This window comes from Dyadobacter crusticola DSM 16708, from assembly GCF_000701505.1.
Lineage (GTDB): Bacteria > Bacteroidota > Bacteroidia > Cytophagales > Spirosomataceae > Dyadobacter > Dyadobacter crusticola.
In genome coordinates this window covers 1-57,671 of sequence record NZ_JNJB01000017.1, presented here as the reverse complement: position 1 = coordinate 57,671, position 57,671 = coordinate 1, and the positions used below count along the sequence as shown (strand labels likewise).

The following is a 57,671-nucleotide window of genomic DNA, read 5'->3' as shown; positions in this document are numbered from 1 at the left end:
AGAAACTGCGTCCGAAGAGGAGATTAATGCAGTGGAAGCCTGGCTCGCCAATTCGCCTGAACATCAGCAGGAACTGGCTGCTTACCGTTTTATCTGGATGCACGCTGCCGCAGTGCCGCGCAAGCAAGTAGATACGGACCTCGGCTGGAAAAAGGTCAGGAAAAGAATGGAGCAGGTAGCTGAGGTCAGCGCGCCGCTGGAAGTACCCCGCGAAGCCCGCCAGATCAGCTTTGATCAACGGCCTGCTGCCAAGCGTACATTCTCCACGACCATTTTGGCCGCTGCCGCAGTCGCATTGCTTGCACTTGCATTTGGATGGTTTTTGATCAAAAACAGGAATGCTGAGCCGCTTACAGTAGCTACCGTTGATAATACCAAAGAGCAGCTCCTGCCCGATGGTACCAAAGTATTCTTGAACTATAATTCTTCAATTACTTACCCCGAGCAGTTCAATGGAGATTTGAGAACAGTCTCATTACAAGGAGAAGCATTTTTTGAAGTAAAACCGGATAAAGCGCATCCCTTTATTATCAATGCAAATGGTACTGAGATCCGTGTTCTTGGGACTTCATTCAATGTAAAAGCCTACGAAAAATCCCCGGTACGCGTCGATGTGGCTACCGGCAAAGTGCAGGTAAGCAAAGCGTCGAAAAAGATCGAACTGGTGAAAGGCGAAGGTGCCGAAGTATCTGCCGACTCTATCAGGAGCTTACAGGCGAACATGAACATCATCGGCTATCGGACTCAGGTTTTCGATTTCAATGCGGCCAACCTTAATGAAGTAATCAGCACAATCCGTGACGGTTACCACGTAGATGTGCGCTTAACTAATCAGCAGATCGCCCAATGCCGCCTCACGATCCGTTTCGAAAAAGAACCGCTCGACGCGACACTTTCAGTGATCGCCGAAACCCTCGACCTCGAACTGAGAAAAGAAGGGAAAGTGTACTGGCTGGATGGGAACGGTTGTCAATAGTTACCTAAACAGCGCCACTTTGGGAATCAGAAATTTACAAACTCTCCTTTTCCTGCTTACGCTCCACGCAGTATATGCGAGTACTGTATCGGGACAAGATTTACTGGAAAGACGCATTACGATCCGGGTCAACAACCAGCCGCTCGATCAGACTTTACAGCAAATCGGCAACCTGGGCGGTTTCAGCTTTTCCTATAATCCCGACATTCTCGACTTCAAATCGAAGGTAACTTTCAATGCAGCCAACCAGAGTGTCAGAGAGATTCTGACCGTGCTGCTCAGGAATAAAGCTACATTCAAAGAACGGCGCAGATACATCATCCTGCAAAAGAAAGAAGAACCCGAGAAAGACGAAGAGCCCGAGAATTTCGACCTGAATGGATACATTATCGATAACAGTACGGGCCGCAGGCTTGCGAATGCAAGTATTTATGAATCGGCTACGCTGGCCTCGACTGTCAGTAATCAATATGGTTATTACAAAATCAGGCTACCAGCCCGGGCCGCGTCGATCCGCCTGGAAGTAAGGAAAGAAGATTATGTGGGGAAAACGATTTCGATTTCACCAAAGCAGGATACTTACCTCCAAATCAAGCTCAATCCTGACACCCTGCGACCGATCTCACCTAAAAACCTGGCGCTTTCAAAATCAAGATCCGACTCGCTGCACCACAAAATTGCGGTACCCCGCACGCAGTACCCGGTGCAAATGGAGGCAATTGACACAGTTGCATTAGCAGGTGATACCACAAGCCAGGTTGTCGGCAAGGATTATGAGCGGCTGGTCAAAACCTACCGGAAAGTCCAGAGCGAGTTCGTCAGTGCATTTGCCTCTGCACGCCAGGCGATTCACACCAGGAATATCGAAGACACTTTGTACCGGCCCTTTCAGGCGTCGATTTTGCCATTCATGGGCACTAATCACGCACTCAGCGGGAATATTGTCAACGATTTTTCCATTAACCTGATCGCCGGCTATTCTTTGGGAGTGAATAAAGTGGAAGTCGGCGGCTTGCTCAACGTGGTCCGCGGCAATGTGAAAGGTTTCCAGCTCGCCGGGGTCAGCAACATTGTCGGAAAGAATGTGAATGGATTTCAGTATGCCAATTTCCTGAACCTGACGCTGGGAGATTTTTATGGTTTCCAGGGTTCCAATCTCATCAACTACACCGGTGGCGATTTTTCAGGTTTCCAGCTAGCCGGGGTCGGGAATGTAGTGGTCGGTGTTTTGAATGGATACCAACTTTCTTTCGGATATAATTTCGCAAATACCGTCCGCTCTGGCCACCAGATCGGCACGATCAACTATGCCGATTCAAGCGCAAAGGTACCTTTCGGATTATTCAGCTGGGTTCGGACCAACGGTTACCGCCGCTACGAGTTATCAACTGACGAGTTCAATTATTTTAATGCAACCTTCAAAACCGGTGTAAGCAGATTTTACAACATTTTCACCCTTAGCTTTAATGGACTGGAACCCGACAAGCCGCTCGCAAGTATTGGTTACGGCTTCGGAACAGCGCAGCGGCTGGGCAGAGGCTGGGCGCTCAATGCAGACCTGACCGGCAGTATCTTGCTCTTCAATGGTCAGGAGCCCGACGAAATTGACACGGGTTTCTTCCGGTTTTCTGTTTCGATAGAGAAGAAGCTCGGGAAGAAATTTGCCTTGTTCGCAGGTCCGGCACTCAGCTTACTGGCTTCTGATCGAAACGGCGTGCTGCAAACAAGTGAACAAAAAGGGTTAAAACCGGCCTGGATCGGCCCTGCACCTACTTCACAGCAAAGTGTCTATCACTGGGCCGGCGTGCAGGCGGGGATCCGTTTTTGTCATAATTAAAAACCAATTCTCTTACGTCCATTCTGCGTTGCATTGCCTCCTGCAAATGCCCGCAGTTCTTCCAGTTCTTTTTCAAATCCGCCGGATAAGATCGGGAAGCGGCACCACGATCTCGGATCCAGGTTCAGATCATCCAGGTGAAATGAAGGTGCGTAACGTTCGCGTTTCCATTGGTTGCGGCTCCAAAGCTTGAAAAACCGCTCCGTCCAGCCGAGCAGCTGTTCGTCGGTATACAACCCTTTATAGCGAACATGCAGGTTTCTGTAAGATTCAAGCGGCGATTTCTTATCTCGGATCGCCAGCTTTTCGAGCTCATTCAAAAATTCATAAGGCATCAAATCCTCCTCGTCCGTCTGGGTTTGCGCAAGCGGACGCAGCTCTGCGGTAGGTTGCAGGCTGTTAACCTTTTTCAATCCCTCGATTTTAATGTGCTTCCCTTTTACCTCACAGCCGGTAGTTTCCAGCCACCGCAGCCACTGCCGCAGGTAATGCTTATCAATGCCTGCAAGCGGACTGATACTTCCCGCAGTATCCCCATCCATCGTCGCATAACCTACTGCTGCTTCGGAGCGGTTGGAAGTAGCAAGCAGAAGGTGATTAGCAAGGTTCGTCAATAGCCACACGCCCGGGGCGCGTACCCTTGCCTGAATGTTCTGCAATGCGATATCATCCTGCTCCCAGGAAAGCTGACGCCCGATCTGCTCTTCGATCAAGCCTTTGTAGGTTTCTACCAGCCCATTGATGTTGACATTATAAAAAGTAGAGCCAATGGATTCAGCGAGCGATTGCGCAGACTCCAAGGTATCTGTGGAGCTGTTTTCCGTTCCCTGATATATATTGTGGATCAAAGCCCGGGCGAGATCTTCCTCAGTATGCGCGTCCTGGATTTCTTTGATATAAGATAATTTTTCTTTCAGCTTGTCCATTCCAATGCTTTCATCTGCCAGCCGGATCATCAGTCCGCACAAAGCTGTGCAGGCGCAAGAATCAGCGCCTCCGGAAAGTGAAATGGTGAAACCATTTGACCTGCTTTTCCGGAGGTAGTCGAATAATGCGAGGCAAACTGCCCGCGCAAATTCCTCCTCTTTCAAAGCGCCCCCTTTTTCAAACGGTTCAATATCCGGCACTTGTGGTGGTACAGGTTCTATTTCCGGAAAGTCAAACCGTGCAGGTACGCGCCACGTGCGGTCTTTTTGGGGAACAGCAATTTTGCTTTGTACCTGCCCCAGCCGCGTATTTTCAGTGTCAATCACGGCGGTGGTAATCTCGTAATCCGCGTAGCTAAACCGCTGGCTCGACGCCAGTAATTCGCCATTTGTCGCGATCATGGCATCACCATCGTAAACAGCTCTACCCGCTTCGTTACCTAACAAATTGGTATATATATAGCTGCAAGAAAATGCCCTGGAAGCATCCACAACCAGCTTTTCCCGTGTCAAAAACTTATTAAATGCAAAGTGACTTGCGCTCGGGTTCAGGATAATATCTACCCCGCGCTCAAAATGCCGGCGCGCAGGACGGTTTGCAACCCAGCCATCTTCGCAAATCTCAAATGCAATCTTTACACCGTGCGACCCGCCCTGAATGGGCCCACTGGCAACATCAAAAATCACGTCACCGATTGGATAGAACATCTGGTTTACCTCAATGCTTTCAACAATACCCGGTGCCCACGGCCTGAACCAGCGCGCTTCGTAATGTATACCATTATTGGCCAGGTTCTGCTTGCAGTAAAAACCTGCAATCTGCTTGTTCGAAATCAGGCAAGCTGCATTGTAGATACTGTTGTTATGACGCACCGGAAGTCCGACTGCCACGATCATCCCGGCGGTTTCCTGAACGATTTCCAGTAAGCAGCGTTCCGCCTGAACGACCAGGTCGGGAGCAAAAAAGTAATCGTCGCAATTGTAGCCGGTGATGCACAGCTCTGGCAAAACAAGCAGGCTCACCTGCTGCCGCCGCGCTTCTTCAATCGCGTTGATGATATTTCTGGTATTGGATTCCCACGCCATTGGCGTTTGGTTGACAGTTCCGGAAGCTACTTTGATTAATGGCATGAAAACTTGTTCAGTTAGTGTCGCTTTTCGTTTCTTCTAAAAACTACATGCCGGCAACTTAATAAAATTTGCCTTTTCGTACCGGTTAAGTTTTTCCCTATTTTTGTCAACATCAAAATCAACCAATCGATTCCTCTTGCAATTCCCCTCCTTTATAGCCAAAAGAATCCGTCACAACGAGGCTGGTTCGTTTTCTGCAACAGTTTCCAGGATTGGGGTAGCCAGTATCGCGATCGGAATCGCAGTGGGTATCATTGCATTTGCAGTGTTACTTGGGTTTAAGCAAACCATTCAGCAAAAGATCTTCCTTTTCGGCGCCCACATCAACATCAATGCATTCTCGCAGGGCAATACGTATGAAGAAGGACCGATGGGTATACCTAACCCTGTATCGCTGGCCCTGCCCCAGATTCCGCAGGTAGCACGCTGGCAGGCGGTTGCTCACAAATCGGGGATTTTGAAAACACCGGAAGAGATTAAGGGAGTTATATTAAAAGGTGTAGGCAAAGATTATGACTGGCAAACCTTCAAAAGCAGCCTCAGGGAAGGTCGCCTGATCGGGTATCAGGACTCGTCGTCTATCAAATACGGGTATTCTTCCGAAGTATTGATCAGCCGGAAAATTGCATCCGAAATGCGCCTGAAAATCGGCGATGATGTGATTATGTACTCTTTGCAAAATCCGCCGCGCCCCAGAAAACTGACAATCTGCGGAATTTACGATACGCAAATGGAAGAGTTCGATAACAATCTGATCGTAGGTGACATCGGACTTGTTCAGAGGCTGAATGGATGGGGCAAAGATTCAGTCGGCACCTATGAGATATACCTGAAAAACTTCCAGGACCTGGACATGGTAGCAAATCGCCTGCGCACCGAGCTACCTCCCGGACTTTATCTCCAGAAAGTAACAAGTACCTTCCCGCAAATTTTCGACTGGCTGGTTTTGCTTGATCGTAACACCGCCGTTTTCCTCACTTTGATCCTGTTCGTAGCCTGTTTTAATATGATCTCCATCCTGCTTGTGATGATCATGGAAAGAACGCCGTTAATCGGATTGTTGAAAACACTCGGCAGTCCGAATGGACAGATCCGGACTGTATTTTTTCGGGTAGGATTGTATATGGTACGCCGCGGGTTGATCATCGGCAATGCAACCGGATTGCTCATCTGCTGGCTTCAGTACCAGTTCAAGCTGATCCCGCTCGATCCGGTCAATTATTACATGGACACTGTCCCCATTGTTTTTGATTGGCCGATTTTCCTGATGGTCAACATGGCAACCATTGTTATTTCAGGATTAATCCTGCTAATCCCCACGCTGATCATCAGCAAAATACAGCCGATTAAAGCATTGCTTTTCAAAAAGTAAATCAGGAGAGCAGCTTGCTCAGCAGCCGGAAATCAGTTTCAAAATCTGAAATTGAGGCAATTTTAATCTTATTAAATTCTTTGGAAAGCGGATTAAGGATATAATTCCGTTCTCCGGGAACAATGGCCGAAGGAACTGAAAATGCGACTACGGCGGGGTCACTCAGCACCTGCTCCCCGATCCATTGCGTGTAGGCAATATCTTCCGCCCACGCAGTTTTGAGCAGATTGGTATCCGTGTGAAAAATTAAATTGTCATCATCGGGGATATTCAACCGCAGCAAAGCAATGCGTTGCATATTTTCCTTATGATTGGCGTGAACAAACTTTTCAAGTAGCGCTAATGAGCAATGCGCGCTCGTGTAAATGCACGCATTCCCGACAGGGTTCCACCTCCCTCCAAACAACTTCGCGCCTGTTCCGCTCAGATCTTCAATGTACTCCTTCGCTGCAAGCCTGTATACAATCATATATACACGCCATGCTCTATCCGGCCCAGCTCATTGGCGATCTGTTTGACACCCCAGAAAGACCGTAGGGTTGCAAAATCCTGCTGCTCGCCTAGTACCATGCGTGGTGTACGCAGCCATTGTTCGAGTGTTCGGGCATTGCCAAAAACATGTAACCCAAGCTCCGCCATGTTTTCAAGCTGGTACAAATGCTCAGCATAAAGCCCTTCAAATGGCTTTTTGTCTTTGAGGTACCGCTGCAAAGTACGGTCACTGATATGCAGGATATCTGCCCATTCCTGCTGTGTAAATAACAGCTTGGTGCAAAGATCCTGGAATTGTGACACAGAAAACTCGCCGATTTTTGGACGTGCCAAATACATGACCTCCGGCTCGGCAGCAATGCGTATCGGTGTCATTTCGTCGGGTAACTGATATTGTATCTGTTTCATATCCGAATTTTGTCACACCAATGTACGACTTTTTTCGTGATTACCAAACCACCTTTCCCAGCTTCTCCGCCGCTCTCAGAATTGTGTCATCGTTCTTAGCAAAACAGAAACGCAGCGTTTTGTACCCTTCGGGATTTGCGTAAAAGGCCGAGACTGGAATAGAGGCTACTTTAGCTTCTTTGGTCAATCTTTCAGCAAGTAGCACGTCATTTTCACCGGATAAACTTTCGTAGGAAACATTTTGGAAAAAGGTACCCTGAGAAGGTTTTACCTCAAACCCAATTCCATCAATCACATTCAAAAATAAATCTCTTTTCTGCTGATAGAATGCCGAAAGCGTAAGGTAATGCGCCGGTTCGTTCAGGTATTCTGCAACGGCAAATTGGAATGGAGTAACTACGCTGAAAACCAGGAACTGGTGTATTTTCCGGAACTCGGCAGTCAATGCAGCTGGCGCCAGACAGTACCCCAGCTTCCAGCCCGTAGTATGAAAGGTTTTCCCGAAAGAGCCGCACAAAAAGGTGCGCTCAGCCAAAGCAGGTATAGCAGCTGCCGAGATGTGCTTGCGACCGTCGAAAACAATGTGTTCATAAACCTCGTCGCTGATCACATACAGATCATGCTGCTCCGCCAATGCAGCCAGCTGTCGCATATCTGTTTCCGTCCAGACATTTCCAGTCGGGTTGTGCGGCGTGTTGATCATAATAGCGACTGTTTTGTCTGTAATTGCAGCAGCCGCTGCCGCCCAATCTACGGACTCATATTGCGGATCGAGGGTTACAAATACCGGCACGCCTCCATTCAGCTCGATCGCCGGCACATAGCTATCGTACGCGGGCTCAAAAACGATTACCTCGTCACCGGGATTTACAATCGTGGAAACAGCCACATACAAAGCCTCAGTTGCGCCGCTCGTAATTGTAATTTCTGTCTCAGGATGGTATTCCTTCGCAGCAGCTTCCCAGGTTTTCTTCGAGATAGCTTCCCGCAGTGACATCACTCCGGCCATCGGCGCATACTGGTTCTTACCTGATTGAATGTATTTATCAACTAGCTTTTGCAGTTCGGGCGAACAGTCGAATTCAGGAAAACCCTGTGCAAGATTGATCGCCTGCTGTTCCTCAGCGAGCCTGGACATTTTTGTAAAAATCGTAGTGCCGACATGCGGCAGCTTGGATTTCAACCGGGAAGTCGAAAACATGAAAATGGAAATTTGATTAGACTACTGATCAAGATCAATGAAATCGGACGAAAAATGCTTCATCCGAAGCGGGCTCACAGCCAGTTCTTCTGCCAGGAATGCAGGATAAATGCGCTCGTGTTGCAGCTCACTTATATCGATCCATTTAAACAAAAGATCCTCGGCGCCTTCGCTGCCCAGGAAGTCGGACTGGCTTTGCAAACCGGGTATCTGCATCTGGAAATAAAAACCTATTTCATGGTAACGGGTCCCGGTATACTGGAAGAAGTTTTCTGATACCCACAACATTTCACCCACTTCCACCGGCATTCCGGTTTCTTCCAGCATTTCCCTGGCCAATGTATCTTTGGAAAATTCAAAGATCTCTGCCCTGCCGCCAGGCAGACTCCAGAAGTAGTCGGAAGGTGTTTTATGCAGCAGCACTTTTCCATTCAAAATGGCCACGCCGGCCACACGATAGTTGAAGAGGGCGTCGCCAACTGGAAGACTGATCATTTATTTGAAGATTAATGCAAACCGAAATTACAAAATCCCGGTGGAAGACTGTCGCGTGATCAGCGAAGTTTTAAGCGAACGTATTTCGAATTCAGTAGTCCGCTCGGGATGTTCGATCAGCCTGATCAGCAGCTCAACTGCCTGCTGGCCCATATCGGTGGCTGGCTGCACTACGGCAGTAAGTGGCGGGTTCAGAAGCTCGGCCACGCTGATATTGGTAAAACCCACAATCGCAATTTCCTCAGGGATCCTGATCTTCCGCTTTTGAAGTACGGACATACAGCCCGTGGTAAGCTTGTCGCTTGCCGTAAAAATCGCATCCGGAGGCTCGGGCAGGTTTAGCATTTCATCGACAGCAGCCTCGTTTTCACTCACTAACTTGCCTCCATACTGACAGTATTTCACATAAGAGTCATCAAAAGGAAAGCCGTAATCTTCCAGCGCTTGCTTGTAGCCGGCCAGCCGCTCGGTTGTATTGGACAAATAAATCGGGCTTGTCAGGTGCGCAATGCGTTTTCTTCCGGTGAGGATCAAATGCGCTGTGGCTTCATAAGCGCCTGCAAAATTGTCGGCGACCACTTTATGCGTTTCTATTTCCTTAGGTACCCTGTCCAGAAAAACAATGGGCAGGCCTTTTTCCATTAACTCCTGGAAATGGACCAGATTGGTGGTCAGGCTCGCAAGTGACACCAGCAGCCCATCAACTTTCCTTGAAACGAGGTAATTGGTATTAGCAACTTCCCGCTCGTAAGAATCGTGACTCTGGAAAATTACAACGTGGTAGCCCAGGTTGTAGGCAATGGATTCTATTCCATTGATTAGCTGCGAAAAGAAGTGATTGGCAATCTCAGGGATAATCACACCGATAGACTTGCTCTTGCTGTCTTTCAGGCTTAACGCAATCGGATTTGGCCGGTAGTTCATTCGCTCGGCGTATTCCATTACCAGCCGCTTTGTCTCGGGATTGATTTCGTAGCTGTTCCTTAACGCACGGGAGACGGTCGACGTTGACAAATTGAGTGCCTTTGCAATATCCTTGATTGTAATTGCTTCCAAAAGAAAGTTTGTTTAGTCCAAGTTTTATTCAATACCCAGCCATTAACATCTAAAAGATTGAATGCTAAATAGAAAACGGCAAGTTAAATAGAGGATAAGTTCCGGGCTTTGTACTGCTTGCTGGCAACGTTCCCGATAACGATTGCACAAAAAAAGACAATTTGATATTTGATATTGCTAATAATTCAATCTAAACTCGGTCAGATGTAGTCGTAGTAGAACAGACGCTAAATTTAGGTCTTACCCCGAAAAAGCCAAACCAAAAAGCAAATCAGCGACCGACTTCCGCCATCGCCAAACTAATAACTCCACTGCCATGAATTATCTTTTCAGGGAAAAGCTCCGCCAGCTGAGGAACCACCCGGACGTGATTGTCCCCCAGGATACCGTTTTTCAGCTACCAGAGAAAGTACTCCAGTTCGGTACCGGCGCATTCCTGCGCGGGCTTGCGGATTTCTTCATTGATAAAGCGAACAGACAGGGCGTTTTCAATGGGCGGATCGTGGTTGTAAAATCCACCAGCAAAGGTGATTTGAAAGCATTTGAGCGGCAAAACAACCTTTACACACTTTGCACGAGAGGTACCCTTAATGGTAAACCCGAGGCGGAAAACATTATTTCATCGGCGATCAGCCGGGTGATTTATGCCAAAACACAATGGTCGCTCGTACTCGATCTGGCCCGCAATCCTGCGATCGGCATCGTCATTTCCAATACAACCGAAACTGGCATTCAGCTTGTGCAGGACGATATTTACCAGTGGCCGCCCGTTTCATTTCCAGGAAAATTGCTTGCCTTCCTTTACGCGCGCTATGTTGCATTTTCAGGTAGTCCGGAGCACGGCGTGGTAATTATTCCTACTGAGCTGATCACTGATAATGGACGCAAACTGGAAGCTATCGTTCTGGAACTCGCGCATCGGAATGGTCTTGAAGGCGCATTCATCGACTGGATTGAACAACATAACCATTTCTGCAACTCGCTGGTCGACCGCATTGTACCCGGCAAACCCGAGGAAACGACCCATAAAGCTTTGGAAGAAGAACTGGGCTACCAAGACGAACTGCTGATCACAGCCGAACATTACCATTTATGGGCGATAGAAGGCGACGAGACGATCAGGCAGAAAATCGGGTTTTACGGAATTGACGAGGGGCTTGTAATTGAGCCGGATATCGAGCTTTACCGCGAGCTGAAATTACGTTTACTCAATGGCGCACATACAATGGGCAGCGGGCTCGCGCATTTGTGCGGCTTCAAAACGGTAGCAGAAGCAATGTCAAACCCGGACTTCGCTGCATTCATCACTGACTTGATGCTCACCGAAATAGCACCGGCTATCCCCTACCCACTTCCAGACGGGCTGGCTGCCAATTTCAGCATGCAGGTAATAGAACGTTTTAAAAACCCGCACATTCAACATCAATGGCTAAACATCGCGCAGAATTATTCGGCAAAAATACTTGCCCGCGTAACACCTGTGTTCTTCAACTATGAAAAAAACCGGGGTACATTTCCAGAGCATGTCGCGTTTGGCTACGCAGCTTATATCTGGTACATGAAACCTGGCAGAAGAGACAGCGATCAGTATTACGGTCAGGCAAATGGCGAATACTACCTGATCAATGACGAAAAAGCCGCCTTCTTTCACCAAAAATGGCAAATGGGTTCACTTAATGAAATGGTAAAAAGTATTTTGAAAGACTCTTCAATCTGGGGTAAAGATCTGAGTAAAGCAGAATCCCTAATCACCGCAATCGCTGGACATTTACAATCCCTTAAACAAAACGGAGCAGCATCAAGCCTGAAAATGTTTGTTGCAAAAGCTGAGTTTGTTTGAGGCAAGAGCTACTGTCTGCTCAAACTGTTTCAGTTAATGAGCCTTGAACTAATATTTTATTTGAGCGATAATAAACTACACATTTAAAAAATCGAGAAGTTGTATTGCAAAGATTTGTATATCTAAAAAGATGATACGAGTTAACTTAGAAACGTTTATATTTCATACTTCGAAATCAATACAGTACACCAGTGCCTGACATTTTCCTCGCGATCAACTCTAAAAAACAACTTGTAGACCGCCCGGAAAGTCGCCTTGCCACCCACAAGGAAAATGACCTTGTCGATACCAATACGCCTGGCTAGCATAGAATCCAGGTGGGTGGAGATCTGAGAACTCAGCTTCCATAGCTAAATGCAAGATATCCCACTTGACTGTTTCAACAAAAGTCATGGGAAGGGCATTTGCCATAATAACATTTTTCAGTTTCCTCGAAACTAGAGGCTCTGTCATTTTCTTAGCTTCCCGCACTAACTCATTCCAATGCCTAAATCTCTCTTTCGAGATTTGTAAAATTTTTTCACGGAGTCTATTTGCTGCCTCTAATTGCAAATTATTCCATTCGTCAGAGGAGCAGAACACGATCGCCTCGTCCCACGATGACAACACTACTGCATGCTGTACATCATTTACTCCTATCCTTGTAAACCATTCCACTTGCTCAAGTTCTTTGAGAGTTTGAACTGTTTTGAAATCTAATACCATAGGTGTGCAATTAAAATAGTATTGAGTTTATTCAGTAATAGTAGACCGGAAACCTAGTTAGTCGGCCGAACAGGCACTGGTGCAGAAGCGTGGTAATCTCTTTGAATGATCGTTGCATATTTATCAAGCAGCTCCATGACACGATCGTGGGATTTGGAGCGGACAACCAGCCCGACATGGTAAGGTTCATTCATGCGCCAAACGATTTCAGGATCGTTGAAAACCGTCAGATCCGGCCACTCCTGCCTTGCAAGTGAAATGATGATGCCGGAGTATTCCTTGCGGAACGGGGGAAGCTTGTAATTTTCGCCTTTTGCTTCGGCAGTTTCCATTTTGGCCCATTCTTTCCAGAGGTTTATACCGGAAGAAGCGTCGACCATTTCCGAAAGATTGGCACCTCCCACGCGGGAAGATGTTTCCAAGAAATAATATTTACCGTCCTCATAACAGCGGATCACCTCCGTATGCGACGCACTGTGTTTCAAACCGAATGCTTTTAACAAATCAATGGCGAGCGTTTCCAGCGCGTGATCCTCCGCGGAATCAAATGGAACCGTCACTGACCTGAAAATCCCGCCGCCGTGCGCCACATCAAATGGAGGCGCCAGGTACTTGCTGTTCCACGAAAAAATAACCCGGCCATTGTACGAGATCGAATCGACATGGTAAACATCGCCTGGTTTGAATTGTTCCACCAGGTAAGCGTGCCGCTTGTCGCCGAGCTGGTGAATGGTCTCCCAGAGTTCTTCTGCGGTTTCCAGCTTTTTGATCCCGGTCGCAGAGGCTTCGGAACGTGGCTTGATCATCCAGGGACCAGCATATTTTTCGATGAACAAATTGATTTGCTCATCATTGAAAAGGGCTGAGAATGCAGGCACTAAGATTCCCGACTCTGCCGCTTTGGTACGCATAGCCAGCTTGTCCCTGAAATACCGCCCGGTGGTCTGCCCCATCCCCGGAATTCTGAAATACTCGCGGATATGGGCTGCTTTTTCAACATCAAAATCATCCAGTGCTACTACCCTGTCAATGGGCCGGCTCCGCATTACGTAAGCCAAACCATTGATAATCTCTGACATATTGTATGTTCCGTCCTCGCCTTCCTGCACGTAAAAAAACTCATCGACAGCCTCACGCGCCCAGGGTTTGTTTTCAAGTTTTTTTGCAGTGATCAAAAAAACTTTATTCCCTGCCTCTTTGCAGGCCGTGAGAAAATCGTTGCCTTTGAAGTAAGTGGAAATGCAGAGAAATGTCAGCGGTCGGACCATAAACAACTGGTTATGATGGAAAGTAGCATCGGTAAATCTAGCAAAAAGAAGCAGTCTGGCAAGTAAAGCCACAGTTAAATTTGAGTGACATTACAGCAAAAAACAGGCCAGCAAAGCGGTTAATGCTAGCTTAATGCAGTGAGATATTGCTTCAAAAGCCGGATCCCGTAAGCGGTACCTGCTCTGCCAGGCGCAAACTCCGTGTCGCCAAATGCCATTCCCGCAACGTCAAGATGTGCCCACGCGGCATGTGAATCTGTGAATACTTCCAGAAACTTGGCTGCGACGATCGCACCAGCCAGCGGCTTTCCGTGGTAATTTTTTACATCAGCAATATCCGAGCTGATTTCCTCTTTGTATTCGTCCCAGACCGGCAACCGCCACAAGCGCTCACCAGTTGCTTCTCCTGCCCTGGCCAGGTCAGTCGCAAGGTTATCGTTCGGGGTAAAAAGACCAGCCGCCTCATAACCGAGCGTCTGGATTACACTTCCTGTTAATGTGGCAAGATCTATTAAAATATCCGGCTGAAAATTGCGGACTGCATAACTAAGTCCGTCGGCGAGGATCAGGCGACCTTCCGCATCGGTATCGATAACTTCAATGGTTTTGCCGGAATAAGAACTGATCACATCACCGGGTTTCATCGCTGCACCGTCCACCGAGTTCTCGGTAGAAGGTATAATGCCGATAATGCGGACAGGGAGTTGGAGTTGTGCCGCAAGTTCCACCACACCAAGTACCGCCGCGGCACCGCCCATATCGCTTTTCATCAAATGCATATTGGCGGAAGGCTTGATGGAAATGCCACCTGTATCGAAGGTGACACCCTTTCCTACCAATGCCACTGTTTTGGTATAATTGGCCGGCACATATTCCGACACGATCATAACGGGCGGCTTTGCACTTCCTTTGCTCACAGCCAGCAATGCATGCATACCCAACTCCTGCAACTTCTCTTTGTCAAAAACAGAAACGCTGTATCCATTTGCCGCCCCTGATTTTTTCGCCCATTCGCCTAAACTTTCGGGTGTTTTATAGTTACCAGGCGCATTCATCAAGTCCATGATGCGCAGCTGCACCAATGCCGTTTTCTGTGCTGAGGAGATCGTCTCCTCTATTGAAGTCCCATCTTCCGTCAGGATCTGTAACAGGCCGCTTTCGAAAAATACACTGAAAGGTTTCGGCTCGGTTTTATAAAGTTGCAGGTTATAACCACCCAGAATAATCCCGATGATTGCATTTTCGATCCATTCCGGGCTCCTTCCTTTTGCATCCAGCACGATATGCTCCGGCCAGCGGTCTTTCCGCTTGAAGAAAAGTAAGCGAAAAATCCTGATCAAAGCAGACAACTTAGGCTCTTTCCCCAGACCAAGCCAAAGCTCATTGGACGAAAACCACCACAACTCCCCTTTCTCAGCCCTAAACATCAACTGATTCCCAGGCTCGGCACCCTGCTCAAAACTCCGCACAACCAGCAACCCCTCACCCCCATCAAAAACGTGCTCTATCCGCATATTCTTTTAAATAAAACTTTACAATAATAAGCTTGTCACGCTGAGCGCAGTCGAAGCGTTGTCCGGCTGAACGCACCGGACCGCCGGAGCCTTAGCTTGTCACGCTGAGCGCAGTCGAAGCGCCCCTACTCCATTCCACCCCGTCGCGTTGCCTTTCTTTGCTCCGGCCAGGTACCAGGCTGTCCATTTGAGTTTAATGGCAGCACAACTCTGTCCCTCGATGCTTTTGCAGGATCTTCGCTGGCCTGGTAAGCCATAATCGCAGCCAGTATCGCATTGCTTCTTACATCGTCAAATATGATCTTATCATAAGTATCGCGATTGGTGTGCCAGGTGTATGTTCCATAAGACCAGTTTAATGAGCTCAGCGAGAATGCAGGCGCGCCCACTGCCACGAACGAAGCAAAGTCGGAACCGCCGCCGCCAGGTGCGCCCGGGAAGCGCGTGTCGATCGGTGCCTTGATCGATTCAGGTACTTTGGACAGCCAGCGGCCGAGATAATCGTAAGAATTCAGGAAACCCTGTCCCTGCAAGCTCACCACGCGGCCTGTTCCATTATCCTGGTTAAAAAGCGCCTGAATGTTCTGAACGATCTCGGGATGATCTTCCACAAATGCGCGCGAACCATTGAGGCCCTGCTCTTCGCTACCCCAGTGACCTACCAGTATCGTGCGTTTTGGATTTGGATATACTTTTTTGAGGATTCGCATTGCTTCCATCATCACAATGGTTCCGGTACCATTATCAGTAGCGCCGGTACCTCCGTCCCAGGAGTCAAAATGCGCTGAAAGCATCACGTATTCATTAGGTTTTTCTGTACCCTTGATTTCACCAATAGTATTAAATGTCTGGGCTACGCCGGTTTCTTTGGCATCTGCCCTCACGCTGATCTTCGGAGTATGTCCCGACTCAGCCAGCCTGTACAACAAGCCGTAATCTTCCAGAGAGATATCCACAGTCGGGATTTTTTTGGTATACGCGCCGAAGATTTTATTGGCACCAAAACCTTTTGACCAATAACTCATTACAATACCTGCGGCTCCTGCTTTTTCAAGTGCAACCGGCAATGTACGCGCATTATAACCGCTCTTTTTGATCCGGTTTGCCCACGCTTCCGTTTTTGCGTCGCGGTCTTTCTTCATCTTTTCAAAAGACTCCTTCGTCGCAAACTCCTCCCAGTTATAGTCCGGCCGACCTGTGGGTTGGTGCATGCTGATCATCACAAACTTTCCTTTAGCAGATGGAAGCCATTTTTGAAATGCAACCGAATCGGCTACATCGGGCAGGATGATTACGTCCGCCACAACTGCTTTCCCCCCAGTGCCCGGACTCCAAGCAAGCTGCATTCCTTCAAGAGACTTTACACGTGGCGCCACCATATCAATGTGCGAAATGCCGCGCTCCCAGCCGCGCCATTCTCCCCATTTTTCATTCCTGGCAGCGATGTTCCAGCCTTTGTATTTTTCAACTGCCCATTCGTGTGCCTGCTGCATCTGCGGCGAGCCTACCAGGCGTGGACCTATTACGTCCATCAATTCGTGCGCCAGCTTTTCCAGTTGTGAATTATCTGTTGCTTCTTTAACGATATTTTCAACAATAGGGTCTTTTTGACCGTAGCTGACAAGTACGTGAAAGGTTAAGATCAGTATCAGGGAAATTTTCTTCATAAATGTTGATTTAACAATGATTGGTAAAACTAATGTATAAAATACCCGTGAGGTTTGGATGTGGTCTTGGAAAATTCTAAGTCGTTGTTACAATTCTATAATCAGGCAGAAAACTGCTATTTGTGATGTTCAGGCGATTGACAGCTTTTATCTTTTTTGCCAACTACTTTGTCGGGGCACTTGCTGTCGCATTGTCGCTGGAAACGATGTTTCAGCTGGGTTTGCCATTCAACTCAACCCCCTACTATATTCTGATTTTCTGCGCGACTGTCTTCTATTATACGATCGCCTACTCCACCGCTCCAAGCTCTTCATTTTCAGATAATCCAAGAACGGAATGGTACCGGAGCCACTATCGTTTCATTCGCAGCAGCCAACTTGTACTGTTTACAGTTTGCGCGGGATTGTCGGTGTGGTTTTTGGTAAAAGATTTTTCAAAGCTGTGGCACTTGCCGCTCGTCAACTGGCTGGTGTTAACGGCGGTGCCCCTGGCTGCATTGTTGTATTACGGTCTGCTTCCCAAATCGGTAATCTCTTTCAATCTGAGAAATACAGGCTGGCTCAAAGCATTCGTAATCGGATTTGTGTGGGCAGGTTTTGTAAACATTTTCCCGATTACAATGCTGAAAATCGAACAGGGCGTATCCGTGCAGGAACCGATATTTATGTTCTGGTTATTTGTCAAAAACTGGATGTTCTGTACAGTGAACGCAATTATGTTTGACATGAAAGATTATGCCGACGATGCCAACATTCAGCTGAAAACCTTTGCAGTGCGGTTTGGACTCAGGAAAACGATCTTTTATGTACTGGTGCCACTACTGCTGGTCGGACTAGTGTCCTATCTCACCTTCGCATTGTTCCGCCGCCTGAGTACGCCGACTATCCTCTTTAACCTCCTTCCGTTCGTCAGTCTGCTGGCTGTTGCTTTTACGCTGCAAAAACCCAAAAGTGTTTTGTTTTACCTGATTGTTATCGACGGATTACTGTTGGTAAAAGCCATTTGTGGCATTGCCGGAAGCTTTTTCACAAACTAAAACCTTCTGAAACGTGAAAAACAACTACGACCGAGTCGCCTGGATTTACGATCCATTGAGCAGGATTGTATTCCGGAATGCGCAAGTTCAGGCGCAGCAGGCACTTATTCCTTACATTCCAGAGAATGCAAAAATCCTGATCGCGGGAGGCGGTACCGGTGGTATCCTGGAAGCGATTGCGAAAAGGTACCCGGCCGGACTGCACATTACTTATGTGGAGATTTCAGAGAAAATGATCCGCAAAGCCGAAAAGCGGCACGCAGGCAAAAACGCAGTCGCATTTGTGCATGCAGCAATTGAGGATTATCATTCAACAATGCATTTCGATGTAATTATTACAGCTTTTCTCTTTGACAACTTCAAGCAGGAGAAAGCAGACCGGGTTTTTCAAAAGCTCGACGAATTGCTTCATCCTGGTGGAAAGTGGCTTTTTACAGATTTTTATATTGATAAAAAAAGCAGCCTGTCATGGAAGACGTGGCTGCTCAAATCAATGTACCTGTTTTTCAAATTATTTTCCGAAGTAGAAGCAAGTCAGCTTCCTGACACGGTCTCTCTTTTCAAAGGTGCAGGTTACCGCACGCTTTTCACCGCATTTTGGTATCAAAAGTTTATTCAATCGCAGGTTTACCAAAAACCTTAAACCAGCGCAGTCCGCCGCCGCCCGAAGATGAACCTTTCATTGAAAACAACAATGGAAACCAGGATCAGTGAGTAGCCGATGATCTGAATGGAATTGATGTTTTCGTGATAATATAACAATGCGATTGCGAAGTTCATCAGCGGGTTAATGTAAAGCAAAATGCCCATTGTAGAGGAAGTTACGCCTTGCAATGCGTACAGATTCAGGTAAAGCGGCACGATCGTAAACAGGACCGCAATTACAAAAATCAATGCATAAAACGATACTTCGGTAGGGATACCTTCGCTGTATGCCGGATAAAATGGCAGCAGGAGTAACGCTGAAAACAGGATCTGAACGGTTAACACCAGGAATTTATCCAGTCCGATATTCTTCCGCTGACTGACCAGGTAAAGTGCGTAAGATCCTGCTACGATCAAACTGTAAGCTATATCTGCTATATTATTGAAAGACAGCAACAAACAACTAAAAATACTTAATCCGACAGCGACCCATTGCCACTTGCTCAACTTCTCGCTCAGCACAAAGTAGGCGATTACGGTCGTCATAATCGGACAAACCAGGTAAGCGAACGAAGCGGCTTTGATGCTGATGTGGTTCATCACGTAAATGAAAAAAAACCAGTTGGCTGTCAGCAATATACCTCCCAGCAATGTAAGCCACACAGCCCGGAACCGCTGTTTCGCAGGTAATGCGCGGAGCAGCCTGACATTTTCCTTCAAAACCTTCACTCTGACAAAGAAACTGATCACTGCCATGATCACCGCACAAAGAAAAACGCGGTAGAAAAGGATATCAAGCGAAGCGTAGGCGGCAAGCGGTTTGAGCGCTAAACTGAAAAACCCCCAGATCACAAAGGAAATGAAGGCCGCTAGGTAGTATTTTGAAAATTTCATGCAACAAAAAAGTCAGCCGGAGAACACCGGTAGTTTTTCAACAGTAAAAAAAGAATGCAGGTTTCGCTCTCGTGGAAAATTGTCCTTCATGCCTCGCGATATTAGTTTCCGGTTATTCCAACCATTCCCGCGCTGAGTAACTCATGTTTTTGTAACCACTTAAAACTAACCCGATGAAACTGATCTACCTGCTCCTCTTTCCTTTTCTCCTGCAACCTGCATTAGCGCAAAAAACTTCATTGTCTGTTTATCTCAATGGCGGCCTGGGCTCGTTTCGCGGAGTATCGGCTGTTAAAACTACTTCGATTCGCACGGGAGGACCGTTTTGCAGGTGCGAAGGGAGTTCTGCAAACTCGTTTGGCGCAAAGAATGCGGTTTCCTACGGGGCCGGGCTTGTGCTTCAAAAACAATTTAAAAGCAATGTACTGCTCGGGCTCGATCTGGGTTATGAGCTTTTAAGGACGAAAGCGACCATAGAAGAATTACAGCTGGACGATATGATCATGCAAATCGCCGGCGGCAAGAGCGTGAGCTACAACCATTTTGCGAATATATTCCCGCATGCAGGTTACCAGTTTAATGTAAAGGACGACTTACACATCGGGCTCTCAGCCGGTGCAGATTTCGGGATCGGGCTCGATAGTTACCATAAACATACGGCACCAGATGTTTTTAAGAGATATTATGATAACACCGATATCATTCCGGGACTTGATTTCAGGCCGAGATTACAATTGGAAGTGGGCTCAGACAAACTGAGCTTAACTGCAGGATATTCTTACGGGCTGAAAAATTGGATGGGAAATTACGACGGCGGCAATCCGAGAGCTTACATGGACGTGATCAGACTTGGCGTTCAGTACCGCCTTTTCTAAAAAACAAAGTCGGACTGGAACCTAAGCCGGTACAATTACCTTCATTGATCAGGTAAACACATTGAAACCGGTATGAATTTTTCTGATATTAAGTTGATTGCGACCGATATGGACGGTACGCTTTTGAACTCTAAACATGAACTGCACGAGTCTTTTTACCCCATTTTCAGAAAGATCAAAGAACGCGGGATCATTTTTGTAGCAGCAAGCGGGCGGCAGTATTTCAATCTTACAAAAACGCTGGCGCAAGTTTGTGACGAGGTCATTTTCGCAGCGGAGAATGGAAGTTATGTTGTTTACAAAGATGAAGAAATCCACGTTCAGGCTACTGATCCGGAGCTGGTAAGAGAGCTGGTCACCGTTTCACGCGGCATTCCGAATACCTACCCGATTATTTGCGGAAAGAAAAAAGCGTATGTTGAAAATGACGATCAGGAGTTTATAGATCATCTGAAACTTTACTTTGAAAGATACGAGATCGTTGAAGATCTGCTCGAAGTAAAAGATGACCAGTTTCTCAAATTCACCGTATGCGACCTGGCAGGGTCAGAGGCTAATAGTTACCCGCATTACAAGAAGTACGAAGATGTATTGAAGGTCAAAGTCTCGGGCCCGATCTGGCTGGACATTTCCGACAAGAAAGCCAATAAAGGACGCGCAATGGAGGTTTTGCAGGAGAAATTCAACATCACGCCGGAACAAACAATGGCGTTCGGCGACTACTTGAATGATCTTGAAATGCTTACAAAAGCGGAATATTCCTACGCGATGGCGAATGCACATCCGGACATCAAAAAAATAGCCCGTTTCATCGCCAAAAGCAACGATGAAAACGGGGTAGTTGAGGTACTTACGGAGTTAATGGATTAACTTCTAAGCAGTGTATTTCTTGAAAATGGACGTTGCTGTGTGGCCGCCGAAACCAAAGGTATTGTTCAGCGCATAGTTGACAGTCTGTTTCACTGATTCTCCAAGAATGATATTCAACCCTTCGGGCACGTGTTCATCCAGGTTTTGAGTGTTGATTGTTCCCGGAATAATATCATTTTGAACAGAGAGCGCACAGACAATACTTTCTACCGCACCTGCGGCTCCAAGTAAGTGTCCGGTCATAGATTTGGTGGCACTGATCGCAACCGGGTGATCGCCGAAAACTTCCTTGATCCCGTTCAGCTCGCTCATATCCCCCAGTCCGGTGGACGTGGCGTGGGCATTCACATAGTCGATCTTGTCGGGCGTGATACCTGCCTCTTTCAATGCTTTCCGCATTCCGAGCGCAGCACCCATTCCGTCGGGCGGAGTTCCGGTAAGATGGTAAGCATCGGCCGCCATTCCACCACCCACAATTTCAGCATAAATCTTTGCACCTCTGGCAACCGCAAATTCAAGATCTTCCAGGATCAATGCGGCTGCACCTTCGCCCATTACAAATCCATCACGGTCTTTGTCGAATGGCCGCGAGGCGGTTGCAGGATCGTCGTTTCGCTTGGAAAGTGCCTGTGCGGCGCCAAAACCGCCGAGTGCCGAATAAATAATGGCAGCTTCCGAACCGCCAGCCACCATCACTTTCGCCTTGTCCATTCTGATGGTATCAAAGGCGGCGATTAATGCGGTGTTGGAAGATGCGCAGGCAGATACGGTACAATAATTGGGACCGTGCAGCTTGTGGCGGATCGAAATCACACCTGCGGCGATATCCACAATCATCTTTGGAATAAAGAACGGACTGAAACGAGGTACTCCGTTCGATGCATGGAATTCGAGCAGCTGGTCTTCAAACGTACCCATTCCGCCATTTCCCGTTGCCCAGATCACACCTACATCGTAGCGGTCTGTAATATCCATTGCTTCAAAATCCAGTGCAGCATCTTTGATCGCCATATCGGAAGCAGCAATCGCGTACTGGGTATGCAGATCGTATTTTTTAAGCTCCTTTTTCTCGATGAATTCTTCCGGATTAAAGTCCCGGACCTCACAGCCGAATCTCGTTTTAAACTTGGAAACATCTAATTTCGTAATGGTAGCCGCACCGCTTTTGCCATTCACAATATTTTCCCAGAATTCGCCCACCGAATTCCCCAGGGGAGAAATCACTCCCATTCCTGTAACAACTACTCTTTTCATAAAAATTTGAAACGTTTTCGACAACTGCGGAGCTGATCAGTCAAACTCCTCAGTCACTGCATCTTTGAACATAACCGACACGAGCTTCTGCACCCGCGGGCCTAAAATCAGTATCACAGGGACAACAATCACGTAGGCCATGCTCCAAGATTTCAGCCAAATCACCAAAAAATTGGCAACAAATCCAATATTTACGGAAATCAAAGTAAACGAAATCACACCCGTCGTAATGATGCCCAGTACCAATGCGAAAGCTATTTTCTGTCTCATAATTCAGCCACTTTATCCTGTTTATTAAAGAATGCCTGCACCGGCCCGATCAGAATTTCACATCCGGATTCATCGCCCGCAGCGCCTCGCCTGGCGAGCTCAGGTATAATTGATACAGCGACTCTGTGTTCCCCACGCGCACTTCAAATGTCTCTGTTTCAAATGCATTGAAAAGTTCGTCCGCAACTTCCTTAGGCGGGATACCATTTGCGCCACCGATTTCCTGCGAAAATTCCGTGTTGACAAGAGGCGGCATCAGCTCGAATACTTTGACAGAACTACCGGCCAGCGTAATGCGCAGTGACTGGGAATAAGAATGCAGCGCAGCTTTGCTTGCAGCGTAAGTGGCAAGCTGGTGGTTTGCCGCAATCGCGGCAATGCTCGATACATTTACAATCGCTGCGTCAGGCGCGTTTTTCAGGGTTGGCAACAGCGCCTGGTTCAACCGGATTACGGATAAATAGTTGGTCAGCATTTCCTCTTCCGCAATGGAAGCTGCATCCTGGTCACCATCCAGCTTGTAATAAAATGCGCGGCCTGCATTGTTGATCACCACATTCAATTCCGGAAAATCGGCTGCGACACGATTTACGAGAGCAGCAATAGCATTTTTATCGGAGATATCGGATACAATTGGCGTCGCATTTTTGAGCTGTGACGCAGCCTTGGCAAGTCGCGCCTCGTCCCTGCCGGTGATGATAACCTTGTTCCCGTTTTCTGAAAAAACTTTTGCTATCTCAAAGCCAATACCGGCACTTCCTCCTGTGATCAGAATAGTGTTTCCTGTAGTCTTCATTGTTTTACATGCTAATTGTTAAATATTATATACCGATCGGTATATTTTTAGGCAAAATTTTTTATTCCAAATCCTCGATCATTTTCTTGACAGACTTCATAATCGCATTCCGGTAATTTAGTTTTCCAGTCACCTTACCAATCATAATACCGCCTTCGATCAATGCAACGATACTGATCGCTGCCTCGTCGGGATCCACCTTTGCATTGAACTCGTTTGTGGCGATGCCCTTTTTGATCAGGTTTGATATCGCGTTTGTCCAGTTGTTAATAGCTGCTGCGGCTCTTTGTTTTAACTCCGGGTGAGTATCGTCGGCTTCCGTAGATGTATTCAGGATCGGGCAGCCGCCGGCAGGGAAAGGGTGTTGGAAAAAATTCTCGTAAACATCTGCATACACCATCAGCTTTTCCTTGAAAGTGTCTTTTTTGTCCATTTCAGTGGAAATCGCCGCGAACATGCATTTGATGTTATGGTCAAATGCGGCCAGTGCCACATCATCTTTGTTTTCGAAATTACCGTAAATGCTGCCTTTGGTCAGTCCGGTCGCATTGATCATATCATTCAAAGAAGTCCCGGCAAAACCTTTCACATTGAAAATTGGTGCCGTTTTTTCGATGATATACTGCCGTGTCCGTTCTGCCTTGCTCATTATCATTTTGTGTTGATGAAACAAAATTATACCGATCGGTATAATTATCCAAACTTTTCAAGACTTATCTTTAGAAAACAAAAAAGCGGCCAGGTTCAGAACCCGGCCGCTGCACTAGTTACGTGATGCCTATTATTTGCTGGCTACGCGCCAGATCGTATTACCCGAATCATCGTTAACCAGCATTGAACCATCTTCCAGTACAGTGACCCCCACCGGGCGACCATATACTTTCTTTTCGCTTTCAACAAACCCGGTTAAAAAATCCTCAGGCTCTCCGGCAGGTTTGCCGCCTTTGAATGGAATAAAAACCACTTTGTATCCCGAAATCTTTGAACGGTTCCAGGATCCGTGCTGCCCTACAAATGCGCCATTCTGGTACTTGGCCGGAAATTTTGCTTTGTCATAGAAAGCTAAACCAAGCGAAGCAGTGTGTGAGCCAACTGGAACGTCCGGCACAATGGTCTTTTTAACAAGATCAGGCCGCTCTCCTTTTCTTCTCGGGTCTTCATTCTGGCCAAAATAAGCATACGGCCAGCCGTAGAATCCACCTTCCTTCACGCTGGTTACATAGTCAGGCACGAGGTCGTCCCCTAATTTATCTCTTTCATTTACCGCAGTCCACAACACATTGCTGCCAGGCGCCCAATCCATCCCGACCGGGTTTCTCAATCCGCTTGCATAAACTCTCTCCCCGCTTCCGTCCGGATTTACTTCCAGGATATTAGCCCTTCTTTTTTCTTCGTCAATCCCGTGTTCAGCTACATTACTGGCCGAACCTACTGAAATGTAAATTTTTGATCCGTCTGCATTCGCAAGCAGGTTTCTTGTCCAGTGGTTATTGTAACCGCCCGCTGGCAACTCAACGATCTTTTCACCTTTGCTGGTGATTTTTGTATCCCCCGGCTTGTAAGCATACCTGAAAACACCGTCGGTATTAGCTACATAGAAGTAGTTGTTCAACACAAGCATTCCGAGCGGCTTATTCAACTTTTCCATGAATATCTCCCTGATTTCCGGCTTTCCGTCCTTGTTAACATCACGAAGAATGGTAATCCTGTCGGCGCTTTTCTTGGTACTTGACTCCGCCACGAATACATCGCCATTCGGCGCCTGGTAAGTCCATCGCGGACTATCGAACTTATCTGCATACTTGGTAACCACAAATCCCGCGGGAGCCACTGGCATTTTACCTTCTGGCCAGCCTGCTTCTTCAGGGCGGTTTTCAACAGATTCTGTTGTAAATGGGGCTGGCAAAGTCAGACTGCCTGTTTCAGTTTCAGCTGAGTCGGGCCCAGCCTGCGCAGCTTCCTCCTTTTCCTTATCACTAACTTTACTGTTGCATCCGGCCACAGTAAATGCAGCCATGAGATATATCGCGGCGAGTTTTTTAATGTTCATACTGGTTTGGTTTTTAGCAAAAAAAGCAGGTTGCGGTTTTTCAACCTTCAACCTGCCTTTGCAATAATAATGCCAGCAAAAATCTATATCAGTCCACTCTGTCTTAAAACGCGTTGCTCGTCTCCGGTGATAAATGCGAATATTTTCAGCGTGCCATTTAGATGTTGCAGGAAGTAAATCGTACTGAATTCAATGGAACCCTCCGCTTCATCTTTGACATAAAATGATTGCCAGCGCACATCCACGAGATAATGCAGATCATCGAGCTCGGTGATATCTACCTGCCTGATCTCCATTTTGCTGATCCCTATCGACCGATAGTATTCATATCTTTTTGGAACAGCCTCCAAAAACTGCGCGTCATTTTTCCCGCCTGATACCCCTGCCGGGCTTGCCTCAACGAAAAACTCGGAGAAAGCTTCTGCGGTATCTTCTGCAACTGCATTTCCTGCCAAACCTTCTTCAAATCGTTTTTCATATTCCTCAAAAAACGCCTGAATACTATCATTTATATCGTCCATCTTCCTCTTGGCTTGATTGTAAATACAAACAAGGCAAAGAACTATGCCAATATGCAGCGAAGGCTAAAACGTAACCGGCACTTCAACTACAGTCTTGTCCCAACCCATGAACATCTTTGCCGAAGTATCAGACACTTTCTCAAAAACAATGGAGAAATTCTCAATCGGCTCGGCGGCAGCTTTGGGGGTCGCAGTTACCCGCAATACATCGCTCCCCTCTTTATATTTGTAAGCGCCCCAGTAATCGAGATCGGTGCTGAGGATCACAGTCCATTCTTTCTCGCCCGGTATCGTAAAAAGTGAGTAAGTACCCGCTTTCACTTTCTTCCCGCCAAATGTTGCATCCTGATAAAACTTGATCTCCGTCGCTTCGTCCGCACCGGTTCTCCACACTTTCCCGTAAGCTTCCAGTTTGCCAAATGCCTCTCTGCCTTTTAAGGCCGGCCGGCTGTAACTTACCTTAACAAGCGCCTTTTCACCATCTTTCCGGTCGTGGGCAAAATGGTCGGGGAAGTAGGCGATATCACGCGGACTCTTATCCAGCGGTCTGAACTTTTGAGCCTGCGAAGTGAATGCAGCCAGAACAAGCAAAAACGTAACGATAATGTTCTTTTTCATAAATGGTTTTTGGTTAAAAACAGGATTAAGCCAGCATTTTGCCCGTCAGTACCGGGCGCTGGTCTTTGGTATTGCCAAGTATTGCTAAACTTCTTTTAAACTCGATCTGCACATTTTCACCCTCAAACTTGCACCGGACAGTATCGTAATGCGCAGTTTCTATAAACCGCCACGTCATTTCGAAGGTACTATCGTCAACCCACGCCCCATTGCAGGCGACTTTGGTCTCCGTTTCGCCGGGTACCGGGGTTAGTACCAATTTCAGCGGCATGGTAGACAAGTCTGTCAACCCTATTTTCCAGCTTCCCAATCCATTCACAACCAGGTGCTCGCCCCGATCATCTTTCAGCCTGAAAAGACACCAGCCTTTGTCGAAATCAAAAGATACCTTACTGATCTTCAAACTATTTTCGGCAATGCTGAAACTCTTCTCTTCAGCTTTGCTGCCTGCCAGCTCAGAAGTAGGTTTACCGGCTGTTTGCGGGAGCGCAAGGCTGGTTAATTTCTTTTGCAGCTGCGCTTGTTCCTCTTTCCCGGAAGGCACGCCGCCATCTTTTACAGCATTAAGAATGTGGTTCCAGACATGATCCAGAATTGCCTGCATATTGCCGGTTTCACTGGTGATTGCTACCACCATATCTTGTTTGGGCATTACAATGCAATATTGCCCGTAAGCGCCGTCGCCCCGGTAGGCTCCATTCCGGCATCGCCAGAACTGGTACCCGTATCCTTGCAGCCAGTCGTTTTCAGCCTGCGGGCGCGATCCACCTTTGGATTGAATGTGCGAGCGCGTCGCTTCTTCAACCCAGGCTGCCGGAATAAGCTGTTTTCCATTCCATTCTCCTTTTTGCAGGTACAGCTGGCCGAACTTCGCGATATCTTCTGTCTTGACCCGCAACCCCCAGCCGCCTGTGTTAATCCCATTCGGATCTACCTCCCAATCCGCCCCTTCAATCACCAGAGGATCAAACAGCCGTGGTTTCAAATATTGTAATAAAGTTTGTCCGGTCAGCTTCTGGATGATTGCGGAAAGCATGTAAGTAGCACCGCTATTGTATACGAAGTGGGTACCTGGCGCGTGCTCCACCGGTAATGCAAGAAACGATTTCACCCAGCTTTTCTCTTTCGATTCCCTCACCGAAGCAGTGGTATCCTTATCGTGACCGGTCGACATACTTAGCAAGTCTTTCACCCGCATTGCCGCCAGATTCCCGCTGATCGTAGCAGGTTTTTCGTCCGGAAAAAAGGAAACTACCTTGTCATCGGCTTTCAGCTTTCCCTCTGCAACAGCCAGCCCAATCGCCGTGGAAGTAAAGCTTTTGCTCAAAGAATAAAGGGTATGTCTCAGTTCAGGATTATACGGAGCCCACCAGCCTTCGGCTACAACTTTTCCCTGCCGCAGGATCATCAGACTGTGTAAGTTCAACTTCTCAGCTTCGACTGCATTCACAAAGTCGAGGATACCTTTGCCCGAAACGCCCTGGGATTCAGGTGAACTGCGGGGTAACTGGCCGTAGGAAAGCGCGCCGGCCCAGGAATTTGCGGGGATTGAACTTAAAACACCTAACTGCAGCGCTCCTAAACCTAACTGCTGTAAAAACTCCCGGCGATTGTAAGACATGTGATCAGGAATATATGTTTGTGATACTGGATATCATTTCGCGGCAGACGTTTTGACCAATATGTTTGCAGGTAATGGTATCTTTACCCTCTTTTTAAAAAATCGATTAACTGGCTGAATACTTATGTCTTTCGAAACACTTGGCTTGTCTGAACCATTACTAAAAACAATTGCTGAACAGAATTATACTCAACCTTACCCGATTCAGGAAGCTGCTATTCCGGCTATTTTGAAAGGAAATGATGTTCTCGGCATTGCGAAAACGGGTTCCGGAAAGACAGCCAGTTTCGTATTACCCATTCTTGAGTTATTTCAAAATAAACCAGCTGCCGCAAACCGGCACATTTCTGCATTGATACTGGTGCCAACGCGGGAGCTGGCGGTGCAGGTTGGTGTTGTTTTTCAAACTTTCGGAGAAAGGCTGCCCAGGAAAGTAAAGACAATGGCGGTTTACGGCGGGGTTTCGATTAATCCGCAAATGATCGGCTTGCAGGGAGTAGAAATCCTTGTCGCCACGCCTGGCAGGCTGCTCGATCTGCTTTCCTACAAGGCGCTCAATATTTCGCAGACTCAAATCCTCGTTTTGGATGAAGCCGACAAAATGCTGAACCTGGGTTTCGCGGACGAGATGAAGGATATCTTCTTTTTGCTTCCTAAAAACCGACAAAGCATTCTGTTCTCAGCGACGCTTGGCGATGAAATTGACCAGATTAACAAAACACAGCTCAAAGATCCCGTCCGCATTGAAATTGCAGAAGAAGAGCAGAACATTGACCAGATCAAGCAAACAGCCTATTTCGTAGATCCTGACCGCCGAGGTCCATTACTGAGATATCTCATCAAAACCCAGGCAATGCAGCAGGTCCTGGTATTCGTCTCCGCGACGAGAACTGCGGACAATCTAGTCGACAAGCTGAATAAAAACGGCATTCAGGCGATGGCAATGCACAGTAAAAAAAGCCAGGGCGCGCGCACCGAGGCTTTGAACAAGTTTAAATCAGGAAAATTAACTGTGCTGGTAGCGACAGATTTGGTAGCCCGGGGAATTGACATTCAATTCCTTCCTTACGTGATCAATTTCGAACTCCCCCGCTCTCCCAAAGATTATGTACACCGGATCGGCAGGACGGGAAGGGCGGAAGCTTCGGGACAGGCCATTTCGCTGATCTGCCCCGAAGATGTACACCATTTTAAGATCATCCAAAAGAAAATGGGTAAGAAAGTCGAGATGTTCGAATCTTACGACCTGGATTTGATGGGATACTAGTTTTTCTTCTTCTTGGCCAGCTCTATAATATCCTTTTTGCTTCCCGACCAGAAAGCAATCTTCTGGCGGTTATAAGTATAGGTAACTGCCACAGAATCGCCGAAGCTGATGATCGCCGGATAGGAATATTCATCTTCCTTTTTACCAGTGGCGATATCCGTTTTGTCCGTCCAATTTTTGCCATTATCATAAGAGAGAATAAGCGACAGCGGCGACCGCGAACCCCAGTTTTCATCGTCGGGATTGTAGGCCAGCACCAAAGTACCGTCGGTCAGCTTAGCCAGGTCGATTCCACTATTCGGATTTGGAAGGCTAGTTTTTTTGATTTCAGACCAGGTTTTACCCAGATCTTTGGAGTCACTTCTCCCTATTACACCTCCGGTAGTGCGCACCAGCATGTGAATACTACCAGGTTGGGATTCCCACAAAGTGGGCTGGATTGCGCCCTTGCCTTTAATTTCTGTTGTATCAATTTTGAAATACGGGCTTGCTTTCCAGGTTTTTCCTTTGTCGGTACTTCTGTCGACAAATACCTCCCAGCGGTTCACTTCATTGGAAGAGCCGGCCAGCCAGTCGCCATTTGATAATTCGATCAGCTTGTTTTTCACAGGACCTCTCCCACCCCTGTCGCCTTTCACCAGCTCATACGCTTCTGACCAGGTGTTTCCATTATCGTCGGAAGTTTTAACCCAGGTTTCCCAGTGTGCAATCTCTTTTCCTACTTTGAAATACAGGTAAACCTTACCATCCGCCGTTTTTTGCAAAACAGGATTCCAATGCGCGTCTTCGCGGATCTTGGCTACTTCCACCGGAGTGCTCCATTTACCTGGCCGACCTTTTGACAGCCAGATACCTACATCGGGATTCTTCTCCTCCGTTCCCCCAAACCAGGCAATCAGAAACTCGCCATTATTGAGCCGCACCAGCGTAGAAGCGTGACATTGGGCAAAAGGACGATTGTCGCCGAAGACAAATTCCTTTTCTGACGCAAGTGTATCAGCCGCCGCTCCATCGGCGCTGTTGGTTTTGTTGGAATTACAGGAAGTCAGCAATATTGTTCCAAATAAAAGAGCAGTTTTGATGCCCGTAGCAACATTTTGTTTGATCCGCATGATGAATTATGGTGTAAGAATGGTAGAAAAGATACCGGCACGAAGCCGGATCAGGCTACTTACTTGAGTAATTTCTTAAGATCATCCATCACCAGCCCCGGTGCTTGCTCTTCATACAAGATCCTGTAAACTGCGTGCGTAATGGGCAGATTAACCTGAAAAAGCTTATTGATCTCAAAAATGCTTTTCGTGGCGTAGTATCCTTCTGCGATCATTTTCATTTCCAGCTGGGCAGCTTTTACGCTATATCCGCGCCCGATCATATTTCCAAAAAGCCTGTTGCGGCTGAACTGCGAATAAGCGGTAACAAGCAGGTCGCCGAGGTAGGCGGAAGAGCTCAGGTTACGCTCGCGCTTGTCCAGTGCAGTAACCAGATTGCCGATTTCCTGCATTGCATTAGAAACCAGTACAGCCTGGAAGTTATCACCGTAACCAAGTCCGTGGGTGATTCCACAGGCAAGCGCAACGATGTTTTTCATAATGGCGGCATATTCCACCCCGTACAGATCGTCTAACGGATTGGCCGCTACGTACCGGCAGGTCATCAATTTGGCAAAATCCTCAGCCGCCGGACATTCGGTAGAAGCGATAGACAGATAGGATTGTTTTTCCAGCGCCACTTCCTCGGCGTGACACGGACCGGCGATCACGCAAGTATCATTCAAGTTGATCCCGAACCGTTCCGAAGCCCAGTCGGTGATCAGTATATTTTGTCCGGGGATCATACCCTTGATCGCAGAAACGATGCGTTTGCCTTGCAGATGTTTTAATGTCAAATCGTGCAGTGCGTCTTCTATAAAAGCCGCAGGTACAGCCAGGATCACGTAATCAGCTCCTTTAACTGCATCTGTTGTTTTCTCAAAAACCTTGATTTTCCGGGGTTGCAGCACCACGTCGCTGAGGTAGCTCGGATTATGGTGGTACTTGCGGATGTGATCGATATCCTTCTGATTGCGGAGCCACCACCTGATCTGCACGTTATTTTGTTCGCACAAAATCTTGATCAGCGCAGTGGCCCAGCTGCCTCCGCCTATGACGGCTATTTTAACTCCATTTGAGATACTCATGAAAGAAACGCTTCAAAACAGGTGCCATGTAATAAAGCAAATATCGGCAGCCAGCGCTTAAAAATGGGAAGTTTCCGGGTCAAAATAAAAAATCCTTGCAGCAAAGCCGCAAGGATTTTCCTTTTTAACCTAAACTAAATCGAACTTATTACTTTTTTAGAACGTATCAGTTCCCGTTTTCATTTGATTTTTTTTCGTCTTTTTTCACCTCCTCTTTCTTTTTCTCGACGAGATCACCATTGTTCAGATTTTTCGATACCGCTATGTACGGCCCCGATATGATCCTGTCGCCTGCTTTCAGTCCGGACAAAATTTCGATATTTTCAAAGTCGCTGATACCGGTTTTCACTTCCCGCATTTCAGCTTTTCCATTTACGTCCAGAAACACAACTTCCTTAATAACAACTTCCTTTTTCGGCTTGTTACTGTTTTCTTCTGCGCCTTCGTTTTCCTGCGGTGGCCCTGCGGGCGAGCCAGCCGGCGGCGTGTTGGAACGCGTTGTCACAGCAGCAATCGGTACAGAAATTACCCCGTTTTTGCGATCGGTGATGATATCCACTGAGGCCGTCATTCCGGGCTTGAAAGGATAAGATTTTTTGGAGCGGGACCCCATCAGGTCACTAAATGAATCATTCAGGATCTTTACTTTCACTTCAAATTCAGTTACTGCGTCGGCCGAAGTACTTGCTGCCGATGTGCTCGATGCAGATGCAAGTCCGGCTGCTGTGTTGGCAATTTCCTTCACTACTCCCTTGAATTTCCGACCTGATGCACTGTATGCATCCACGTCGATTTCGGCAGTATCGCCCAGCGAAACGCGCACAATGTCGTTTTCGTTAACATTTACCCGCACTTCCATATTTGCTAAATTGGCAATGCGCATCATTTCGGTACCCGCCATTTGAGAAGTTCCCACAACGCGCTCGCCGGCTTCTACATTCAGAAGGGAAATAATCCCGCTCACCGGCGCAAAAATGCTTGTTTTGCGAAGGTTTTCAGCTGCATCTCGTAAGCCTGCCTCAGCGCTTTTGATGTTAAACAACGCGGCTGATACATTTGCCTTGGCGGATTCTACATCCTGCTGGGCTACCCCGAAAGTCGAAGAGAACTGCTCGAAGTCTGCGGCCGATATTACCTTGTCGCTGTAAAGCTTTTTGTTTCTTTCAAAATTGGCTTTGGCCTGGATCAATCTCGCTTCGGCCTGGGCTACCATTGCTTTGGTTTGCTCATAATTGGCTTTGCTGGAATTCACCGCTGCCTGCGCGCGGGCCATCAGTGACTCATAGTTGTCAGGGCGGATTTTCAAAAGGAGCTGACCTTTCACTACCGAATCGCCCTCTGCAACATTCAGACTGATGATCTCACCAGAAACGTCAGGACTTAATTTTACTTCCACTTCGGGCTGCACTTTCCCCGACGCAGTCACGCGCTCCACAATATCCGATTTCCCCACAGTTGCATATTCAACCTCTGTGGTTTTTGGCTTGCCGATGTATCCCGCCTTTTTAGCCCCGAAGAGACCGACAGCGAGAAGTAGGACAAGACCAGCTGTAATCCACCAGATTCGTTTTGAAGATTTACGTGCCATGCTATTTTAGATTACAATTAATGGTTGATTGTGGAATGGGAGAGTAACGCGATCAGAAATCTGAAAGCGGGCGGTTCATATAGAAGTCCAGGATTTTGGTCCTGAAAACATAATCGTATTTGGTCTGGACAAGGTTGCCATTTGCCCGGTCGAGATTGGCTTTGGCAATGTTGAACTCAACTGAGTTGATTGCGCCTACATCAAAACGCACCTGCGAAACGCGGAATGTTTCCTGTAATGCTCTTACCTGGTTTGCCGTGGCGGAATACCGCTTGGCCGCATTGGTCATATCAATATATGCCTGCTCCACGTTCTTGCGGATTGTCAGCTGGACTTGCTGCGCCTGGTATTCGTAGGTTTTCTGCTGGATCTTGGCATTCGCAACGTTGTATTTGACCCGGAAGTTTGTAAAAATTGGAATGTTCAGGTTCAGGTTTATCGCCGAGTTTCTGTTAAAGTTCAACTGGTCCAGGTAAGTAAAGGTCCGCAATGCGCCGTTCGATGTTTTCACCTGCTGCACAATGGGTAACTGCTCCCCGTTATATATGATATAATCAGTTTGAGATACTACCTCGGTGATAGACTCTCCCGAACCATCGGAAACAAACCTTTCCTTAGGAGCGGCACTGGAAAATGTGGTATAAACACCTCCGCTCAATGTCAGCGAGGGCATTCCTGCTCCGCGTGCAAGATCCACATTTGTTTTTGCTGCTTCGATGCGCAGGTTTGCGGCTTTCATTTGGGGAAGGTTGTTCAATGCAGTTTCATAAATCTCCTGGATCGTGGCATCATAAGCCTGCAAAGTCGGGTCTTTTACTTCAATTTTAACCACATTGATCTGCTCGCTGCCGGGCATATTCATGAATTGTTTCAAATTCAGCTTGGCAGTTTCGAGGTTATTCTGTGCATTTACCAGTGTAAGCTCATCATTGGCAAGCTGGGCTTTCAGATCGAGCAGGTTGCTTTCAGCGAGGGTACCTGCTTCTACCAGCTTCGCAGTCCGGTCTACCTGCAATTGCGACGCATTTACCTGTAACTGCGCTACGTCGATCAGTTCCTGATTGGTAATTACCTGCAGATAAGCCAGCGACACATTCAGCATGATATCGTTCCGCGTAGCGTCCAGGTCCTTGGCGCTGGCCTGGTAATTCGCATTGTTGAATTTGATATTGTTTTTGATCTGAAAACCATTAAAAAGGGTAATCTGACCGCCGAGCTGGTAGTTGTTGGAGCTGATATTCTGCTGGACAAACTGGTTGGTAAACGGGTCAATGTTACGACCAAAGCTAAAACCTTGTCCGGCACTGAAACTGATACTCGGCCAGCGCTGCCATTTGGATTGCTGGTAAATGTTATCGTTGGATTGGACCGTCAGCTCTGATTGTTTGATCTGCGGATTGGTTTCAAGCGCGATGCGAATGCAATCTTCAAGAGAATAAGTGTTAGCAGGCTGATTTACATCTTTTTGCGCGAAGGTAGCTTCAACTGGAACAATTGCACAAACGAGGAAGAACGATAGTGCGGAATTTCGTAACGATTTTAACATGGGCCGTCCAGAGTTAGTTGATCAATATTAGCGTTTAGCATAAAAAACAACCATCCATTTTGGACGGACGGTTGCATATAAGTGTAAAAGGGTAATAACCAAAAAGTCTTATTATCAGTGAAAAAATAAGTATCCAAGCCAGATCCCGGCAAGTACTCCGACGAAATCAGCAATCAAACCGGCCACAATCGCATACCTGGTGTTCTTGATACCAACCGAGCCAAAGTATAATGCAACGATATATAATGTTGTATCAGCTGATCCCTGGAAAATACATACCAGTCTGCCGACGAAAGAGTCCGGCCCGAATTCCTTCATTGCATCGATCATCAATGCACGCGCGCCGCTGCCGCTCAGTGGTTTCATCAATGCAACGGGCAAAGCATCCGTAAAATCCGTGTTCATTCCGGTCAGTGAAAAAAGGTACTTCAAACCGTCAATTAAATAGTCCATTGCCCCACAAGCCCGGAATGCACTGATCGCCACCAGCAATCCTACCAGATAGGGAATAATGGTGACAGTAGTCGTAAAACCCGCTTTCGCGCCATCGATAAAAGACTCAAATACATTGATTTTTTTGTACAAAGCCACACCCAAAAATCCTGCGATCACAGCGAGCAGCACAGAGTTACCTACGAAAATGGAGATTTTTTCAATTTGTTCTTTGGGCAAACCCGAAAGGTACCAGAGCATAAATGCAAGAAATGCAGTGATCGACCCGAGCCAGAGCAGGATAGTGCGATTGAAGAGATTGATCTTCTGCCAGGCGGCCGTAATGATCATTGCTACCACCGTAGTAATATAAGTACCTACCACACAGGGAATAAAAACATCCGACGGACTTTCAGCGCCCAGAATTGCCCGCTGCGCAATAATGGAGAGCGGGATGATCTGCAAACCGGAAGTATGCAGTACAAGAAACATGATCTGTGCATTGGAAGCAGTGTCTTTGACCGGGTTTAGCTCCTGCAGGCTTTGCATTGCCCTGAGTCCAAAGGGAGTAGCTGCATTATCCAGGCCCAGGAAGTTAGCCGAGAAATTCATGATCATCTGTCCGTGCGCGGGATGGTCTTCCGGTACTTCTGGAAAAAGCTTGTTAAAGAACGGACCGATAATCCGCGCCAGCTGGTTAATAATCCCCGCCTTTTCACCCACATTCAAAATCCCTAAAAAGAATGTCATCACCCCGGTAAGCGGCAGCGCAATATCCATTACCGCTACTTCGGCCATTTTCAGCATTCCTTCCGTCACCTCCTTGAAAGTCTGTACATCGCCGGTGAGAATAAATTTCAGGAAGGCGATTACAAAGGCTACGACGAAGAAGCCGACAAAAATATAGTTCAATGCCATGGTTAAAATCCGGGGAAAGAGGCAGGTTTGGTAATGTTTTGTTTACAATGCAGTAAGTAAAATATTGCATTTAATGCAAATAACAAAAGTATATTGCAAAGCAGGAACTCATCTCAAACCAAACCTCAATTTTCCATGAAGTATTGTTACCTACTTGTCCTGGTAATACTGTACGCGTGCAACGGACAAACTGATTCAGGCAGCACGGGCAATGGCGGCGAAAAAGTAGTAAATGACACAATTGCCCTTGAACGCACGGAAGTTGAGAAGCTGCCGGTTGCCACTTACAGCGAAAAAGTAGAAGATCCGCTGAATGACTTTAAGTTCGCAGTTGAGGTTTACGAAACAAAAGCGACGTTCGACTTCCTGATCAAGATGACGTACAAAGCGCTTGATGTGGAGGATACATTGAAGGTGCCCAATTTCGGGATTATGCCAACAGTCGAGATTCAGAAAGGAAAAGAGAAGCAATCCTGCATTATTGGTTTCCTGGACAAAAAAGGCGAGTTCAAAGAATACAAACTGGTGAAGATTGACCAGGGCCAATTGAAGATCTCAACAATCAGGCACTACGCGAGAACGCGGTATAAGGTGAAGAAGTGAGGAACATCGAGTTGAGGAAAACTGACTTGATATTGAATGCGCTATTCTAACAAGACGCGCGTGCTTTTCGGCAGGCTGTTTTTGTAGACAAATACAAAGTAATATACACCTCTTGGCAGATCAGATACCGGCACCCTGAGTACGTTGTCATTTAGATCTTGCTCTGCCACAATAAGAGACCGTATCGCTTTTTCTTCCCTTTCGCTCGTAATATTGATAAACTCAGGCAGCTCTACTGAATCTGCTTCGCCAAATGCGATATTAATAAAGTCGCTCGCCGGATTGGGATAAATCGCGTAAATGGGATTGGGCTTCGCGCAATTATCGACGCAAATGGTGATTCCTTTCTGAACCGTCCCAAAACAGTTACTTACCACGATATCAATTCCGTAACAATTATTAACGTAGGAGTTGAAGTAAGCGGAACCACCATTTCCATTCAGTATCGTATTTGCAGGATCACTCGCTTTCCATTGTCCGAAAACGGTGCCCGGCTCAGAAGTGTACGCATTTAGCATCACGCCAGCTCCATTACACATAAAATCCGGCGAGCCGCCGCCATTAGCAGTGACCAGTAACGAAGCGGGTTTCGGCGCACTGCGCTTGACATTAATTGGCGAACTAAATGCAGAAGTCATCGCACAAACCGATGAAACTGCGGCTACCTTTACGGTTCCGTCAGACACGCCGGTAATCTGCGCAGAGCTGGTATTAACTTGCGGAGTAGCCGTTACGCCGCCGGTTGTTGACCAGGTGTAGCTGGTTGCATTGTTTGCGCTGGCGGTTATTATCTTCGGCGCACAGAGAAGGATGTCTGGGGAGTTGATAACGGGCTTGGTTGGCGTGGGTCTTGTGATGTTGATTGTAATCTTAGTCCTGAAATTATCGGTATCGTTTCGTTTTGCTTCTACTGTAATTTTCCCTGCTGCATTCACATGCGTGTTCACTGTCACTGACGGCACAGTCGAGCTCGCCGGGCCTGACCAGCCAGCGGGATAATAGAAGTAATACGTGACAGGCGCATTAGGATCGGTAACTACCGCAGGGACGGAAATCGTTTTCTGTCCTGCGCCGCATGCATACTGCAATGAGCTGTTGTTGCCGACTGTTGAACCATTGAAGGACAAAGATGTTGGTTCACTAATGTATTTAACTTCAATAGGTTGGGCAAGTGCTGCATCATTCGCGAGTCGACTAAGAATATCCTGTGTTTGCTCTGACCCTCCCTGTGGTGTCCACTTGAAGGTTACTTTCAGACGTAAAGATTTGCTCGGAATACCATTATTGTAGTTTTTCGTATTATCCCAAGTGATTGTCAACTGACTAGAATTCTTTCCATTTATCACAGTGCCTCCTACCGGAATCCATTCATAGCTCACTGCAGCGGTCTTAGGTATGGTACTCTCATCTGCAAATTCTATAAGAGCGTCGTACTTATATTGATTAGAATAACTGGCATTACTCGGATTTAAGTTGAAGAAATTAATTCCATCGTGGATCGAGCTTGCCTGATATCCCTTGATTCTAACAATCGGATTGGTAGCTGCATAAATGTTAAGTGATCCAAGTAGTAAGAATATGGTGCCCAGGATTTTAGAAATTGCTTTCATAAAGCCGTTTGCTTAAAGGTTATAACTGAGGTTGATTAGATAACATGGCAGAGGTTCTATACCTTTCCAGATCAGCAGGTTTCTGGAAATAAACTGATCTTCAAATGAGGTCCTCAAACCGGTTATATAGTATTGAAATTGGATGTGACTTTCGATGGATACCGAAACTCGGTGGTTTAGATAGAGCTTAACACCCAAGAAGCTGGACAGCCAAACCAAACTTGTATGAGATTTAGTGATTAGTCTGCCACGAACATTACTATCCCATTTCGATATCACATTGTAAGCAGTGCCTTTGCTCAAACGAATTAACCCACCAAAGTCAACCCCTCCGAACAGTGTAGTTCTCCCATGAGATCTTTGCCACTCATGTCCAATTACAAACATAGGTTTGATATCGTAGTTGTTGCGATCCCACTGGCCGAGGGTTGACGTATCACCAGGATATAGTTGTTTGTGTCCACCAATCTGTGGGCTCAATGCAAATCGCCAGGCTCTCCCTTTACCGTTAGTGCTCGCATGTGAATTGCGCTTGATCGAATAGTAATACTGGTAGGTTCCTGACCTGCCAAGTTTGAACAAATTACCCGCATTCACATTGAATTCCCATCGATGCCGCTGTACTTCCTGATCAATGTATTCTTTGGCTTTTGCGACGCCCTGTGTAGGCTGCCCGCGGGCGGAGATGATTGTGCAGAAAAGGACATAGATTGTCCACCCAAGTAATTGACTTGCTCTCTTCATATTTGTTGATGTTTTTATACAAATAAATAGAGAGTTTGGGACATCAATTCTGGGAAAACCCAGCTTTTCGACCTACAAAAACCCAGAAAATTCAGTATTTCGCTTTGAGCTTGCTGACGTAGTTCTCGGAAATGCCGAGGTAAGAAGCGATGTATTTTTGAGGAACGCGGGCGACTAGTTCTTTGGAGCGTATCCGAAAAGCTTCAAACTTTTGAGGTGCGGATAAAACGCGCATTTCGCGGAGCAGCTCACTTTGTACAAGCGCAGTTCGTTCCGCAATAATGCGGCCCAGGCAGCAGATTTCCGGGAAATCGTGGTAAAGCTGGTACAGATCATGCCGTGAAATGTAAATCAGCTTGGAGGGTTCGAGCACTTCAATGTATTCACGGGCGGGGATCTGATTTACGAAGCTGGCGGCGGAATGGAAAAAGTCGTTTTCCTTAGCAAACCATTCCGTGATATCCCCCAAAGTACCGTCCTGCTTATCAACGAGCTGGTATCCTCTCACCAATCCGCACCTGACAAACCAAAGCTTGTCACATACATCCCCCTCAGAAAGCAGTAAACTGCCTCTTAGCACATTGACAAACTTCATCTTGTGGATAAACTGCGTACAAACCTGTTCGCTGATAGGAAGAATACCTGATAGGGAGGTAATAAATTCTGAATACATGATAGTGTGAGATAGAGCTGAAGTACCGCAAGATTAACACTTTACCAGTACTTTCCAACACCAGAGCGAGAGGTTTTTAATTTCAATCAGAAAGCAAAAAGCCCGGCATAAGCCAGGCTTTAAACATGATTTGTAACACCTGTAAATCAGGCTTTAAATACCTCGTCCATTTTCTCACGGATCGTAAGCAGGCGTTTTCTGTCGCCGCCTGCGACTTCGGCAGAAGCCCAGCCTGAGTAACCGATCTTGGTCAATGCTTTGTTCACTTCGGCCCAGTTGCAGTCACCTTCCATGAATTCTACATCAAACCCTTTCCAAAGACCCAGTTCGTTTTGCTTTTTAAAGCTGAATTCTTTCAGGTCGAGCTTCAATATACGTTTGTCCAGCGCTTCGATCCACGAAACCGGCCAGCTGTAACGCAGCACATTGCCTACATCAAAATACCAGCCTACCATCGGGTGCTTGAACTCGTCTACAAAACGGGCAGCTTCCAACGGACTCAGCAGAAACTGGTTCCAAACATTTTCAAATGCGATTTTCACGCCCGTTTTTTCAGCAACAGGAAGCAGTTTCCTGATTTCCTTTTGCGAACGTTCGTAAGCTTCGGCATAAGTAGTTGTCGCATTCACAACACCGGGCACCACCAAAACAGTGGTACCGCCCATTGCTTTGGTATCAATCAATGCCTTCTCAATGGACTTCACGCATTCCTCGCGCTTTTTAGGATCCGGATCGGAAAGCGGGAGTTTCCAGTGCATGGAATTAACTGTCCCCGGAAGCTCCAGTCCCGTTTTATCGCGGGCTGCCAGGATCTCCTTCATTGTCAGTTTTTCGTCGGGAGAATCGAGCTCTACGCCGTCGTAACCAAGGTCTTTAAGCAATTTAAATTTGTCCATTACTGACAAATCTTCTTTCACCATCCCCCATTTCAGACTTTTCTTGATCATGGGTTTGGCCAAAGGTGCAGTCTGCAATGCCGCACCGGACACCACAGATGAAGTAACGGCCATAGCTGAGGTAGCTACGGCCGCACTTTTGAGAAATTCTCTACGCTGCATGAAATATCAGGAGAATGCAGTGATACCTGGTTTAGCAACTTCCACAACGGGAGGTTTCATATCGAAGCTGTAAGTATCAGGACCCAGCTTTTCAGATGAGTTCATCGCATCATTCCAGGTTACGCGTTTGCCTGTGTAAGATGCCATTCTACCCATGATCGCGATCAGGGTGCTGTGCGCCATAAATTCTCCGTCGTTGATCAGCTTGCCGCTACGGATAGAAGCAAATAGCTCGTTGTGCTCAGTCTGGTACATATCGTTCTGAACACCTTCATATTTCCAAGGATTAGCTCCCGTGATTTCGTGTACGTTCCGCGCGCAGTTTACCATCGCGCTTCCTTTTGTACCCAGTGTTTGTACGAGATAGCTGTTTTCGCAGTTAGCCTGCTGTCTCGAATGGTGGAAGCCTTTTACGCCATTGTCGTAATCGTAAACAACCGAGAAGTGGTCGAAGATATTTCCGAACAGCGAGTCAGTACGTACCTGGCGACCGCCTGTACCTACCGCCGAAACCGGCAGCTTACCACCCATTGCCCACGACATCATATCGATACTGTGTACAGCCTGCTCCACGATGTGGTCACCGGCAAGCCAGGTATAGTACGTCCAGTTACGCAATACATATTCTGCATCGGACCAGCCCGCTACACGGGGGAACGACCAGAGTGTACCGGTATCATAAGTGTTATAAATCGCTGTGATATCCCCTACTGCACCGTCGAGGATTCTTGCAAAGCTTGCACGCTTCGGCTCGTGGTAGCGCCAGCAGAAACCCGACATCAGAGAAAGGTTTTTCTGTTTTGCCAATTTCGCCGCATCAAGCACTTTACGTACGCCCGGCGCATCTACTGCTACCGGCTTTTCGCAGAATACGTGCTTGCCTGCATTGATAGCTGCGGTCAAATGCTCCGGACGGAAGTGAGGAGGAGTTGCTAGAAGCACTACATCCACACCTGATTCCAGGACTTTTTTATATGCATCAAACCCGATAAACTTATTACCTTCCTCTACTTTAACCTTTGGACCGTGAATTTTGGTCAGGTTAGCAAGAGAGGAGTCCATTTTATCTTTGAAAATATCTCCAACTGCGTGAAGAACAACATTAGGATCAGCTTTCAAAGCCTGATTAGCAGCACCTGATCCGCGACCGCCGCAACCAATCAAACCGATCTTCAAAGTTTCGCTGTTGACACCGCCAAAAGCACGGTTGGGGTTCAGGATCGTAACGGCTGGAAGCGCGCTACCAGCGAACGCCATTCCCGCCATTTTCAGGACATCTCTTCGAGAAGTACTCATTGTTAATAGGGATTAGGTGATAGATTTACCGAAAATTTGATTTTTTAAGTATACTGCCACAGATTCGACATAAACTGAGGCAATAAAGATAAACAAAACTGTAATTTTTCTGCTAATGTAAAACCAAAAATTCAAATTGCGTGTTCGACCACACGCAAAAGTTTCATAATGATAAACGAATGAAATGCATACTTTTATATCCCCGAACCTCTATTTCTTAATATGATTCACGACAATCTACTCCTCATCATATCCCTGCTTTTTGTGGTCGCAATGCTTACGATGGTAAGCGAAAAAATTGGTGTCTCATATCCTATATTCCTGGTAATTGCCGGTTTGATAATCAGCTTTATCCCCGGCATGCCAATACTTGAACTGGCGCCCGACTGGGTATTTCTGATATTCCTTCCTCCCCTGCTTTACAGTGCGGCCTGGAACACTTCATGGAAAGATTTCTGGGCTGCGAAAAGACCGATTTCCCTGCTCGCATTCGGACTTGTTTTCTTTACCGCCACCGCCGTAGCTTATGTTTCAAATGCATTGATCCCTGGATTTACATTGGCAATGGGCTTCGTACTCGGCGGGATTATCTCTCCACCTGACGCGGTAGCAGCTACTTCTGTTTTGCAAGGTTTGAAAGTGCCAAAAAGAGTGGTGACTATCCTGGAAGGCGAGAGTCTGGTAAACGACGCATCCTCCCTGATCGTTTTCCGTGTGGCACTCGCAACAGTTGCTTCGGGCCAGTTTGTATTCTGGAAAGCGGGTGTCGATTTCCTGATGGTCGCAGTAATGGGCGTGTTAATCGGCCTGGCGATCGCGCACGTTTTGTACGTCGTACACCGGTTTTTCCCAACTACCCCCAGCATTGACACTGCGCTTACATTCATATCTCCTTACCTGATGTACATTGCGGCTGAGCACTATCACTACTCCGGCGTTTTGTCGGTGGTAAGTGGCGGGCTCTTTCTCAGCTTCCGCTCTCACGAGCTCTTTACCTACCAGTCCCGAATGCAGACCAACTATGTTTGGGAAACGGTCATATTCCTGCTCAACGGCATTGTATTTATCCTGATCGGTCTGCAATTGCCCGAGGTAATGCTCGGCCTCGACTGCTATACGGTCACAGAAGTAATTTCCTACGCTGTGATTATCAGCGTGCTCACGATCATGATCCGTATTATCTGGGTATTTCCGGCCACCTATCTGCCTCGTATGCTGTTCAGGTCTATCCGGGAAGGCGAACCCAGGCCGAAATGGCAGCCCGTTTTCATTGTAGCATGGAGCGGGATGCGGGGTGTTGTATCTCTGGCGTCTGCACTTGCAATTCCATTGACGATCAGCGGCGCAGCTTTCCCGCATCGTAACCTATTCCTGTTTATTACGTTTGTGGTAATACTCTTTACACTTGTATTGCAGGGACTTAGCCTTCCGTTGATCATCCGATGGCTGAAAATCGAAGACGATGGCGAGAATATGGAAGAGCAGAATGCAATGATGAACTCGCGGCTTGCTACGGTCAGTCTGGACTATATGAAATCCAACTACGACGGGGAAATTGCTGAGTTCGAGCCTTTCCGGCTTTTAAAAGAACGCTATGAGAAGATTATAGAAATGGCAGACAGCAAATTCCTGCATTCCAATGATGATTCCAATAGAAGCGCAATCCGTAAATACCGGAAGATGCTGCTAGAAATCATAGAAGTGAAGCGTGGCGAGATAATAAAACTGCGCAGGGAAAGAGCCTGCGCAGATGAATTGATCAGAATAAAAGAAAGAGAGCTCGACCTTGAAGAAGCGCGTCTCCGCAAATCACATTAGTCCCATTCTACTTCGATCACATTGTCTTTCAGGTCAATAGTTGTAAAGTGTTCCCCATTCTGACGTTTGAGGGACACTTTTCCATTTTGGACCTTGGCAACCTGCTGAGACAAAACGTCTTTATTCGTTTTCTTCCGGTAAACGGCCACCAGCGAATCAGAGCTGGACACTTCCACATCGCAGCTGCGACCTTTTGCCTTGATCAATTTTGCATTGTCGGGCAGGTAAGGTGCTTTTGCTAAGGCGAGCGCACGCGACGCTTGGGGTACGCCGTATCCAACAAAATTGTTTCCGTAGGGATATAAATGTGAGGATTTCTCGATCAACGAGATCAGCTCCTTGTTGGTAAGCTTCGGATTCGCCTGTAAAAGGCAGGCAGCAAAACCGGTAATCACAGGCGCCGAAAGTGAAGTACCGTACAATGAAAAGCAGGATACATTCGGTTTTACATAAGGTAAAAACTCCGGCCCTACACTGCTGTACCCGATCCTGTTCCAGAGCTTTCCATTGGTCGCCCCAACCGAAAGAACTCCCTTTGCATCCGCTGGCGCTGATACAATCCCCCAGCTTTTATCATCTCCTTCATTGCCGGCCGAAACGATCAGCATAATACCTTTTTTATCGGACGCAATTTGGGCGGCGCGGGTAATTGCGCTCGTCTTACCATCCATTTGTGAGGGTATATAGTTTTCTTTCGGATCTGAGAAACCTTTGGCATAACCCAGAGAAGTATTGATCAGCCGTACACCCAGGCTGTCCATCCATTCCATTGCAGCGATCCAGTTGTCTTCTTCGCCGCGGTATTCACGCATGGAATAATCCGTGCGGGCCAGATAGAATTTTGCATTGGTAGCCATTCCGTACTGGATTTCATCCTGGAAGTCCACACCGGCAATCGCCGCCATTACTTCGGTACCGTGCATATCCGAAAAACTTTCGGCAGTGCTGAAAAGCAATTCCCCCGGGCGGCCCGGCTTTACATAATCCCGAATTGCGAGTATTCTTTTGTTGGAAAAAACCTGTGTAAGTGAAAGTGACGAGTCGGCTCCGTAAAAGCCTGCATCAATAACGCCGATGGTCACATCTTTCGCAGTAATGCCTTCTTTCAGGAATGCGCTGGCTTGTACCTGTGACATTACCGGCGCCATTTGTGCTTTTTCAATGGGCTGGGTTTTGGCAACGTAAAAACCAGGATCAATGGGAACCACTTCCTTCACAAAGTCCAATTCCCGCACTTTCATTGCCTGCTCGCTGGTGAGCACTGCTGATACTGCATTCAACCATTTCGAACGGTTGATGATATTTACCGAATGCGCCTTCAAAGCTTGCTCGTAATCTGTCCGTACAGGTAAGTCGGTTTCGTCAGATCTTACCAAACCCAGCATCTGCCGACATTCCATTGTTTGCCGGGATACTGCGGGCGATGCTCCCAGATCTTTGTTTTTCAGATAAATCCAATATTTGGGAGATGCAGTTAAAGCAACAGGTATCAGGACAAATGCAATCAGAAGCAATCTTTTCATGAACGAAAATCAGTTAGGTATTCTTTATTTGGTATCCTCAAGGAAAGAACAAGTTAAACGTAATTTTACAAATTAAATTAGAGTTACAAAAAATAACCGACCATGCGCTACGACCGTATTGACAAAACCCTGTTTATAGAAAACCGCCGCCGTCTGACCCAGTTGATGAAGCCAAAATCACTCGCCATTTTGAATTCAAATGACATTATGCCAACCAATGCAGATGGTACAATGGGCTTCAAACAAAACACTGACCTGTTCTACCTCACCGGCGCGGACCAGGAAGAAACGATGCTGCTCATTTTCCCGGACCATCCCGATCCAAAATTCCGGGAAGTGTTGTTTTTACGTGAAACAAATGAGCTGATCGCGGTTTGGGAAGGTGAAAAGCTAACGAAGGAACAGGCAAAAGAAGTAACCGGTATTCAGTCGATCTTCTGGACGCACCAGTTTGAAACTGTATTCGGGAACATCATTTTCGAAGCTGAGAATGTTTACCTGAATACCAACGAACATACCCGTCACGACTCGCAGGTACAAAGCCGCGATGCGCGTTTCGTGCGAGACTTTAGGGAAAAGTATCCGCTGCATACGCTCCTGCGAATCGCGCCGCTGATGCACCAGCTGCGCGCGACGAAACATCCGATAGAAGTGGAACTACTTCAAAAGGCTTGTGAGATTACAAAAGCGGGTTTTGAGCGCGTACTGAAATTTGTAAAGCCCGGGGTGCAGGAATTCGAGATCGAGGCTGAGCTTGTTCACGAATTTATCCGAAAACGTTCCAAAGGTTTTTCTTACCAGCCCATTATTGCATCGGGGGCTAATGCTTGTGTTTTGCATTACATTCAGAATAACCAGCCTTGTAAAGACGGCGACATTCTACTACTCGATGTTGCCGCCGAATATGCCAATTACGGCGCCGACCTCACCCGGAGTATTCCTGTTAATGGCCGCTTTACCAAAAGGCAGCGCGAAGTATATGATGCTGTACTGCGCGTATTTAAAGCGGCAAAGGGAATGCTGGTGAGTGGTAATATCTGGGACGAATACCACCGCGAAGTAGGTAAAGTTATGGAAAGCGAGCTGATCGGACTTGGTTTACTAACGAAGGAAGCAATTGAAAAACAAGATCCTGACTGGCCGGCTTACAAAAAGTACTTCCCGCACGGTACCTCGCATTTCCTCGGTCTCGACATTCACGATGTAGGAAACAAATACCGCCGCTTTGAGCCAGGCATGGTCTTCACCTGTGAGCCAGGCATTTACATCCGTGAAGAAGGCTTAGGTATCCGTTTAGAAAACGATATTCTGATCACCGAAACCGGCAATATTGATTTAATGGAGGATATTCCTCTGGAAGCGGATGAGATCGAGGAGATTATGAATAGCTGAGCGTTGCCATTTTGCTATATTTGAAAAAAAACTGAACATACACTTATAAAAGAAAACACCTCCCATTCTATTGAAGAAGCAAGACGCTATCTGGCGAATGCAAAGCAGATTTTGAGTGAAAAGGCGCGTAAAGAAGATGGGTACTTCCAGGATCCTAAGTACGTGAAAATGGCCGGACACACTGCCTATACGGGTATTTTGCTGGTTCTTGATGAAATTTTCGGAAAGAAAACGCGCGGCAGAAAGGATGTGGACTGGTATAAACAGCATCTTTCGCAGGCTGACAAGAAAATGCTCAATTCCTTTATGACCGCTTACCAGGTACTTCACCTGGATATGGCATACGATGGCGCAAGAAGTGCCGCATTGGCAAAGCTTGGAATCGAAGAAGCGGAAAAGTTGATCCACTGGGTTGAAAGAAAAACTGGCAGCGCGTGATAGATTAGTTATGTAAGTTTGCGAGCCGGGGAGATTAGCATCTTTCCGGCTTTTTGTTGTTAACACGTAAATTACGCTTGCATGGAATTCCTTGCGGAAGACATTTATAAACTGCTTTTATCCTTCTTCCTTGGCGCAATTATCGGTGCTGAGCGCGAATACCGCAGCAAGTCTGCCGGGCTGCGCACCATGATTTTGATCGCAGTGGGCTCCACCCTTTTTACGATCCTGTCTATCAGGGTCAGCTCTGATGCCGGCAGGATTGCTGCCAACATTGTTACAGGTATCGGCTTCATCGGCGCTGGCATTATCTTCCGCGAAAATAACCGTGTAGTTGGAATTACCACCGCCGCCATTGTGTGGGTTACCGCCGCAGTCGGAATGGGGATCGGGGCTGGTTACTATGAGGCAACTTTCGCTTGTTTTGTGATTTCAGGAATGTCGCTGGTGATCCTTGCGCCTGTTCAGAAGTTCATTCGCAAGAAAAGTCAGATCCGCAACTACCGGCTGGTGTGCATTTACCAGCAACAATCCCTCAAAGTATATGAAGATTTATTCAAGAAACTCGATATGAGTATATTACTTGGCGAACAAAGCCGGGTTGGAGATAAAATAACCGGAAGCTGGACATTACAGGGTTCCGAGAAGAACCACAACGAGCTCACCCGGCGACTTCTGAATGATCCGGAGATCAAAGAGTTTGATTTTTGAAACTGATTTTTATCAGCATTGCTGCATTAGTTTTTGATTAAAATTGAAGCTCAAAACGCCCAAAGCGAGTTTTCCAGCCACATCAAACCGTTATAATAGTTGTTAGGGAAACTTTATAAAGCGAAATAAACATTTATACTAAAACAACCCGAAACCTTACTGATTTTGCCTGCTGGCATGCAAGTCAGTTTTCCTTTAAAAAAATGTCTGACATAGTTAAGCATAAGCTTTGGGAGATAATAGGCAGGAACACTTCTGCTGCGGAATCTGAATGGTTACAGCAAAAAGGATCTGCTGCGCCTCTGGAATTAATGACGGCTTTCGTAGCAGCTCCCCGCTTTCTTGCAAAGAAAATAGTAGCGGTATCCGGAGACGAAAAATGGTCGCTTAATATGGAGATACCTGGCTTTTCAGTGAATAAATGGTCGCTTGTTCGCCTGAGCCGCGTGTGGCTGCTTACCCAGCTCGATCCCTCAGATAAGAGTGAGTACGTCAAGAACATTGAAACTCTGTTCGATACTGCCGAAATGAACGAGCTGGTTGCATTGTACTCCGCATTGCCGCTGCTCTCCTATCCCGATCAGTGGCTTTTCAAGGCCACCGACGCGGTGCGCTCCAATATGGGTTTTGTGTTTGATGCAATTGCACTGCACAATCCTTATCCCGAAAAGTATTTCAATGAACTGGCCTGGAACCAACTGGTATTGAAGACGATTTTTAATGATAAACCTATTCATTTGATCGAGGGACTGGAAAACCGCGCCAATGAAAAGTTGGCACTGACGTTATCCGATTTTGCGCACGAACGCTGGGCAGCCGGCCGCAGGGTAGCTCCGCAGGTTTGGCGACTGGTTGGTAAATTCATGAACCCGACTTTGCTTGCCGATATGCAGCACCTTTTTGAATCAGAGAACAAGGAAGACCAGAAAGCCGCTGCATTAGCATGCTTCGAATCTTCTTTGCAGAATGCGAAATACCTTCTGGCCAAATATACAGATCTCGAAAAATCTGTCAGATCAGGTGAACTGACCTGGACCGAACTTGAACATTCCTAATTATGTGCCTAAACCACAATGAAAACGCGCCCAATCCTTCGCACTTCGAAGAAAGCGAAGAGACAGCAACTGCGCACCGGGATATTGCCTGGAACGATTACCGTGATTTGATCAAAGGAATGCGTTTTTTTGATCCGCATATCCACATGGTTTCCCGCACCACCGACGATTACCAGGCAATGCACCAGGCCGGGATTGTTGCATTGATCGAGCCCGCATTCTGGGTTGGTCAGCCGCGTACTGGGCTTTCGAGCTTTAAAGATTATTACAGCAGCTTGGTTGGTTGGGAGAGATTCCGCTCTTCGCAGTTCGGGATCAAGCATTATTGTACAATGGGCTTGAACTCCCGCGAAGCCAATAATGAGCCGCTGGCCGAGCAGGTAATGGAGATTTTGCCGTTATATATATACAAAGAAGGCGTCGTGGGAGTTGGTGAAATCGGTTTTGATGATCAAACTCCTGCTGAGGAAAAGTATTACAGACTGCAACTTGAACTGGCAAAAGAAGCAAAGCTGCCGGTACAAATTCACACACCGCACCGGGATAAGAAGAAAGGTACCGAGCGTTCCATGGCGATTGCAATTGAACACGGCCTTGACCCGTCGTGGGTGATCGTGGACCATAACAATGAAGAAACAGTGAAGAGTGTGCTCGACCAGGGCTTCTGGGCTGCATTCACGATTTATCCGTTTACCAAAATGGGAAATGAGAGAATGGTGAAAGTAGTGGAACAATACGGACCTGAACGCATTATGGTCAACTCCGCTGCCGACTGGGGTATCTCTGATCCGCTCGCCATTCCGAAAACAGCCGCATTGATGAAAATGAAAGGGATTTCAGACGAAGCGATCCGGCAAGTAACTTACCAGAATGCGATCGATGCATTTGGTAAAAGCGGACAGATAGACGTGAGTGATTTTGAAAATGGCTACGAGATCGACCAGACTGCGAAGTTTCACGGAAACAGCATTCTGAGAGGCGGGCAGCAGCCGGCTCCTGTTAAAGACTCCATAGTGATCAGGTAACGTGAGCAGCATCAAACCCTATCTACAACTAACGCGCCCGGCCAACCTGGTCACCGCCATTGCCGACATTCTTGCCGGCCTGGCGATAGCTCAATTCACCTTTTCGGATTTCTCCCCAGCATTACTGGTAGCTTCTACCCTGGGACTGTACGGCGGCGGCGTGGTGATGAATGATGTTTTCGACGCCAAACTGGATAGTATCGAGCGGCCGGAAAGACCAATCCCAAGCGGGAAAGTACCTCTGGTTTCGGCTACCTTTCTGGGCATTTCTTTGCTGGTATTCGGTATGCTCTTTGCGGCGCTATTCAGCGGATTAAGCGGCTTGATTGCCGTTGTTATTGCAATGCTGACTGTACTTTACAATCGCTTTGCGAAACATCATGCATTCATGGGCCCGCTCACAATGGGTATGTGCCGGGGAGCCAATCTGATTCTCGGAATGAGCGTCATACCCGCATCTTTTCAGCAATACGGCTGGATTGCGCTGCTGCCCATTGCTTACATTTTTGCAATTACGATGATCAGTCAGGACGAAGTGCATGGCGGCAAAAAGCGCACGTTGTATATCGCTGCGCTGCTTTATGCGATCGTGATGGCGGCCCAGCTGACGATTGCTAGCCGGGAAGGAAATATATTGTTCACGATTCCTTTCGTTTTGTTGCATGCCTGGCTAATCGGCCGTCCATTATGGAATGCGATTCAAAATCCGGTTGGTCCGCTGATCGGGAAAGCTGTGAAAGCTGGTGTTATCTCGCTTATCGTGATGAATGCCTCCTACTGCGTTGCTTTTGGTCTGCTTCCGCTTGGATTGGCGGTACTTGCACTACTGCCGCTGTCGATGCTGCTCGCGCGGGTTTTCGCCGTAACTTAGTATTAAAATAAACCCACATTGCATTCAATGTCTTTTTCAATGCAAACCATACAACAGCGTTTCAAAATAGAATATAACTATGCGGTGTATTTCACACAGCATTTATTCGATGTAAATAATCCTTTGCTGAAAGACTTTTTTACCGGGTTTTCGGAAGAAGGCTTTCAGAGAAAAGCATTGGTGATTGTCGACGAAGGTTTCGCCGCATTTCATCCGACGCTTTCTGAGGAGATCAAAACTTATTTTACAACAGCGATACCTCAGGTACAGCTTGCTGCAAACATCATGATCATACCTGGCGGCGAAGCTTGCAAGAATGATCCTGCATTGTTCGAAAGCCTGGTAGAAGCCGTGGACGCACATGGGATCGACCGGCATTCATTCGTTATCGGAATTGGCGGCGGCGCAATACTCGATCTGGTAGGTTATGCTGCGGCGGTTTCGCACCGGGGTATCAAGCTGATCCGCATTCCGACTACCGTTTTAGCCCAAAATGATTCAGGGGTTGGTGTCAAAAACAGCATCAATTTCAGAGGAAAGAAGAACTTCCTGGGCACGTTTGCGCCTCCCGTGGCTGTTTTCAATGACCTTACTTATCTGCGCACACTCGACGACAGGGACTGGCGCGCTGGTATTGCAGAGGCGATCAAGGTCGCGCTGATCAAAGATGCAGCGTTTTTTGAATGGATTGAAGCCAATGCAGAAGCACTGGCCGGTCGCGACGAGGAAGTAATGGCATACCTGATCCACCGCTGTGCCGAAATGCACACGGATCACATTGCAGGCGGCGATCCTTTTGAATTCGGCTCTTCCCGGCCGCTGGATTTCGGTCACTGGGCTGCGCATAAATTAGAGTACCTGACTGATTTCCAGGTTCGCCACGGAGAAGCAGTCGCAATCGGCATTGCACTGGATTGTGTGTATGCAACTAAAATAGGTATGCTCGCCGAAGCTGATCTGACCCGCATTCTCGACGTTTTGAACAAGCTGGGTTTTGAATTATATCATTCCAAACTGGCTGAGAACGATAAGATCAACCTGCGCAACGGATTGCACGAATTTCGTGAGCACCTCGGCGGCAGGCTGACCATTATGTTACTTGAAAAAATCGGAAAAGGAGTTGAGGTACACGAGCTTGATGCGGATATCATCGCACAATCGGTTGATTATCTGGAAAGTTCAAAAATAATCCACGCATAATGATCACGCCTTACGGACATTTAACCTACTGCAGTAACATCCACCCGGGAGAAAAGTGGGCTGACCATTTTCAGTCACTGCGGGACAATCTGCCTTTTATCAAGCAGCAGCTGTCGCCAGACCAACCATTTGGACTTGGCCTGCGCGTGGCGAATGAAGCTTCTATTGAATTGAGTAAACCCGAGGTGCTGGCGGAATTCAAAAGCTGGCTTTCGGAAAATGATATATATGTTTTTGTGATCAATGGATTTCCCTACGGCGGGTTTCATAACGTAGTCGTGAAAGACGATGTGCATGCGCCCGACTGGACCACGATCGACCGGCTTGAATATACCGTCAGGCTGTTTAACATACTTGCAGAGCTGCTGCCGGAAGGAATGCACGGCGGAGTTTCAACGCCGCCGTTATCTTACCGTTACTGGTGGGAAACCGAAGAGGACAAACAGAAAGCGACAGCAAGAGCTACCTCGCACATTCTGGAATTGCTGGATACGCTGATCAGCATTGAAAAACAAACCGGCAAATACCTGCATCTCGACATTGAACCGGAACCCGACGGGATTCTTGACAATACCGTTGACTTTGTTGAATGGTATAAAAAAACGCTGTTACTCAGAGCCGAAGAATACCTCGGCGCCAAATACGGGTTTACCAATCAGCAAGCCACAGAAGCAGTTTTGAGGCACATTCAGCTTTGTTACGATATATGCCACGCCGCGGTTGGATTTGAAGATCCGCAGGAAATTCTCGATTCTTTAAATGAAGTCGGGATCAAAGTGGGCCGCATTCAGGTGAGCTCCGCTTTGAAGGTGAATTTTGAAAATGAGAGAGAGATTAAGCTCAAAGCGATCGAAACTTTCGACGAGCCTGTTTATCTGCACCAGGTAGTTGCATTGAATGAAGGCCAGAGCAAAACCCGTTATCCTGACCTGAAAGAGGCGCTCAGCGATTGGAATGAAACCCAAAAAGAATGGCGCGTGCATTTTCACGTACCACTTTTTGTAAATACCTACGGAGTACTCGAATCTACCCAGTCTGATATCATCAAAACGCTCGGGATTCATAAGGAAAATGCATTTTCGGATTACCTGGAAGTCGAGACTTATACCTGGGGCGTGTTGCCGGAAGATATGCAGAAGCCCATTGGCGAGTCGATCGTGAGAGAACTGGAGTGGGTGAAGAAAATATTGAGTTATGAATAAAACAGTAGTAATCGACATCGTCGGACTAAGTGCAAACCTGATCGGAGAACATACTCCGTTTTTGGCCAAATACATCAAAGACCGGCAGTTAACCCCTATAAAGCCCGTTTTACCCGCAGTTACCACCACTTCTCAGAGTACCTATATCACTGGCAAATGGCCGGCCGAGAATGGGATTGTGGGAAATGGTTGGTATGACCGGGAAGATGCGGAAGTAAAGTTCTGGAAACAGTCTAACAAGCTTGTAAAAGGCGAAAAGATCTGGGAAGCTGCGAAAAGGATTGACCCGCATTTCACCTGCGCCAAAATGTTCTGGTGGTACAATATGTATTCTACCGCCGATTTTTCGGTAACTCCGAGGCCGCAATACCACGCCGACGGTGTAAAAGCGCCTGACTGCTACGCTTACCCTCCGGAGCTGCGCGACGAGCTTCAAAAAGAATTGGGGCAATTTCCATTGTTCAATTTCTGGGGCCCGAATGCGAATATCAAATCGAGTAAATGGATTGCAGATTCTTCCATTTGGGTTGACAAAAAGCACGACCCGACACTTACGCTGATTTACCTACCGCATCTGGATTACTGTCTTCAAAAGTTCGGTCCTGATTTCTCGAAGATCAGCAAAGAACTGGGTGAGATAGACAATTTGGTGAAAGAGCTGGTGACGCATTATAAATCCAAGAATGCGAAGATCGTCTTGCTCTCTGAATACGGGATCAATCCTGTAAGTAACCCGATCCATATCAACCGGATACTGCGGAACGAAGGTACCATTGCGGTGCGGACTGAAAGGTGGTATGAACTGCTGGACGCAGGTGCTTCCAAAGCATTTGCCGCAGCTGATCACCAGATCGCGCACGTTTATATTAATGATCAATCTGTGCAGGAACGTGTTGTAAAGGTTTTGAAACAAACGCCGGGCATTGATCTGGTATTGAATAAAGAAGAGCAGAAAGCCTACCATATTGACCACGAACGCTCGGGCGACCTGGTGGTAATGGCCAAACCTGACAGCTGGTTTACCTACTATTACTGGCTCGACGACGCCAAAGCGCCCGACTATGCGCATTTGGTCGATATCCATAGAAAGCCGGGATATGACCCGGTTGAAATGTTTATGGACCCGAAAAATCCTTTGATTAAAGTACGCGCCGGCTATAAGCTCGCCCGCAAGTTAATGGGGTTCAGGTACCTGATGGACGTAATTCCGCTGGATGCCACCTTGGTGAAAGGTTCTCACGGGAGTATCAACGTTCCCCGCCAATATTACCCGATCTGCATTACCGACTCGCCGCTTGCAAAAAGCGAGATTGAAGCGGTTGATGTGTACGATGTGATCTGGGAACATTTGATTTAAAGCGTGTTTTAAAAACAAAAATCATTTACAGGACGTTGACTTAACAAACATCAACGTCCTGACTATGAAATCGCACCTGATTCACACGTTTTTATTCGCCTTTTTATTGCTTGCGTGCTCTTCCAAGGAGCCCGATACGCAAGAAGTCCCGGAAATCCCGGCAGGCGGAATCAAATCCGCTGACGCATTCCCTGCATTGAAATTCAGCTTACCTGTTGAGCTCGTCCAGGCACCGGGCGACAGCAGCCGTTTTTACGTGATTGAGCAGGAAGGTACCATCAGAACTTTCGCCAACACCAGCTCCGTAGCAAGCAGCAGCGCTTTTTTGGATATTAAAAACAAAGTAACCTCCGGCGGCGAGCGCGGCTTGCTGGGTCTGGCATTTCACCCTGACTATAAAACGAATGGATTTTTCTTTGTGAATTATACTAATGGAAGTCCATTGAAGACGACGATCGCACGCTACAAAGCCAATCCTGCTACCAACCAGGCCGACCCCGCGAGTGAGGTCGTGCTGTTTACATTCAATCAACCTTACAGTAACCACAACGGAGGCTCAATGCATTTCGGAAAAGATGGTTTGCTATATATAGCGACCGGCGACGGAGGCAGCGGCGGCGATCCGGAGAATAATGCACAAAACCTCAAAAGCTATCTGGGCAAAATCCTGCGTGTGGATGTGAATGGAACTGGAAAAGGCAACTATGGTATCCCAGCCGATAATCCATTTGCCGCGAATACGCAGGGAAATCTGGCGGAGATTTATGCATACGGTCTCAGAAATCCCTGGCGGATCAGTTTTGACCTGGAAAACACCCGCCTTTTTGCAGGAGATGTGGGTCAGAATGAGCGGGAGGAAATTGATATTATTACCAAAGGCGGCAATTACGGCTGGCGGTTGAAAGAGGGTGTGGATTGCTACAATCCGGGTTCTAATTGCAATAGAGAAGGTTTGGTGGAACCGATCCATGATTATGCTCAGAGCAATGGCGATAAATCGATCACGGGCGGCTATGTATATCGTGGAAAATCGGTACCCTCACTGGCTGGCAAATACATTTACGGCGATTATGTAAGCGGGCGGATCTGGGCGCTAGAATTGGATGGTGATACCAAGAAGGAGAATACACTTTTGTTGGAAAAGCAGGGATTCATTTCTTCTTTCGGCCAGGATCTAAATGGGGAGGTTTACTTTTTGAATTACAGCGACGGAAAGGTAATGAAGCTGATGAGCGCAAATTAAGTTGAAAAATAGGTTCGCCATTTTATCTTTGCCGAAAATTTGAACCAACTTCTCGGGCCTTTTCAATCCTGACAAGTCTAAAAATAGAAAAATGTCGAAAGTCCTAATTATTGGCGCGGGTGGAGTAGGAAGCGTTGTTGCTCACAAATGTGCGATGAACAGCCACGTTTTTACCGAAATCCTGCTTGCGAGCCGCACCAAGGCCAAATGCGATAAAATTGCCGCTGAAATACAGGAAATGCACGGAGTTACTATCCAGACTGCGCAGGTAGATGCGGATATAGTAGCGGAAACGGTGCTCTTGATCAAGCGTTTTCAACCTAAGCTACTGATCAACGTGGCATTGCCTTACCAGGATTTAACGATCATGGAAGCTTGCCTGGCGACCGGCGTACATTACCTCGATACTGCCAATTACGAACCTAAGGATGTTGCGAAGTTTGAATACAGCTGGCAATGGGCTTACCAGGAACGTTTCAGGGAAGCAGGTTTAATGGCCGTTCTGGGCTGCGGTTTCGACCCGGGTGTTACGCAGGTTTTTACAGCTTACGCCAATAAGCATCATTTCGACGAAATGCATTACCTGGATATTATCGACTGTAATGCAGGAGATCACGGAAAAGCATTTGCAACGAACTTCAATCCGGAGATTAATATCCGGGAAATCACACAACCAGGAAGATATTGGGAAAACGGCGAGTGGGTTGAAATACCAGCAATGTCGATTCACAAACCGATTGAATATCCAGGTATCGGCCCAAAAGAAAGCTATGTGCTTTACCACGAGGAGCTTGAATCTCTGGTAAAGAACTTCCCGACTTTAAAGCGCGCGCGTTTCTGGATGACATTCGGACAGGCTTACATTACACATTTGAATGTGCTTGAAAACGTGGGTATGACGAGTATTAAACCTATCAAATTCCAGGGAATGGATATCGTTCCGCTTGAATTCCTGAAAGCAGTATTACCTGCACCGGATAGTTTGGGTGAGAATTATTCAGGACAAACTTCTATTGGCTGCCAGATTAAAGGTATTGAAAATGGAGAAGAGAAGACTTATTACGTGTGGAACAACTGTGACCACGCTGAATGCTACCGCGAAGTACGCGCTCAGGCTGTAAGCTACACAACGGGAGTTCCCGCAATGATCGGCGCAATGCTGATGCTGACGAATGAAGAGTGGATGAAACCGGGTGTATATAATGTAGAAGAGTTGAATCCCGATCCGTTCATGGATTTGCTCAACCAGCACGGATTACCCTGGAACGAACGGATTAATGTGACTCTTCCTCACGAGTATTGACAAAATGAAAAGAGGGTGTCTCAGTTTTAGCCGAGGCACCCTCGTCCATTTGCTTTAAACTGAGTGGAAATTGAAACGCGATATCGATCCATTCAAAGCTAATCGGCTGTTTTCGGCTTAAAAAGCAAGAAACGGGCGCTCCTAAGCTGCTCTTTTCCTTAGATTCTGGGCTAATGCGATCAGTCCCCATTCGATTTCGACCTTTTGCTTGCCGCGGAGCATAAACCGGCGGAAGCCGTGGTTATTTTTGATGTTGCCAAAGACCGGTTCGACATCAAAG

General features: G+C 47.1%; 53 protein-coding genes (1 of these 53 running past the window's edge). 22 read left to right on the top strand and 31 right to left on the bottom strand.

Annotated elements, in window-relative coordinates:
• Both Q369_RS0119030 and Q369_RS0119025 read left to right on the top strand, forming a co-directional pair.
• Positions 1 to 976 carry the 3' portion of a FecR domain-containing protein gene (locus Q369_RS0119030; RefSeq protein WP_031529374.1) on the top strand. The gene continues 53 nt to the left of window position 1, outside the view, so 976 of the gene's 1,029 nt are visible here — the last part of the coding sequence; its start codon lies off the left edge, out of view; the stop codon is at positions 974 to 976.
• A 19-nt stretch (positions 977 to 995) separates the two neighbouring features.
• Positions 996 to 2,813, top strand: coding sequence for a peptidase associated/transthyretin-like domain-containing protein (locus Q369_RS0119025; protein ID WP_229206892.1), 1,818 nt, complete (start codon positions 996 to 998; stop codon positions 2,811 to 2,813).
• Here Q369_RS0119025 and nadE read toward each other — a convergent pair.
• Positions 2,810 to 4,870 (bottom strand): NAD(+) synthase, encoded by a 2,061-nt coding sequence (nadE, locus tag Q369_RS0119020; RefSeq protein WP_031529372.1) that lies wholly within the window; start codon positions 4,868 to 4,870, stop codon positions 2,810 to 2,812. The two genes, Q369_RS0119025 and nadE, sit on opposite strands and share 4 nt — an antisense overlap.
• Positions 4,871 to 5,006: 136 nt before the next feature.
• On the opposite strand from nadE, the gene Q369_RS0119015 reads away from it, so the two are divergent.
• A complete protein-coding gene (locus tag Q369_RS0119015) occupies positions 5,007 to 6,242 on the top strand; it encodes an ABC transporter permease (RefSeq protein WP_031529371.1) in 1,236 nt (411 codons plus the stop codon).
• A 1-nt stretch (position 6,243) separates the two neighbouring features.
• Here Q369_RS0119015 and Q369_RS0119010 read toward each other — a convergent pair whose 3' ends face one another.
• The 5 genes from Q369_RS0119010 to Q369_RS0118990 are packed head-to-tail and all read right to left on the bottom strand — an operon-like array spanning position 6,244 to position 9,894.
• Positions 6,244 to 6,711: an RES family NAD+ phosphorylase gene (locus Q369_RS0119010; protein ID WP_031529370.1), complete on the bottom strand. Its 468-nt coding sequence runs from the start codon at positions 6,709 to 6,711 to the stop codon at positions 6,244 to 6,246.
• On the bottom strand, positions 6,708 to 7,142 hold the full coding sequence (locus tag Q369_RS28445; protein ID WP_051664148.1) for an Xre family toxin-antitoxin system antitoxin: 435 nt from the start codon (positions 7,140 to 7,142) through the stop codon (positions 6,708 to 6,710). Before Q369_RS28445 ends, Q369_RS0119010 begins: the two co-directional genes overlap by 4 nt.
• A gap of 40 nt (positions 7,143 to 7,182) precedes the next feature.
• Positions 7,183 to 8,343, bottom strand: coding sequence for a methionine aminotransferase (locus Q369_RS0119000; protein WP_031529368.1), 1,161 nt, complete (start codon positions 8,341 to 8,343; stop codon positions 7,183 to 7,185).
• Positions 8,344 to 8,364: 21 nt separating this feature from the next.
• Positions 8,365 to 8,838, bottom strand: coding sequence for an NUDIX hydrolase (locus tag Q369_RS0118995; RefSeq protein WP_031529367.1), 474 nt, complete (start codon positions 8,836 to 8,838; stop codon positions 8,365 to 8,367).
• 27 nt (positions 8,839 to 8,865) lie between these two features.
• Positions 8,866 to 9,894, bottom strand: coding sequence for a LacI family DNA-binding transcriptional regulator (locus tag Q369_RS0118990; protein WP_031529366.1), 1,029 nt, complete (start codon positions 9,892 to 9,894; stop codon positions 8,866 to 8,868).
• Positions 9,895 to 10,210: 316 nt separating this feature from the next.
• Here Q369_RS0118990 and Q369_RS0118985 point away from each other — a divergent pair, with 316 nt between their 5' ends.
• Complete coding sequence (locus tag Q369_RS0118985; RefSeq protein ID WP_031529365.1) at positions 10,211 to 11,734, top strand: tagaturonate reductase; 1,524 nt, start codon at positions 10,211 to 10,213, stop codon at positions 11,732 to 11,734.
• Between the two features lie 219 nt (positions 11,735 to 11,953).
• Here the strand turns inward: Q369_RS0118985 and Q369_RS0118980 are convergent, their stop codons facing one another.
• The 4 genes from Q369_RS0118980 to Q369_RS0118965 all read right to left on the bottom strand — a co-directional run bounded on the left by Q369_RS0118980 (position 11,954) and on the right by Q369_RS0118965 (position 16,888).
• On the bottom strand, positions 11,954 to 12,439 hold the full coding sequence (locus Q369_RS0118980) for a hypothetical protein (RefSeq protein ID WP_031529364.1): 486 nt from the start codon (positions 12,437 to 12,439) through the stop codon (positions 11,954 to 11,956).
• 53 nt (positions 12,440 to 12,492) lie between these two features.
• On the bottom strand, positions 12,493 to 13,707 hold the full coding sequence (locus Q369_RS0118975) for an ATP-grasp domain-containing protein (RefSeq protein WP_031529363.1): 1,215 nt from the start codon (positions 13,705 to 13,707) through the stop codon (positions 12,493 to 12,495).
• A gap of 125 nt (positions 13,708 to 13,832) precedes the next feature.
• Entirely contained in the window at positions 13,833 to 15,221 is a 1,389-nt protein-coding gene (locus tag Q369_RS0118970; RefSeq protein ID WP_031529362.1) for a leucyl aminopeptidase family protein, read from the bottom strand.
• A gap of 125 nt (positions 15,222 to 15,346) precedes the next feature.
• Positions 15,347 to 16,888 carry a M20/M25/M40 family metallo-hydrolase gene (locus Q369_RS0118965; RefSeq protein WP_031529361.1) on the bottom strand — a complete coding sequence of 514 codons (1,542 nt, stop codon included), beginning with the start codon at positions 16,886 to 16,888 and terminating at the stop codon, positions 15,347 to 15,349.
• 125 nt (positions 16,889 to 17,013) lie between these two features.
• Between Q369_RS0118965 and Q369_RS0118960 the strand changes: the two genes are divergently transcribed.
• Positions 17,014 to 17,925, top strand: a complete 912-nt coding sequence (locus tag Q369_RS0118960) for a UbiA family prenyltransferase (protein WP_031529360.1) — start codon at positions 17,014 to 17,016, stop codon at positions 17,923 to 17,925.
• A gap of 13 nt (positions 17,926 to 17,938) precedes the next feature.
• Positions 17,939 to 18,568 (top strand): class I SAM-dependent methyltransferase, encoded by a 630-nt coding sequence (locus tag Q369_RS0118955; protein ID WP_031529359.1) that lies wholly within the window; start codon positions 17,939 to 17,941, stop codon positions 18,566 to 18,568.
• Here Q369_RS0118955 and Q369_RS0118950 read toward each other — a convergent pair.
• Positions 18,565 to 19,464: an EamA family transporter gene (locus tag Q369_RS0118950; RefSeq protein WP_031529358.1), complete on the bottom strand. Its 900-nt coding sequence runs from the start codon at positions 19,462 to 19,464 to the stop codon at positions 18,565 to 18,567. The genes Q369_RS0118955 and Q369_RS0118950 overlap by 4 nt on opposite strands.
• Positions 19,465 to 19,637: 173 nt before the next feature.
• Here Q369_RS0118950 and Q369_RS0118945 point away from each other — a divergent pair, with 173 nt between their 5' ends.
• Together Q369_RS0118945 and Q369_RS0118940 are read left to right on the top strand one after the other, a co-directional pair.
• On the top strand, positions 19,638 to 20,339 hold the full coding sequence (locus Q369_RS0118945) for an outer membrane beta-barrel protein (protein WP_031529357.1): 702 nt from the start codon (positions 19,638 to 19,640) through the stop codon (positions 20,337 to 20,339).
• Positions 20,340 to 20,411: 72 nt separating this feature from the next.
• Entirely contained in the window at positions 20,412 to 21,209 is a 798-nt protein-coding gene (locus tag Q369_RS0118940) for a Cof-type HAD-IIB family hydrolase (protein WP_031529356.1), read from the top strand.
• Positions 21,210 to 21,212: 3 nt separating this feature from the next.
• Here Q369_RS0118940 and fabF read toward each other — a convergent pair whose 3' ends face one another.
• The 8 genes from fabF to Q369_RS0118900 form a co-directional block, all read right to left on the bottom strand.
• Entirely contained in the window at positions 21,213 to 22,463 is a 1,251-nt protein-coding gene (fabF, locus tag Q369_RS0118935; protein ID WP_031529355.1) for a beta-ketoacyl-ACP synthase II, read from the bottom strand.
• A 36-nt stretch (positions 22,464 to 22,499) separates the two neighbouring features.
• Positions 22,500 to 22,733: a DUF2798 domain-containing protein gene (locus tag Q369_RS0118930; protein WP_031529354.1), complete on the bottom strand. Its 234-nt coding sequence runs from the start codon at positions 22,731 to 22,733 to the stop codon at positions 22,500 to 22,502.
• A gap of 49 nt (positions 22,734 to 22,782) precedes the next feature.
• Positions 22,783 to 23,529, bottom strand: coding sequence for an SDR family oxidoreductase (locus Q369_RS0118925; protein ID WP_031529353.1), 747 nt, complete (start codon positions 23,527 to 23,529; stop codon positions 22,783 to 22,785).
• A gap of 61 nt (positions 23,530 to 23,590) precedes the next feature.
• Complete coding sequence (locus Q369_RS0118920; RefSeq protein WP_031529352.1) at positions 23,591 to 24,178, bottom strand: TetR/AcrR family transcriptional regulator; 588 nt, start codon at positions 24,176 to 24,178, stop codon at positions 23,591 to 23,593.
• A gap of 132 nt (positions 24,179 to 24,310) precedes the next feature.
• A complete protein-coding gene (locus tag Q369_RS0118915) occupies positions 24,311 to 25,579 on the bottom strand; it encodes a PQQ-dependent sugar dehydrogenase (RefSeq protein ID WP_205624339.1) in 1,269 nt (422 codons plus the stop codon).
• An 83-nt stretch (positions 25,580 to 25,662) separates the two neighbouring features.
• A complete protein-coding gene (locus Q369_RS0118910) occupies positions 25,663 to 26,100 on the bottom strand; it encodes a DUF6841 family protein (protein WP_031529350.1) in 438 nt (145 codons plus the stop codon).
• 63 nt (positions 26,101 to 26,163) lie between these two features.
• Positions 26,164 to 26,718, bottom strand: a complete 555-nt coding sequence (locus Q369_RS0118905) for a DUF2911 domain-containing protein (protein WP_031529349.1) — start codon at positions 26,716 to 26,718, stop codon at positions 26,164 to 26,166.
• 25 nt (positions 26,719 to 26,743) lie between these two features.
• Entirely contained in the window at positions 26,744 to 28,339 is a 1,596-nt protein-coding gene (locus tag Q369_RS0118900) for a serine hydrolase domain-containing protein (protein ID WP_031529348.1), read from the bottom strand.
• A gap of 124 nt (positions 28,340 to 28,463) precedes the next feature.
• Between Q369_RS0118900 and Q369_RS0118895 the strand changes: the two genes are divergently transcribed.
• Positions 28,464 to 29,606, top strand: a complete 1,143-nt coding sequence (locus Q369_RS0118895) for a DEAD/DEAH box helicase (protein WP_031529347.1) — start codon at positions 28,464 to 28,466, stop codon at positions 29,604 to 29,606.
• Here Q369_RS0118895 and Q369_RS0118890 read toward each other — a convergent pair.
• The 5 genes from Q369_RS0118890 to Q369_RS0118870 all read right to left on the bottom strand — a co-directional run bounded on the left by Q369_RS0118890 (position 29,603) and on the right by Q369_RS0118870 (position 36,269).
• The gene (locus Q369_RS0118890) at positions 29,603 to 30,718 is read right to left on the bottom strand and encodes a sialidase family protein (protein ID WP_031529346.1); all 1,116 of its coding nucleotides are present in this window, start codon (positions 30,716 to 30,718) and stop codon (positions 29,603 to 29,605) included. The two genes, Q369_RS0118895 and Q369_RS0118890, sit on opposite strands and share 4 nt — an antisense overlap.
• A 59-nt stretch (positions 30,719 to 30,777) precedes the next feature.
• Positions 30,778 to 31,785 (bottom strand): NAD(P)H-dependent glycerol-3-phosphate dehydrogenase, encoded by a 1,008-nt coding sequence (locus tag Q369_RS0118885; RefSeq protein WP_031529345.1) that lies wholly within the window; start codon positions 31,783 to 31,785, stop codon positions 30,778 to 30,780.
• A 166-nt stretch (positions 31,786 to 31,951) separates the two neighbouring features.
• A complete protein-coding gene (locus Q369_RS0118880) occupies positions 31,952 to 33,373 on the bottom strand; it encodes an efflux RND transporter periplasmic adaptor subunit (RefSeq protein WP_031529344.1) in 1,422 nt (473 codons plus the stop codon).
• Between the two features lie 52 nt (positions 33,374 to 33,425).
• Complete coding sequence (locus Q369_RS0118875; protein WP_031529343.1) at positions 33,426 to 34,919, bottom strand: TolC family protein; 1,494 nt, start codon at positions 34,917 to 34,919, stop codon at positions 33,426 to 33,428.
• 114 nt (positions 34,920 to 35,033) lie between these two features.
• On the bottom strand, positions 35,034 to 36,269 hold the full coding sequence (locus tag Q369_RS0118870; RefSeq protein ID WP_031529342.1) for a spore maturation protein: 1,236 nt from the start codon (positions 36,267 to 36,269) through the stop codon (positions 35,034 to 35,036).
• 135 nt (positions 36,270 to 36,404) lie between these two features.
• Here Q369_RS0118870 and Q369_RS0118865 point away from each other — a divergent pair, with 135 nt between their 5' ends.
• Positions 36,405 to 36,872, top strand: a complete 468-nt coding sequence (locus Q369_RS0118865) for a hypothetical protein (RefSeq protein WP_031529341.1) — start codon at positions 36,405 to 36,407, stop codon at positions 36,870 to 36,872.
• A 41-nt stretch (positions 36,873 to 36,913) separates the two neighbouring features.
• On the opposite strand, the gene Q369_RS0118860 is transcribed toward Q369_RS0118865, so the two are convergent.
• The 5 genes from Q369_RS0118860 to Q369_RS0118840 all read right to left on the bottom strand — a co-directional run bounded on the left by Q369_RS0118860 (position 36,914) and on the right by Q369_RS0118840 (position 42,223).
• The gene (locus Q369_RS0118860) at positions 36,914 to 38,482 is read right to left on the bottom strand and encodes a PKD-like domain-containing protein (protein WP_169739264.1); all 1,569 of its coding nucleotides are present in this window, start codon (positions 38,480 to 38,482) and stop codon (positions 36,914 to 36,916) included.
• 12 nt (positions 38,483 to 38,494) lie between these two features.
• Positions 38,495 to 39,226, bottom strand: coding sequence for a hypothetical protein (locus Q369_RS0118855; protein WP_031529339.1), 732 nt, complete (start codon positions 39,224 to 39,226; stop codon positions 38,495 to 38,497).
• Positions 39,227 to 39,317: 91 nt separating this feature from the next.
• Positions 39,318 to 39,899, bottom strand: a complete 582-nt coding sequence (locus Q369_RS0118850; RefSeq protein WP_031529338.1) for a Crp/Fnr family transcriptional regulator — start codon at positions 39,897 to 39,899, stop codon at positions 39,318 to 39,320.
• A gap of 146 nt (positions 39,900 to 40,045) precedes the next feature.
• Positions 40,046 to 40,957 (bottom strand): sugar phosphate isomerase/epimerase family protein, encoded by a 912-nt coding sequence (locus tag Q369_RS0118845; RefSeq protein ID WP_031529337.1) that lies wholly within the window; start codon positions 40,955 to 40,957, stop codon positions 40,046 to 40,048.
• Between the two features lie 6 nt (positions 40,958 to 40,963).
• Positions 40,964 to 42,223 (bottom strand): Gfo/Idh/MocA family protein, encoded by a 1,260-nt coding sequence (locus Q369_RS0118840; protein ID WP_031529336.1) that lies wholly within the window; start codon positions 42,221 to 42,223, stop codon positions 40,964 to 40,966.
• 252 nt (positions 42,224 to 42,475) lie between these two features.
• On the opposite strand from Q369_RS0118840, the gene Q369_RS0118835 reads away from it, so the two are divergent.
• Positions 42,476 to 44,071 carry a Na+/H+ antiporter gene (locus tag Q369_RS0118835; protein ID WP_031529335.1) on the top strand — a complete coding sequence of 532 codons (1,596 nt, stop codon included), beginning with the start codon at positions 42,476 to 42,478 and terminating at the stop codon, positions 44,069 to 44,071.
• On the opposite strand, the gene Q369_RS0118830 is transcribed toward Q369_RS0118835, so the two are convergent.
• Positions 44,068 to 45,594: a S8 family serine peptidase gene (locus Q369_RS0118830; protein WP_031529334.1), complete on the bottom strand. Its 1,527-nt coding sequence runs from the start codon at positions 45,592 to 45,594 to the stop codon at positions 44,068 to 44,070. The genes Q369_RS0118835 and Q369_RS0118830 overlap by 4 nt on opposite strands.
• A gap of 102 nt (positions 45,595 to 45,696) precedes the next feature.
• Between Q369_RS0118830 and Q369_RS0118825 the strand changes: the two genes are divergently transcribed.
• From Q369_RS0118825 to Q369_RS0118775, 11 genes are all read left to right on the top strand, one after another.
• Entirely contained in the window at positions 45,697 to 46,986 is a 1,290-nt protein-coding gene (locus tag Q369_RS0118825; protein WP_031529333.1) for an aminopeptidase P family protein, read from the top strand.
• A 45-nt stretch (positions 46,987 to 47,031) separates the two neighbouring features.
• A complete protein-coding gene (locus Q369_RS0118820; RefSeq protein ID WP_031529332.1) occupies positions 47,032 to 47,424 on the top strand; it encodes a DUF5618 family protein in 393 nt (130 codons plus the stop codon).
• Between the two features lie 81 nt (positions 47,425 to 47,505).
• A complete protein-coding gene (locus Q369_RS0118815) occupies positions 47,506 to 48,135 on the top strand; it encodes an MgtC/SapB family protein (RefSeq protein WP_031529331.1) in 630 nt (209 codons plus the stop codon).
• 203 nt (positions 48,136 to 48,338) lie between these two features.
• On the top strand, positions 48,339 to 49,190 hold the full coding sequence (locus Q369_RS0118810) for an EboA domain-containing protein (protein WP_031529330.1): 852 nt from the start codon (positions 48,339 to 48,341) through the stop codon (positions 49,188 to 49,190).
• A 2-nt stretch (positions 49,191 to 49,192) separates the two neighbouring features.
• A complete protein-coding gene (locus Q369_RS0118805) occupies positions 49,193 to 50,215 on the top strand; it encodes a TatD family hydrolase (protein WP_031529329.1) in 1,023 nt (340 codons plus the stop codon).
• A 1-nt stretch (position 50,216) separates the two neighbouring features.
• Positions 50,217 to 51,086 carry a UbiA-like protein EboC gene (eboC, locus tag Q369_RS0118800; RefSeq protein ID WP_031529328.1) on the top strand — a complete coding sequence of 290 codons (870 nt, stop codon included), beginning with the start codon at positions 50,217 to 50,219 and terminating at the stop codon, positions 51,084 to 51,086.
• Positions 51,087 to 51,125: 39 nt separating this feature from the next.
• Positions 51,126 to 52,286 (top strand): 3-dehydroquinate synthase, encoded by a 1,161-nt coding sequence (locus Q369_RS0118795; protein ID WP_031529327.1) that lies wholly within the window; start codon positions 51,126 to 51,128, stop codon positions 52,284 to 52,286.
• Positions 52,286 to 53,488 (top strand): metabolite traffic protein EboE, encoded by a 1,203-nt coding sequence (gene eboE, locus Q369_RS0118790; RefSeq protein ID WP_031529326.1) that lies wholly within the window; start codon positions 52,286 to 52,288, stop codon positions 53,486 to 53,488. Before Q369_RS0118795 ends, eboE begins: the two co-directional genes overlap by 1 nt.
• Complete coding sequence (locus Q369_RS0118785; protein WP_031529325.1) at positions 53,481 to 54,845, top strand: alkaline phosphatase family protein; 1,365 nt, start codon at positions 53,481 to 53,483, stop codon at positions 54,843 to 54,845. Before eboE ends, Q369_RS0118785 begins: the two co-directional genes overlap by 8 nt.
• 64 nt (positions 54,846 to 54,909) lie before the next feature.
• Entirely contained in the window at positions 54,910 to 56,088 is a 1,179-nt protein-coding gene (locus Q369_RS0118780) for a PQQ-dependent sugar dehydrogenase (protein ID WP_031529324.1), read from the top strand.
• 91 nt (positions 56,089 to 56,179) lie between these two features.
• On the top strand, positions 56,180 to 57,391 hold the full coding sequence (locus Q369_RS0118775) for a saccharopine dehydrogenase family protein (protein WP_031529323.1): 1,212 nt from the start codon (positions 56,180 to 56,182) through the stop codon (positions 57,389 to 57,391).
• 141 nt (positions 57,392 to 57,532) lie between these two features.
• Here the strand turns inward: Q369_RS0118775 and Q369_RS27840 are convergent.
• Positions 57,533 to 57,671 (bottom strand): transposase (locus tag Q369_RS27840; protein WP_031529322.1); only part of this gene is annotated, 139 nt, incomplete at its 5' end.

Bases quoted from the DNA above. Each gene is read 5' to 3' on its own strand.
- Q369_RS0118930 (WP_031529354.1), bottom strand. From the start codon at position 22,733: ATGAGACAGAAAATAGCTTTCGCATTGGTACTGGGCATCATTACGACG.
- Q369_RS0118865 (WP_031529341.1), top strand. From the start codon at position 36,405: ATGAAGTATTGTTACCTACTTGTCCTGGTAATACTGTACGCGTGCAAC.
- Q369_RS0118915 (WP_205624339.1), bottom strand. From the start codon at position 25,579: ATGAACATTAAAAAACTCGCCGCGATATATCTCATGGCTGCATTTACT.
- Q369_RS0118980 (WP_031529364.1), bottom strand. From the start codon at position 12,439: ATGGTATTAGATTTCAAAACAGTTCAAACTCTCAAAGAACTTGAGCAA.
- Q369_RS0118840 (WP_031529336.1), bottom strand. From the start codon at position 42,223: ATGGCGGGAATGGCGTTCGCTGGTAGCGCGCTTCCAGCCGTTACGATC.
- Q369_RS0118850 (WP_031529338.1), bottom strand. From the start codon at position 39,899: ATGTATTCAGAATTTATTACCTCCCTATCAGGTATTCTTCCTATCAGC.
- Q369_RS0118985 (WP_031529365.1), top strand. From the start codon at position 10,211: ATGAATTATCTTTTCAGGGAAAAGCTCCGCCAGCTGAGGAACCACCCG.
- Q369_RS0118895 (WP_031529347.1), top strand. From the start codon at position 28,464: ATGTCTTTCGAAACACTTGGCTTGTCTGAACCATTACTAAAAACAATT.
- Q369_RS0118885 (WP_031529345.1), bottom strand. From the start codon at position 31,785: ATGAGTATCTCAAATGGAGTTAAAATAGCCGTCATAGGCGGAGGCAGC.
- Q369_RS0118815 (WP_031529331.1), top strand. From the start codon at position 47,506: ATGGAATTCCTTGCGGAAGACATTTATAAACTGCTTTTATCCTTCTTC.
- Q369_RS0118835 (WP_031529335.1), top strand. From the start codon at position 42,476: ATGATTCACGACAATCTACTCCTCATCATATCCCTGCTTTTTGTGGTC.
- Q369_RS0118945 (WP_031529357.1), top strand. From the start codon at position 19,638: ATGAAACTGATCTACCTGCTCCTCTTTCCTTTTCTCCTGCAACCTGCA.
- Q369_RS0118900 (WP_031529348.1), bottom strand. From the start codon at position 28,339: ATGTCTTACAATCGCCGGGAGTTTTTACAGCAGTTAGGTTTAGGAGCG.
- Q369_RS0118880 (WP_031529344.1), bottom strand. From the start codon at position 33,373: ATGGCACGTAAATCTTCAAAACGAATCTGGTGGATTACAGCTGGTCTT.
- Q369_RS0118905 (WP_031529349.1), bottom strand. From the start codon at position 26,718: ATGAAAAAGAACATTATCGTTACGTTTTTGCTTGTTCTGGCTGCATTC.
- Q369_RS0118890 (WP_031529346.1), bottom strand. From the start codon at position 30,718: ATGCGGATCAAACAAAATGTTGCTACGGGCATCAAAACTGCTCTTTTA.
- eboE (WP_031529326.1), top strand. From the start codon at position 52,286: ATGATCACGCCTTACGGACATTTAACCTACTGCAGTAACATCCACCCG.
- Q369_RS0118940 (WP_031529356.1), top strand. From the start codon at position 20,412: ATGAATTTTTCTGATATTAAGTTGATTGCGACCGATATGGACGGTACG.
- Q369_RS0118875 (WP_031529343.1), bottom strand. From the start codon at position 34,919: ATGTTAAAATCGTTACGAAATTCCGCACTATCGTTCTTCCTCGTTTGT.
- Q369_RS0118975 (WP_031529363.1), bottom strand. From the start codon at position 13,707: ATGGTCCGACCGCTGACATTTCTCTGCATTTCCACTTACTTCAAAGGC.
- Q369_RS0118810 (WP_031529330.1), top strand. From the start codon at position 48,339: ATGTCTGACATAGTTAAGCATAAGCTTTGGGAGATAATAGGCAGGAAC.
- Q369_RS0118860 (WP_169739264.1), bottom strand. From the start codon at position 38,482: ATGAAAGCAATTTCTAAAATCCTGGGCACCATATTCTTACTACTTGGA.
- Q369_RS0119010 (WP_031529370.1), bottom strand. From the start codon at position 6,711: ATGATTGTATACAGGCTTGCAGCGAAGGAGTACATTGAAGATCTGAGC.
- Q369_RS0118785 (WP_031529325.1), top strand. From the start codon at position 53,481: ATGAATAAAACAGTAGTAATCGACATCGTCGGACTAAGTGCAAACCTG.
- Q369_RS0118825 (WP_031529333.1), top strand. From the start codon at position 45,697: ATGCGCTACGACCGTATTGACAAAACCCTGTTTATAGAAAACCGCCGC.
- Q369_RS0118775 (WP_031529323.1), top strand. From the start codon at position 56,180: ATGTCGAAAGTCCTAATTATTGGCGCGGGTGGAGTAGGAAGCGTTGTT.
- Q369_RS0118920 (WP_031529352.1), bottom strand. From the start codon at position 24,178: ATGAGCAAGGCAGAACGGACACGGCAGTATATCATCGAAAAAACGGCA.
- Q369_RS0118960 (WP_031529360.1), top strand. From the start codon at position 17,014: ATGTTCAGGCGATTGACAGCTTTTATCTTTTTTGCCAACTACTTTGTC.
- Q369_RS0118830 (WP_031529334.1), bottom strand. From the start codon at position 45,594: ATGAAAAGATTGCTTCTGATTGCATTTGTCCTGATACCTGTTGCTTTA.
- Q369_RS0118965 (WP_031529361.1), bottom strand. From the start codon at position 16,888: ATGAAGAAAATTTCCCTGATACTGATCTTAACCTTTCACGTACTTGTC.
- Q369_RS0118805 (WP_031529329.1), top strand. From the start codon at position 49,193: ATGTGCCTAAACCACAATGAAAACGCGCCCAATCCTTCGCACTTCGAA.
- Q369_RS0118950 (WP_031529358.1), bottom strand. From the start codon at position 19,464: ATGAAATTTTCAAAATACTACCTAGCGGCCTTCATTTCCTTTGTGATC.
- Q369_RS28445 (WP_051664148.1), bottom strand. From the start codon at position 7,142: ATGAAACAGATACAATATCAGTTACCCGACGAAATGACACCGATACGC.
- Q369_RS0118925 (WP_031529353.1), bottom strand. From the start codon at position 23,529: ATGAAGACTACAGGAAACACTATTCTGATCACAGGAGGAAGTGCCGGT.
- Q369_RS0118910 (WP_031529350.1), bottom strand. From the start codon at position 26,100: ATGGACGATATAAATGATAGTATTCAGGCGTTTTTTGAGGAATATGAA.
- Q369_RS0118970 (WP_031529362.1), bottom strand. From the start codon at position 15,221: ATGCGGATAGAGCACGTTTTTGATGGGGGTGAGGGGTTGCTGGTTGTG.
- Q369_RS0118870 (WP_031529342.1), bottom strand. From the start codon at position 36,269: ATGGCATTGAACTATATTTTTGTCGGCTTCTTCGTCGTAGCCTTTGTA.
- Q369_RS0119000 (WP_031529368.1), bottom strand. From the start codon at position 8,343: ATGTTTTCGACTTCCCGGTTGAAATCCAAGCTGCCGCATGTCGGCACT.
- Q369_RS0118795 (WP_031529327.1), top strand. From the start codon at position 51,126: ATGCAAACCATACAACAGCGTTTCAAAATAGAATATAACTATGCGGTG.
- Q369_RS0118780 (WP_031529324.1), top strand. From the start codon at position 54,910: ATGAAATCGCACCTGATTCACACGTTTTTATTCGCCTTTTTATTGCTT.
- Q369_RS0118855 (WP_031529339.1), bottom strand. From the start codon at position 39,226: ATGAAGAGAGCAAGTCAATTACTTGGGTGGACAATCTATGTCCTTTTC.
- fabF (WP_031529355.1), bottom strand. From the start codon at position 22,463: ATGAAAAGAGTAGTTGTTACAGGAATGGGAGTGATTTCTCCCCTGGGG.
- Q369_RS0118845 (WP_031529337.1), bottom strand. From the start codon at position 40,957: ATGCAGCGTAGAGAATTTCTCAAAAGTGCGGCCGTAGCTACCTCAGCT.
- Q369_RS0118995 (WP_031529367.1), bottom strand. From the start codon at position 8,838: ATGATCAGTCTTCCAGTTGGCGACGCCCTCTTCAACTATCGTGTGGCC.
- nadE (WP_031529372.1), bottom strand. From the start codon at position 4,870: ATGCCATTAATCAAAGTAGCTTCCGGAACTGTCAACCAAACGCCAATG.